The sequence below is a fragment of the Blautia sp. AF14-40 genome, assembly GCF_003479665.1.
GTDB lineage: Bacteria > Bacillota > Clostridia > Lachnospirales > Lachnospiraceae > Fusicatenibacter > Fusicatenibacter saccharivorans.
The window spans coordinates 114,853-172,523 of sequence record NZ_QUHK01000006.1 but is presented as its reverse complement, the minus strand read 5'-3'; the positions used below and the strand labels follow the sequence as shown (position 1 = coordinate 172,523).

Sequence of the window (57,671 nt, the reverse complement as noted above, 5' to 3'; positions counted from 1 at the left end):
TGACACTTCCTATAGCTATGTGGACTACTATCAGAACGATCCGGATCTGGTGCGGATCAACCATCTGCCATTCTATATGGGAAAAAATGAGGAAGGAAACGACTATCCGTCCCAGATTCTTTTTGCGGCAGCATTTCGGAATCTCTTTACCTGGGTACGGACAGGCGCAGCTCCGGCGCACTGTGACCGGATTGCGATTGACAGCGACGGAGAAAACAAAAAGGATGCGTTCGGAAATACGATCGGTGGACTGCGTACCTGCCTCCTTGACTATCCAACCGGAAGATACAGCAATACCAGCGACATTGAAAAAGGCCAGAATTTCCTGGATCCGGAATCGGAAAAGGAAGGATTGTTCGGTTATCAGCAGGCGTTTTCGAAAGAAATGATAAAAGAGCTGTACGGAACATTGGCACATTACCGGGAAATGGCGGAGAAAAACACGAAAGAGCAGGTAACGAAAGGCTTTGTCTGCCGCGAGGATGCGGCGGAGCTGGTTGAGATTGCCGTGCAGCTTGCAAAGAAACGCGGACTGGAATAAAAAACAATAAACAGTTACAGTAAAATCAGATTCGAGGAGCGTGCCCGAAAAAAACCGGGCGCGCTCTGCGCAGATAAAGGAGAAAATAAAATGGGGATGAAAGCAGAACAGTGGCGACAAATTATTTTATCATTTGAGAGCAAGAAAACATACAACAATCCATTCCTCGATGTTTCCATCTGGAGTGTTTTTACGGGACCGTCGGGAAGAAGGATCAGAAGAGAAGCATACTGGGACGGCGGAAATACCTATCGGATTGCCTTTGCGCCGACCGAAACCGGAATGTGGAGTTATAGGTTGGAAGCACCGGAGGAGACGGGACTTTCCGGAGTGCAGGGAACGATCGAATGTATTCCATACGAAGGAAATCTTGCTATCTATCAGCACGGATTTCTGAAAGTGCATCCATCAGGAAGATATCTGACGTATGCAGACGGAACACCGTTTTTCTGGCTCGGCGATACGCACTGGGAATTTGCCTTTGGTGAGCGGTGGGACGAGTCGAACCATCCACAGATGACGAGCATGTTCCGCGGCATGGCGGACCGCAGGAAGGAACAGGGTTATAACGTTTATCAGACGAACCTTCGAAGCGACAGCTGGAAGGAGCACAAGAGCCGTTACTGGAAAACGGATGCCACAGATGATGTGCCAGATGTGGCATTTTACCAGAACGAACTCGACCGCCGCATGCAGTATCTCGCTGACCTCGGCTTTATCAACGCGCTCGGTTTTGCCTGGTCCGGCTCGATCGAGCAGGGCGTGGAGCACCAGAAACATCTGGCACGCTATATCATTGCCCGCTATGGCGCCCTTCCGGTTGTGTGGACGCTGTCAGGCGAAGTGGCAGGCTACTTCCCGGGAAAGCCGCGGGAAACAGCCATCAAAGGCTGGCGCGAGGTCGCAAAGTATGTGGAAAAAATGGACGGATATGGAACACTGCAGACCGCACATTATACGAATGAGCGTCCGTTTGCAGATTACTATTATGACGAATCGTGGTTTGATTTTGTGCTGAATCAGGCCGGACACGGCGATTTCCCGATCAATCCGTCCTGGTACCGTGCCTATCGGAAGGAACACGGAACAAAACCATTCATCGAAGGCGAGTCCCTGTATGAATACTGTTCCACACTGGAAGAAAACGGAACCCGGCTCTGCACCGATGCAATGCTGCGCCGCGTGGCATATATGGCAGTCCAGACCGGCGGCTGCGGCTATACGTACGGTGCGCAGGGAATCTGGGATAATATCTGGGAGGTAAGTGACATCAACCCGGATTTTAATGCATTCAACAAATTTGGCATCACCTGGGCGAAAGCCATTGACGGCCCCGGAGGCGCACAGATGGGATATCTGAAACGTTTCTATGAAGAACATCATTTTGAGGAGATGGTGCCATATGAACCGGCAGAAATGGAAGAGAGTATCAGCCCGTTTGCCAATAAGCTTGCGGCTGCCACGATCAGCCGGGATAAAACGAGAGCACTGATTTATTACGGAGAGATGGATGGCATGAGTACACCGCTCGCGGGCCTTTGCGACGGAATCTATGCAATTTCCTGGTTTGATCCGAGAACGGGACAGACAGAAAAAGCAGAAATCCAGGTGGAAGTGCGTGGAAAGTCGTGCATTATGCCAAAGAAACCGGCGGCGGGAGATTGGGTGCTGATAGCAGAATGCATAGAAAAGACTGAAAAGTGATCATAAACTATACAAAATGCGGAAAGAAACCGCAGAAAAGTGCAAATTCATCGCAGGATTGTTCTTTTTTGGAGGTAAGAAAGCAGATATAATAAGATCATCAAATGAGTCACGGCCGAAACTCAGAAACGAAATAAAGCAGCAAGACAAAAAGATAAAAAGCGAGGACGAAAGAATGAAAAAGAAAGTAGCAGCGATTTTCATGGCATCCATTATGGCATGCTCCATGGCTGCATGCGGAAGCAGCGGCGGAAGTTCAGATTCCGGAAAGACAGATTCTAAGGATAAGAGTACCGCATCCAGTACAGCAGAGAACGGAAGCGGAGAAGTGGAAAAAATCATCGTAAGCTTCCCGACCTGGACGGGTGCTCCGGCAGACACGGAGAAAGTACAGGAAGCCATCAATGATATCACAAGAGATAAGATTGGCGTTGAAATTGAGCTTTCTATTACCGATTTCGGATCCTTTAATCAGAATACGACACTGGCGCTTTCCGCAAATGAGGAAATTGATGTACTTGCATGTGTAGGTTTCCCATATGCAACCGGAATTCAGCAGGGATATCTTTCCGATCTGGAAGAGAACGATCTTCTTGCAACGTATGGACCGGACATCGCAGAAGCAGTTGGACAGGATAACATTGATGCCTGCCGTGTGAACGGAGTTCTCTATGGCCTTCCAAGCAACCGGGACATTGCACAGGGACGTGGATGCGCAGCGATCGCAACCGAGTATCTCGATGGTATTGGCTACGAAGCAAACACAGACGATGAGATCGTAAAAATCGGTCTGGATGAATTAAACGATATTTATGCACAGCTGCATGAGAAATATCCGGACAAAGAGGTTTATCGTCCGACAACAGGTTCTATGTCGCAGTTCTCTAACGTAGACTCCCTTGGAGGAAATGTGTTCGGTGTTCTGCTTGACTATGGCCAGAACCTTGATGTTGTAAATCTCTTTGAGAGCGATTTCTACAAGGATTATTGTGCAAGACTGTATGACTACAATCAGAAAGGCTATATCAGTGCCGATGCATCGACCGATACAACAGCAGTCGGAGAGCTTGTAAAAGCCGGAACTCTGATGAGCTATACCACAGGCGGAAAGCCTGGCATCAAAGCGCAGGAGACTACACTGACCGGTCGCGATATGACCATCTTCCAGACACTGGATGACTATATCAGTTCCACATCTGTGGCTAGTATGCCTTGGACCATTCCGATCTCTGCACAGCATAAAGAAGCAGCCATGAAATTCCTGAATGAGTGCTACACAAATGCCGATATCGCAAACCTTCTGGCATGGGGCATCGAGGGAACACATTATAAAATTGGCGATGACGGACTTGCTACTTATGCAGACGGTGTAGATGCATCCAACTCCGGATGGAATCATTCCATGGGATGGATGATGCCGAACCAGTTCCTGACCCATGTATGGGAAGGAAATGATCCGGATCTGTGGACAGAGATGAAAGAGTTTAACACCAATGCAAAGGTTTCCAAAGCAAGCGGTTTCTCCTTTGACAGCACAAATGTGGCAAACGAGCTCACAGCAGTACAGAACGTATACAACGAGTATCAGACCAGCGTAGAGTACGGCTTTGTAGACCCGGAGACCGGAATTGCCGAAATGAATGATAAGATGATGACTGCAGGCCTCCAGAAGATTATCGACGAGAAAAAGGCACAGCTTGCAGCGTGGCAGGAAGCAAACAAATAAAGTTTAAGAATTTAGATCAAAAAATGACTGCGCCGTCCCAAAAACAGGACGGCGCAGGTTGTAAGAAGAGAAAAATCTGTCAAAACCGGAACGCTTTGGGACCGGCTGCGGATAAGAAAAAAGGAGAAGGAAAAACATGGCAAGAGTGAAAAGTCAGAAGAGCCAGAAAAGACGAAAAACATTTGTACGTTTTCTGCCGATCTATATTCTGATGCTGCCGGGTCTCATTTATCTGTTTATCAACAATTACATGCCTCTGCCGGGTCTTGTGATTGCATTCAAACAGTACAATGCCGGAAAAGGCATCTACGGAAGTCCATGGGTAGGACTGAAAAACTTTGAATATCTGTTTACGACAAGCGATGCCTTTGTTATTACACGAAATACCATTCTCTACAATGTGGCATTTATCGTAATCAACACAACACTGGCAATCGCAGTAGCTATTATCTTAAGTGAGCTGGAAGGAAAACGGAAAAAAGTTTACCAGAGCGCCATCCTTCTTCCGAACCTCCTCTCCACCGTTATCATCGGATATCTTGTTTTTGCATTCTTCAGTGTAGAAAACGGATTCATTAACAACACGATTTTAAAGGCGCTGGGAAAAGATCCGGTTTCCTGGTATTCGGAACCGAAATACTGGCCGTTTATCCTGGTTTTTGTCAGTGCATGGAAGTCGGTTGGCTACAACTGTATTGTGTATCTGGCAACACTGATGGGATTTGATAAATCCTTCTATGAGTCAGCCAAGATCGATGGTGCAACGAGATGGCAGCAGATCAAATATATTACCCTGCCGCTTCTGCGTCCGACCATTATCATGCTGACCATGATGGCAATCGGAAGAATTTTCTACTCTGACTTCGGTCTCTTTTACCAGGTGCCGATGAACCAGGGAGCTCTGTATTCCACAACAAACACAATTGATACCTACGTATATCGCGGACTGCTTCAGATGGGCAATGTTTCGATGTCTGCCGCAGCCGGTGTTTACCAGTCGATCGTAGGATTTATTCTGGTGCTTGGCGCCAACCTGCTGGTACGTAAAATTGACCGCGACAGCGCGCTGATCTAGGAGGAACGGTATGAAAACAAGAGAAGATAAAATTTATAGCTTTTTCGGCCATCTGATCATGACAATCCTGACACTGCTCGCGATCATTCCGATTCTGTTGATGTTCATTTCCTCATTGACTGACAATGCAACTCTGTTACAGAATGGATACTCTTTTCTGCCGGAAAAGTGGAGTACCTATGCTTATGAGTGGGTATTCACATCCAGCAGTTCCATGGTAATCAAAGCCTACGGAATGTCCTTTATCCTGACCGCAACCGGCGTTGTCTGCAGCCTTGCCCTGACAACCTGTCTGGCCTATGGTCTTTCGAAAAAAGGTCTGCCGGGACGCAATGTCCTGACCTTTCTGGTGTTCTTTACCATGCTGTTCAACGGAGGCCTTGTACCGACTTATATCAATTACACGACCGTATTCCATGTGAAAGATACGTTCTTCGGGCTGCTGGTTCCGTCTCTGATGATGAGCGCATTCAACGTTCTCCTGATGAAGAGCTACTTTGTCACCGGTGTGCCGGATGAAATTCTTGAGGCTGCCTATATTGACGGTGCAAACGAATTCCAGACTATGTGGAAGATCGCCATTCCGCTGTCCAAACCGATTATTACCACCGTTGCCATGTTCTCCGGTATCGCTTACTGGAATGACTGGAACAATGGTTATATCTATCTGACAAAGAGAACGGATCTCTACAGTATCCAGAACCTGCTGAACCGTCTGATGCAGAATATTCAGGCGCTGACGCAGAACGCCAACAACATGGCGCAGGCAGGCGAAGGCCTCTCCCAGATCCCATCCGGAACGGTTCGTATGGCGATGGCAGCACTTGGTATTCTGCCGATCATGATCATTTATCCGTTCATCCAGAAAAACTTTGTAAAAGGTATTACCCTTGGCGGCGTGAAGGGCTGATAAAAAAGTAAGTGAATCCAAAAAATCCGGCTTTCCGATATGCAAAAGGAAGGCCGGATTTTTTTAATTTCTAAACTGCCGTGGTGTCATGCCCGTCGATTTTTTAAACTGGCGGGAGAAGTACGAAATATTCTGGAAGCCGCAGGTGATGGCAATGTCGCGGATGCTCATTTCGCCCTTTGCGAGAAGCTCCTTGGAGCGAGCAATCCGGCGGTCGATGATGTAGTTGATGAGAGAACTTCCCGTGTCTTTTTTGAAGAGATGGGACAGATAATCGGCGTTCAGATACACCATGGCCGCAAGCGTATCGCGATCCAGCTCGTCGGAGAGGTGCGATTCGATATATGCCTTCACGGTGGCAACAGCCGTGTCCTGGGAAGCGGCTGCCTGACGGCTTTGTGTGAACAGCAGAAGACTGTTGGAAATCCATTCTCGTAAAGCACCAAACGAGGAGAAGGTCTGCTCCGGGGAAGCAACGGTAATCTGGCGGCGGAAGGCTTCGTCTTCGCTGCCCGGATGATCCATCTGGCGAAACAGCAGCTGCAGGAACTGATAGTAAAAGCCGGTCAGAAATTCCCGTGTAGCAGTGCCGGAGCTTTTCGTCTGATTTAAGAAAGCGAAAACCTCAATCTGAAGCTGTTCCGTTCTTCCGGATGTGAGAAGATCGGACCAGCGGTCAGATGGAATCGGCTGAAAAGGCGTCTGAACAGGAGCTTCGGTTTCAGCGGCAAGATCGAAAACGTGATTTTCGTAGGTGACGTTCTTTCCGGCGAAGGCTTTCATGGAAAGAAAAGCTTTTCGCAGGTCTTCCGGGAGACAGACCTTCTGATCAACGAAAAAGTTGATCGAGAACGGAAAGTGTGTCACAAAGTCGGTCAGGGCCTGACGGCATCGGCCAATCACGGCGTCCCGAGAGTGTGTGGAGGCCGGGAGAAGCAGAAGATAAAAACCATCAAGCACACGGATCGTCAGCGGCAGCTCGCCGGGTTCAAAAAAATATTCCCGGGCAATATTTTTTAAGGCAAATTCATACAGGGTACGGTTGTCGGTCGGAGAAAAGGAGTTCGTCTGTCCGGTCTGGATCAGAAGCGGACAGAAGGGCTGATGAATCAGTTCGACATTCAGACGGCGATAGCGGATTTCATCCATCACTTCGGAAGGAGCAGAGGAAATACTGCCATTTAGTAGGTCGAGGAAGAACTGCTCTGCAAGCGGGAGCTCACTTTCCTTCCAGTAATTGGCATGAAGGGTGTTGACGCGGTCCTTCTGCTGCTTTTCACATTGCGCACAGGCTTTGTCAAGGGCTTCCAGAAGGGCATGGTCATCCAGCGGCTTCAACAGATAGTCACTGCTGGAAAGCTTCATGGCGCGGGAAATATATTCAAATTTTGCATAGGCGGTCAGAAAAATACAGACCGTTTCGTAGTGTGCCTGACGGATCTGGTCCAGCAGTTCGAGGCCGGAACCGCCGGGCATCTCGATATCACAAATCATCAGGTCAATCGGATGCGCGGAAAAGATTTCCAATGCCTGCGTCATATTGTAGGCACAGAAAATCTCAAAAAAGTCCGGCCGCAGTGTGCGGATTTTGTTGGAAATGCTTTCAACGGTATAATATTCATCGTCTACGATTAACAGGTTCATGATAACCTCCCAAAATATATTTTTTTACCGTTCCGGTTATCCGTCGATGCGGAAAAAGGGAACGTAAGGAAAATCAATGGTAATCTGAGCGCCTGCGCCGGAACGGTTGCAGAAAGTAAAAGCCGCGTCGGGAAAAATCTGGCGGAGGCGGAGTACAACGTTTGTGATGCCGATGTGTTCCTGCTCGGAATTTACATAGGTATCAAGATTTTGCAGCACGGCAAGCATATTCTCCGAAAAACCGCGTCCGGTATCCCAGATACAGATATGAAGGCGGGTGCACTGATTTTTTTCTCTGGCGGTGACGTCGATATGTATGTCCAGAACTTTCCCCATAACGACCTCATATTTGACCGTGTTTTCCACAAAGTTCAGAAGCATCAGCGGCACAACCGTTGCATTGTGCAGCGATTCCTCGCAGGAAGGGAGCAGGCGCAGCGCGCCGGGATAGCGGATGGAGGAAAGCTCCACGTAGTTTTTTACAAGCTTCAGCTCTTCTAAAAGCGAAACGGTCTGACCGGAGGAAAGCGTATAGCGCAGATGCACACTCAGGTTCTGAAGCATCTGCCGTGCCAGGTCCGCGTGGTTATTTTCAGTCAGCTGATAAATGGTGTTCAGGCAGTTGATCATAAAATGCGGTGTGATCTGCTGCTTCAGGTAAAGCGCCTCCAGCTTCTGACGGGAGAGCTGTTTTTCGTAATTCTCAATTTTCAGATCATCGATCTCCTCGACCATATCGTTGAAAGCGGTCGTCATTTCCCGGAATTCATCGAGCATAGCGTCGTCGGGGATACGCACCTTGAGATCTCCGCCGCGGAGCTGCTCCAGCGCATGCGTCAGCATGTGAACCGGGTGAAGAACCCAGCGGTACAGGGAGGCAGACAGAAGCAGCCAGACTACGAACAGACCGAGCGAAACAATAAAGGCAATGATATAAAAGTTTGTCTGATATTTGGTATATTCCGAATCCTTCAGAAGCAGGGTCAGCGACAGCGGTGTTTCCTTCAGTTCATGTGAAACCGCCATCCAGGAGGTTCCGTCGATTTCGTAGGAAGGATACCGTCGCCATTTCAAGCGGGGAGCCTCCAGGCGGACATCGTTTGACGGGGTGCGCAGAAGAAGAGAACCATCGGAAAAATACAGAAGGCTGTCCTGCGTTTTTGTATCGACCAGAGTGCCGAGGAGTGTATCCGTGGAAATGTACGCGCCGAGCAGATATCCGTTTAGGTTCAGGATACGGACAAGGTAATATTTCCCGTTGATTTCGTTGAGATTCCATACAGAGGACGGAGCCTCTGTATTGGCGATTCCGCGGATATAGTTCCAGAGGAGCGGTGGCGGGTTGCTGGTCTGGTCGTAGAGAACGAGGGCATCTGTGGCTTCCTGATAACAGAAAAAGCCGTCTACGGTATAGTTCGGTGCTGCGTTTTCAAAGCTTTTTTTGATTCGGTTTAATGTGGTATACCAGCTGGTTGTCTGTGGTTCCGCTGCGCGGAGCGAAAGGAGATCGGTATCATTCAAAGCAAAAACATAGAGATAGGTTTCGGGGCGGGAAAGGTTTTCATCCAGGCTTTTCTGGTACAGAACCAGTGTATTTTCCGAGTTCTCATGGATCCGCTCCAGCATCAGACCGAAAGCGGCTGTGTTGTTGTACACGACAAGCGCGCAAAAAAAGACGATCATGACTGCAAGCAGAACAAAAATACGAAAACCAAGTGAGTGTATGGAAATTTTGGAAAACCGTTTTTTCAAAGAAACATCTCCTCTCCGATACATGTTAGATACATGCTGAATTTTGAGCCAGATAAGAAGAAAAGGCCGGAACTGTTCAGCAAAAGATCCGGCAGACTCTATGGGAAAGTTTACAATAAAAGTGAAAAAACGTCAATAAATACAAGGAAAAAAGAAACGGATACCGGCAAAAGTAATAAAAAAATAACTGAATTATTGTTTAAAAATTAAATTTAAAAAGATTGACTATTCAAAATGTATTTAGTAAAATTAAATTATCACAATACGAAGCGATACTTATTTCAGAAAGGTGGAACGTATGTTACAGTCTTATACCGAACATGTAAAACGATATGGAATCGCAGAGCTGGTTTTCCAGGGACCGTCCGAGGGAAATCCATTTGCGGAGCAGTGGGTGAAAGGAACGATGGCAGGTCAGGCAGAGGAAAAGCATGCCGAGGGCTTTTATGACGGAAACGGCGTATACAAGCTTCGCTTTATGCCATCCGGCGAAGGAACGTATGAGATCACCGCAGCAACAAGCTGGGGCGATGAGGCGAAAGTGACGGTGGAGGTCGGTGCAGCTGATGAAGGCTGTCACGGTCCGGTCCGTGTGGCAAACACCTATCATTTTGCTTACGATGACGGAAAGGAATACTACCCGTGCGGTACGACCTGTTATGTGTGGGAGCTGCAGAGTAAGGAGACACAGGAGAAAACGTATGAGAGTCTTGCGTCCTCTCCGTTTAACAAGATCCGTTTCTGTGTTTTTCCGAAACACTATGTCTACAATTTAAAAGAGCCGGCACAGTATCCGTTTGAAATTCGTGAAAATTCTCCATGGTCTCCGTCTGATTTTGAGACAGAAAAGCTGGAAAAAGCGCCGCGCAATATGTTCGGCGGCATTGATGCCATGATTGAAAACCCGGATGAAGTATGGGATTATACTCGTCCGAATCCTTCTTATTTTGAACATATTGAAAACACGATCGCACGCCTTGGCACCATGGGAATCCAGGCAGATCTGATTTTGTTCCATCCGTACGACCGCTGGGGCTATTCCCGCATGAATCTGGAACAGCAGAACTTTTATTTAAGATACGTTGTCAACCGTTTCAGCGCATACCACAATGTATGGTGGGCTATGGCAAATGAATTTGACCTGTTCCGCTGGAAACCGGTATCCGAGTGGGAATCCAATGCCGAAACCGTTTGCCGTCAGGATCCGTACCGCCATCTGCGCTCCATTCACAACTGTATGACCATGTACGATCATTCCAGGGGATGGATCACGCACTGCAGTCTGCAGAGAATCGATCTGTACCGCACCGCAGAAAATGTGGAAATCTGGCGCCCGCAGTATGGAAAACCGTGCGTGCTCGATGAAATTGCATATGAAGGAAATCTTCCGTTCGGCTGGGGCAATATCAGCGGCGAGGAGATGACACGCCGGTTCTGGGAGGCATACACCAGAGGCGGATATGGACAGCACGGAGAGACGTATGAAAATGAAAACGGTGTGATCTGGTGGTCACACGGCGGAGAGCTGAAGGGCAGCAGTCCGGCGCGGATCCAGTTCCTGCTGGATATCATGAAAGAAAACGGGGGCTATATGGAGCCGCTTCCGGCATTCTTTGATGAGACCTGCTGCACAAACAGCGCAAGCCATCCGAGAAAAGACTGCGTGATGTACTATTACGGTGCCAACCGCCCATGCCGCCGCCCGTTCCACATGCCGGAAGGCCAGGAGTTCGATGTGGAAGTCATCGACACCTGGAACATGACCATCACCCCGGCAGGCCGCCACAGCGGAGAATTCACGATCGACATGCCGTCAAGACCGTATATGGCGGTGAGACTGGTGAAAGTGAAATAAAAATGTGGGAGAGGAATCTTGAAATTCGATTCTGCATATGATATAGTATGTGTAGCTGATAAGAGAAATAAGTGACATGTGTTCACAAAGCGAACCCCCAGCAGCGGCAACTGCTGGGGGTTCTTCCCTTTTTACGGAAGGGCATCCGCCTGGGCTAATTGTCGCCATGTTTTCCGTCTAGCCACTTGCAGATATAGTAGCTGATTACACCTGCTACAACGGAAACGATAAGAGAAATAAGTATAGACATGCGCTCACCCCCTTCCTGTTGCCAGTTTGGGAGGCGACAACAAAATAAGTATAACATGGTATAGGAAGAAACGGTTTGAAAAAATAGAACGCATATTTTGATGAAGTTGCACAAATATGAAAAAAGTCTATTTTGATCTTGACAACTCGCCTCACATATGCTATCATACCACCTGTATCACGCCGAAGACAGCAGGTGCCGCAAGGCGTAAGTTTCAAACGCCTGCCGAGGAGAAGTTACACAAGGTTCATGTTATGGAATTTTGAGATCTCTTCGCCAATCTTCGCGAAGAGCTTTTTTTATACTTCCAAAGCGTAGGTACGAAATACTACAAGGAGGTGCAATCATGGCAATCAATGCAAAAATCGATCTGAAGAAGCCGGTCCTGGAAGAGATCAGCGCACAGGTAGAAGGCGCACAGTGCGTGCTGCTGGTAAACTACAGCGGATTAACCGTTGCTCAGGATACTCAGCTGCGTAAAGAGTTAAGAGAAGCAGGCGTTCATTACAAAGTATACAAAAATACAATGATGAAACGTGCATTCGCTGGTACTGCTTTCGAGTCTCTTACCAAAGACCTGGATGGCACAAACGCTATCGCAATCAGCAAGGACGATGCAACAGCTCCGGCAAGAATCATCGCTAAATTTGCAAAAACCGCTCCGAAGCTGGAGATGGTTTCTGGTGTTGTAGAAGGAAACTACTACGACAAAGCTGGAATGGAAGCACTGGCAAACGTTCCGTCAAGAGAAGAACTTCTTGGCAAACTGCTTGGAAGCATCCAGTCCCCGATCGCAAACCTGGCTCGCGTCCTCAACCAGATCGCAGAGTCCAAAGGCGGCGCAGCAGAGGCCTAAGCCTCAAGCGGGCAGCGTGAAATACGCAGCCTGAGAACATTATTCAGAAAATATCCAAGGAGGAAAATAAAATGGCAAAGTTAACAACCGCAGAGTTTATTGACGCTATCAAAGAGTTATCTGTATTAGAGTTAAACGATCTTGTAAAAGCATGTGAGGAAGAGTTCGGCGTATCCGCAGCAGCAGGCGTTGTAGTTGCAGCAGCAGCAGGCGATGCAGCAGCAGCTGAGGAGAAAGACGAGTTCGACGTAGAGCTGACAGAGGTTGGCCCGAACAAAGTTAAAGTTATCAAAGTTGTACGTGAAGCTACAGGACTTGGCCTGAAAGAAGCTAAAGAAGTAGTTGACGGTGCTCCGAAAGTCCTCAAAGAGGGTGCTTCCAAAGCAGAAGCTGAAGAGCTCAAAACTAAACTTGAGGCTGAAGGCGCTAAAGTTACTCTTAAATAATTTAAGCGTAAATCAGAATCTATGGACGCACGGCGGGATTTCCTGCCGTGCGTTTTTTGAACTGAGTCCATACTTTGTGGCAATAAAGTTAAAAATTGCCGGAAGGTATGGTGATGCCATGTGGTATCAAAATGTAATTGCGACCGTGGAGATAAAATTGAGAATGTGATCTATTCATACAAGACATTTACGGAGGAGTATAAGGGCTAAATATCCTCATGACAGAAAGACTCCGAGAGTACAGAAAGAGAAAACGGGAGGAACGAAAAATGCAGGTACATTCCGTTCTGGAATCTTTACAGCAGGGAATCCTGATCTGCGATCAGCACAGCAGGATTGTGTTCTTCAATCAAGTCTACAGCGATTTCATCGGCGTTCCGCTTGAAACCGCGAAAGGTCATAAAATCACGGATTACCGCAAATCTGCCATTGCTCCGGAAGTCATTTGGAGCGGCATCCCGGTCGAGGGAATGGTGCGGAGAGAGGGAACGCAGGAATACTTTGCAAGTGTTTATCCGATCTGGGAAGAGCATCAGATCCGCGGAAGCATCTCAATTGTGACGAGTCTCGTACAGTTTGAAAAACGGGAATCAGAGGCTCACATGACGCTGGAAGAGCGGGTGCGCCGCTTTGAACGGCAGGAGATCCAAAATACGTTGTTGCTGTACGGACGGGATATGGAGGGGAAGCAAAAAGCGGCAAAGGAACTCGGAATTTCGCTGGCAACGTTATACAATAAAATCAAAGAATAAGACAGAAGGAGAATGAAATGCCGGAATTTCTGCAGCTTTGGGGCTTTGTGGTATTTTCTGTCTTTGCTGTAACAGAACTCACATAAAAGAGGGATCATGATTTCTAAAATTTTAGAAATTACGATCCCTTTTGTAGTATCTGCCCGGATATCGCATTACAATGATCTCAGATCAAAGAAAGCGAGGCCATAGAACATGAAAAAAATCAGAATCGGAAGCGGAGCAGGCTATGCGGGAGACCGCATTGAGCCGGCAGTGGAGCTGATGGAAAAAGGAAATCTGGACTACATTATTTTCGAGTGTCTGGCGGAACGCACCGTTGCGATCGGGCAGCAGGACAAAGAGAAAGATCCGTCGAAGGGATACAACCAGCTACTCGACTACCGAATGGAAAAAATTCTCCCGCTGATGGCGAAAAACAAAGTAAAAGTTATTACCAATATGGGAGCTGCCAACCCGGTATCTGCTGCAGAACGGACGTGTGAAATTGCCAGAAAACTGGGTGTCAGTGGATTGAAGATTGCCTGTGTGACCGGCGATGATATTACAGACGAACTGGATAAGTATGAAAATGAAAAAGTGCTGGAGGATGGCACGCTGTTAAAAAAGAAAAAAGATGTTCTGATTTCTGCGAACGTCTATATGGGTGCGGAGGGCATCACAAAAGCGTTGGAAGAGGGTGCCAATCTTGTCATTACCGGTCGCGTTTCCGATCCTGCACTGACGATCGGACCGCTGGTATATGAGTTCGGATGGAACATTGACGACAACCCGGATCAGATGGGACAGGCGGTTCTGGCAGGCCATCTGCTGGAGTGTGCCGGACAGGTGACAGGCGGCTATTTTGCGGATCCGGGCTACAAGGATGTGCCGGATCTGTGGAAACTTGGATTCCCGCTCATTGAGATCGACGAGACAGGCGCATTTACCGTGACAAAAGTCGAGGGAAGTGGCGGACTGGTGAGTGTGGATACCTGTAAAGAGCAGATGATCTACGAAATCCACAACCCCAAGGCTTACCTGACCCCGGATGCAACAGCGGACTTTTCAAAGGTGACGTTCCGGCAGATCGGGGAAAACCAGGTTCGCGCCGAGCATGCGACAACGCATGGAAGACCGGAAACTTTGAAAGTGAGTGTCGGCTACAAGGACTGCTTCATCGGTGAGGGTGAAATTTCCTACGGCGGAAGCAACTGTATGGCACGGGCGGAGCTGGCGGCGGAGATTCTGGAGAAGCGGATTGAACTGACAGGCATCGAGCTGGAAGAGTACCGTACTGATTTTATCGGATGCAATTCCCTGTATCGTGATGCAATTTCCAAGGAGATCGGAAGTGGAACTCCGTGTGAAGTGCGTCTCCGCGCCGCAGGCAGAACGAAAGACCGGAAAAATGCCGTTCTGCTGGCAAACGAGGTGGAGGCTCTCTATACCAACGGTCCCGCAGGAGGCGGCGGAGCGGTGAAACGGGTGTCCGAGATTGTCTCGGTCTGCTCAATTTTTGTGCCGCGCGATGCAGTAGAAGCAAAAGTTACATTCCGGGAGGTATAAGGCGATGAAATTAAAAGAGATTGCACATGCAAGAACAGGCGATAAAGGCGAGATCTCCAATATTTCGGTGATCCCATATGATGAGAACAATTATGAAATGCTGAAAGAAAAAGTAACAGAAGCACGCGTAGCAGAATACTTCCGCGAAATCTGTCACGGAAAAGTAACCCGCTACGAACTGGACGGAATCCATGCGCTGAACTTTGTCCTCGACAAGACACTCGGCGGCGGTGTCACAAGATCGCTGGCGCTGGACAAACATGGAAAGACACTCGGCATGGCACTGCTGGAAATGGAGGTTTAGGGCAATGGCAGAAGATTTTATGGCGGCAGTGGTAAAACGCGTGGAGGAACAGTTTGCGAAAAGCGGCGTTTCCGAAAGCTGTGCAGCATTTGAAAGAAAAGACAGCCAGATCGAGATGCGCGATGGTGTGAAGCTGCATACAATCTATTATTTTCCAAGGGAAGGCGGATCAGGAGAAAACAAGAAATATCCCGTCATCCTGACTCGTACCTGCTATCCGGGCAACGACCGTATTCACCGTGCCTACGGTGAGGGACTGGCGCGCAGAGGCTATGTGTATGTCTACCAGTATTGCCGCGGCAGAGAGCAGTCGGAAGGAAAATGGGAGCCAAACATCAATGAGCGAAACGATGGCATTGACACCATGGATTACCTTGTGGAGCAGCCATGGTGCGAAATCTTAGGCTACTGGGGCCATTCCTACACAAGCATGACCGGCTGGGCGTTCGCTGATGCCGCGGAGGGGAAAGTTGCCGCAATGTTTCTGGAGGACTATGGAACGGACCGTTTTGTATCAGCCTACGAGAAGGGCTGCTTCCGCCACGATATCCTGACCGCATGGTCGATGGAAAATGCGGAAAAACCAGTGAATGCTGACTATCGTGAAAGCTGCCGTTATCTGCCGCAGATTGAAGTGGACGAGGCGCTGTGGGGACAGCGTGTTCCGTCCTACCGCGAATACATCACAAGCCCGAGCCCGGATGCGGCACTCTGGCAGACGGGCTGGTGGAAACAGTTGCGGGAAATTCCATCAAAAACGAAGGTTCCGATTTATCTTTTAAGCGGCTGGTACGATCATCACCACGGCAGCAGTATGAAAACGTGGGAGCGGCTGAACGAGGAGACGAAACAGCACAGCTGGCTGGAAATCGGTGCATGGAACCACTTTTTCCAGATTTGTCTTGAAGATAAAGAGGTGCTGCACCCGCAGAATGAAGAAATTCCAAAGATGCTGGAATGGTTTGAGCTGACGCTGAAACAAAAAGAAATCCCAACACAGCGGATCCGTGCCTATGAGATCGGCGCAGACCGGTGGATTGACATCGTGTCCGACGGACTGGGAGAAAAAGGAACTGCGGGAAGCATGACGCTGTATCTGGATGAGAAAACACTGCGGACAGACACGCCGGAACAGGAAAAAACGAGAAACTACACGTTTGACCCGGCCACTCCCGTCGAGAGCATCGGAGGAGAAGCCCTTCTGCATACGATGCCGCAGATCGGCAGTCATCTCCAGCCGGAACCGGACTATCGTGAGGATGTCCTGAGTTTTGTATCAGAACCGCTGGAAGAAACTTTCACGCTGAACGGAAAAGCTTCCGTCCGTCTGTTCGTGGAAAGTGATTGCGAGGATACGGCATTCACCGCTAAAATCATGGAGGTAACGCCGGAAGGAAAAGCGTACAACATTCGTTCCTCGATTGCAACATTGGAGCAGGGAAAAACGGAGGCTGGGGCCTATGAACCGGGCAGCGTGGCAGAGGTGCAGATTACTATGTGGAATATTGTATACACGATTCCAAAGGGTTCCCGCATTCGTGTAGATGTTTCCTCCTCCGACTTCCCGCAGTATCATGTTCACAGCAATCAGAAAGGGCTGTGGTCGGAAAAAACGGAAAATAAAATTGCCCATCAGACCATTCATATGGGGGGAGAAGCTGCTTCCTGCGTGATTTTGCCGCTGATGAAAAAACAGTGAGCCGTAACGGTAAAGCGGACATCGGGAAAAATCAAAAAGAAAAAGTAGCATAATCCATTCTTTTGTGATATAGTGGAAACACTATAGGTTTTGCGGTAAACCTAAAGAACGGCCCGCATCATAAAAACAAAATGAACAGGAGAAAAGCAATGGAGAAAAAGTGGTGGCACAAAACGGTTGGATACCAGATTTATCCGAAGAGTTTTCAGGATACTAACGGAGATGGAATCGGGGATCTGAAAGGCGTGATCCGTCATCTTGACAAAATAGAAAAGCTGGGAGCCAATGTCATCTGGCTCTGCCCGGTGTTTGCATCCCCGATGGTAGATAACGGATACGATATTTCCGATTACATGGATATCGACCCGTCGTTTGGAACGATGGAGGACATGAAGGAGCTGATCGCGGAGGCAAAAAAGCGCGGCATCCGCATCCTGATGGATCTTGTCGTGAATCATTCCTCTGACCGGCATGCGTGGTTTCAGGCGGCACTCAAAGATCCGTTTGGAAAGTACGGAAAGTATTATGTGTTCCGGGAAGGAAAAGACGGCAAAGAGCCGAACAACTGGCGGTCGATTTTTGGCGGCAGCGCATGGGAGAAAGTACCGGGATATGATAACCTGTATTACCTCCACATCTTCACAAAAGAGCAGCCGGATCTCAATTGGGAGAATCCCAAATTGCGGGAAGAAATTTATGAGATGATTTTAAAATGGATGGATCTGGGACTTGGCGGATTCCGTCTTGATGCGATCAGCCATCTGAAAAAGAATTATCAGTACACCAACCTTCCGCCGGATGGACCGGACGAGTACAATATGGCGTTCGAGTATTTCAACAATGTAGACGGTCTTGCCGATATCTTGTGTGAAATGAAGGAGCGCACCTTTGCGCCGACCGATGCGCTGACGATCGGAGAGTACGATCACATGGGACCGGAGGATGTGGAGGATGTGATTGGGGAAAACGGCAGTTTCTCGTCCGTTTTCGATTTTTGTCACACCCTCGACAATGTGCGTAACCCGAAATGGGGCAATACCGTGGCGTTGTTTGACGATTATCGCGATCAGCTTTTTGCGGCGCAGAAAATCGTGGATGGCCGCGGCATGCTCTGCAACTTTCTCGAAAACCATGACAAAACGCGCATCATCGACCGGTTCCTGATGCCGGAGGACCAGAACCGCTACAGCGAAAAGATGCTTCCGGTCACCAATTTCTTCCTGCCGGGTATTGTATTTCTGTATCAGGGACAGGAGATTGGCATGCGCGACAACCCGAAACAGTCTATTCAGGGATTCGTCGACAAACCGACCTTTGCTATTTACGACCGTCTGATTGCAGAAGGAAAAACGGATGCGGAAGCGCTCGAGCAGATCAACCGCGAGAGCCGCGAGCACAGCAGAACTCCGATGCAGTGGGATGCATCTGCCGAGGCGGGATTCACAACAGGTACGCCGTGGTTCCCGGTGAATAAAAACTATACGGAACTGAACTATGAGGCCGAGGAAAAAGATCCTGATTCCCTGCTGTGGTTTTACCGCAAAATGGTGGCAGTAAGACGACGTGAAGATCTGGAAGAAACCTTCCTCTACGGAACGCTGATTCCGGAATACGAGACGGTAAGCGGCGTTCTGGCGTACCGCAGGAAGGATGAGAAGAATAATATTCTGATCCTTACTACTTCTCTTGCGGATGGCATTACATTGCCATTTACAGACACAATCGAAGAAGTACTTCTGAATAACTATGACACCTGCGAGGCAGGCGAGGAAACGATCCGTCTGCAACCGTATCAGTGTCTGGTGCTGAAGGTGAAGGAATAATTGCAAAAACTAAAACAAAAACCGAAAAATTGGTCCCACAAAAGGAGAAGATCTTTTTGCGGGACCTTTTTTGTGGTACAATACAACAAAAAAATCTATCATGAGGTGTGAAATGGAAAGAGACAACAGAGACGAAGACATGATGCTGAAAGGAACAAAACAGGAAATGCCGGGATTCCGTTTTCGGCTACTCCGGCCGGAGAAGAAACGGGAACTGTGGAATCCGGATTTTGAACTTTTATTTCTGCTTCGTGGGAGTGGAAGAGTCAGCTACGAGGACGGGGAAGTTCACAATCTCCCGATGGGATCTATCTTTGCGATCAACCGGTTTCAGATCTGTGACCTGGATCTGGACGAAGACGGACTTGCTCTGTCGCTCTGCGTTTCAGCGGAGACGATTGATTCATTTCACATTAAGCTGCTGAAATGTGAAGTCAAATGTCAGTCGTTTTTTTATATGGAAGATCAGCAGGAAAAATTTGATTTGATCCGGCGGGATATGGCACGGATCTTTCTTGAGATGTACAAGAATAATGAGGAACAACCGATCTATATGAAAAGCCGTGTGACGGCGCTTCTGGAGGATCTGCTTTTTTACTTTACATCCGGGGAAAAGGTGGAACAGGGCCGGGGCGGAAGGGAACGCATTCAGCGGGCATCAGACTATATTCTGCAGCATTGCCGGGAAGAGATTACGCTGGAGGATCTGGCGGATCATCTTTATCTGAGCCGTGCCTATATTTCACGGAGCTTTCCGCAGTATTTCGGTGTATCATTTCGGGAGTACGTGACGCAGGTGCGCCTGGCGCATGCCGTACAGGAAATGCACAGCGGCGCAACGCTGACGGAGATTGCCTATCACAATGGATTTGTCAATGAGACGGCGATGATCCGCGCATTCCGCAAATACCGCGGTATGACACCGAGCGAATACCGGAAGCAGATGGAATATACAGTAAAACAGCGTGAAAAGAAAGGAAAAGAGCGGGAAGAGGCGGCGGGAGACCATGATATTTTCCAGAGTCTCCTGCAGTATGCAGCGGTCACGGAGCAGGAGATTGAGACGATAAATGAGAGTGCCGTTTCCGTGACAGCGGCAGTAAACGGACGGAAACCAAGAGTGGCAGGCCACTGGAAGCGCGTGATCAATGCTGGCTATGCGGCAAGTGTGCTGAACCGCGAGGTGCAGGATGAGCTGGAACAGCTGGTGCAGGAGCTCGGCTATGAGCTGATCCGCGTAAAAGGAATTCTTGATGATGATATGTGCGTACTTCGGCGGAATATGTGGGGCGAGATTCAGTTCTGCTGGAACTATATTGATGAGGTGATCGATTTCATCCTTTCCACGGGAGCGAAGCCGTTGCTGGAATTCGGCCATATGCCGTTGCTGCTGGCAAAAACAGACCCGGGAAGAACGATGCGTCCGGCGCTAAGCAGCTCTCCGCGAGATCTGGCTGAGTGGCGCATGCTGATCAAAAACCTGATGGAACATCTAAGGGAACGGTATGGAATCAACCAGATGCGGCGCTGGATTTTCAACCCGTGGATCAGCGGAGACGTGATCACGATTGATGGAGGAGATGAGTTCTTTGAGACGTGGAAAGCATCGTACGAGGAGATGAAACGTGTGAGCCCGGATCTTGTAACATGTCTTTCCTTTGGTCTTGGACCGGAGGAACATCTCAAAGCCTTTATCGAAACTATGAAGGAAAAGGAATGTGTGCCGGAAATTTTTGCATTCCGCTCGTTTGGCACGGTGATCTATGGAGAGGAAGAGGAGAAAATGAATCTGATCCAGAACAACGAGAGCGTCAATATGATTGTGAGCCGCGACCCGGATTTTCTGCGGAACCGCGGGGAGAAGGTAAAAGGTCTGCTGCAGAAGGCTGGGCTTGGTGCACTGCCGGTTCTGGTGGATGAGTGCAGCAGCAACATCTGGCAGAGGGATCTGTGCAACGATACCTGTTATAAAGCGGCATGGCTGTTTAAAAATCTTCTGGAAAATGAAGAGGCGCTGCAGGGAATTGCGTATTTCTCGGTCAATGACCGTTTGGATGAAGTATTTCCGGCGCGGGAAACGTATCATGGAGGTTTTGGGCTGTTCACGATGAACGGCATTCCAAAGGCGGTCTGCACTGCGCTGCGGCTGCTCGGCAGAATGGGATCTCGTCTGGTGAAGCGTGGGGACGGCTATTTTATCAGCACGGAGCCGGAGAAAAACCAAAGCCAGATTTACCTGTACAACTATGTTCACTACGATATGCTGTACCGCTACCGCCATGCCGTGAATATTTCCCGCACGGACCGTTACCGCGTATTCAATATGGGGGAAATCCGGACCTTTTCAGTGAAACTGACCGGACTGGAACCGGGAAAATATTGCCTGCGGCTGTATAAAGTGACAAAAGAGCACGGCAGCAGCTACGATGCGTGGGTGCGGATGGGAGCTCCGGAGCGGATGAACCGGATGGAGCGCGCGATGCTGTGCCACAGTGCGGACCCGGAATACCGTGTCTGGGAGCAGGAAACCGACCCGGAAGGCAGCCTCACGGTGCAGGAACGCCTGGAGCCGCACGAGACGGCGCTGATTGAGGTGGAGCAGATTCTGTAAAATCTTCAAAAAATTGCACTCGCGGTGGGAGAATACAGAGAAAGAGTGGAAAAAAAGCAACAATATAAGAAGATCTTGCGACAATTCGAGTAGAAAAGGACGAAAATATTGTTTATACTGAAAACAACATAAATGCTAAATTCTACAGAAAAGAGGTATTTCAAAATGGGGAAAATATTTGATTACGATGGCGTGCCGGTGCTGCATACCACATCCGGCGATTTAAAAGGTTATTTTTATGACGGTGTTTACATTTACAAAGGAATTCCGTATGCATACGCAGACCGTTTCCAGATGCCGGTTCCGTCCAAATGGGATGGCGTGAAGGATGCGACAAACTACGGCTTTGTATGCCCGCTTCAGAACCAAGATACACCGAACGGCGAGCTTATGGTTCCGCACCGCTACTGGCCGCAGGATGAGCACTGCCAGTCCTTAAATATCTGGACAAACAAACTTGATCCGGAAGCCAAAAAACCGGTTCTCGTATGGTTCCACGGCGGTGGATACGCAGCGGGATCTTCCATCGAGCAGGTTGCGTATGACGGCGTCAGCATCGCAAAGAAAGGTGATTCGATTCTTGTTTCTGTCAACCACAGACTGAATATTTTAGGATATCTGGATCTGTCTCCGTTTGGGGAAAAATACAAAAACTCCGCAAACGCAGGCCACGCCGATATGGTGGCAGCCCTGCAGTGGGTACATGACAATATTGCCCTGTTCGGCGGCGATCCGGAGAATGTAACCATTTTCGGCCAGTCCGGCGGCGGAATGAAGGTGATTGACCTGATGCAGATTCCATCAGCAGACGGCCTGTTCCAGAAAGGCCTTGTCATGAGCGGTGTTATGGAGGACGATCCGCTCGGCGCAGGAGAGAAAGACGGCACGGAGATTATTACGGCAATGATGAAAGCGCTCGGCTTTGACGATGTGGCTCAGCTGGAAACTGTACCGTATCCGCAGCTTGCTGCTGCATATGCAAAAGTGGCTCCGGCGATTGCACAGAGTGGCGGCTACATCGGCGGCGGCCCGAAAAAGGGCGATTACTTCTATGGAAATCCATTCGACGCAGGCTTCCGTGAGCATGCACATCAGATTCCGATGATGATCGGAACCGTATACGGCGAGTTCGCAACGTTTGCACCGGCAGCTTATGATAAGAACAAACTGACAGCGGAAGAGATTCTGGAAATCCTCAAAAAGGTTTATGGAGACAATGCCGAAAAGGTTCTGGACGCTTTCAAAGAAGCATATCCGGAGAAGAACGGCGTAGATGTTCTTGCCATCGACCGTGCAATGCGTGAGCCGACCGTAAAACTTGCCAAACTGTTCGCAAAAGGCGGCGGCAAAGCATATCTCTACAACTTCGCTCTGGAATTCCCGTTCCAGCACGGCAAGCCGGCATGGCACTGCTCCGATATCCCATATTTCTTCGGAAACGCAGATCTCGTAGAAATTTGTGGCATCCCGGATGTCAGCGATAAACTGGAAAGCGAAATCTTCGGAGCACTTCTTGCCTTCGCAAAGAACGGCACCCCGGATCATGCCGGACTCCCGCACTGGCCGGAAGTAGAAGCAGAGGATGCGGATACCATGGTGTTTGACCGCAAAACGGAAGTAAAACACAACTACGATGATAAAGTGTTTGCAGAGATCAACAAAGTTCTGAAACCATGGAGCTTTATGGACATGATGGCTGACAATATTCAGCATTAAAAAGAACGATTCGACGCGGCATAAGCGAAATCGGGATGGAGCTCTGAAATATTAAAAAATTAGAATAAAAAAACCGCCTGTTTGATTTGAAAAATAAAAAAATCAAACAGGCGGTTTTTTCTGAAAATTCGGTGCTTTCAATCACATCTAAAGTATTATTCTAACAGGGTCACGGAAGAAAAACCAGTAAAAAACAGATTGTACTGAAAAAAATACAATCTGTTTTGTTGACACACTTGAAAAAACATGATAATCTAGAAAATGCACTATTATGGCAAGATATGCCTAAAACCTTTTGTTCAGGCATGAGCGGTAATAAATATATTATAACACAAGGGGTGACAACGTCAATGGAGAAAAACAGAATACGTCCGATACCTACCGGAAAAAGTATGCGAATGAGTTACCAGAGACAAAAAGAAGTATTGGAAATGCCCAACTTGATTGAAGTCCAGAAGGATTCCTATGACTGGTTCCTGAGAAGCGGACTCAAGGAAGTCTTTGATGACATTTCACCAATCTCCGACTACGGCGGACGGCTGAGCCTTGAATTCGTAGACTTTACACTGTGTGAAGATGACGTAAAATACTCAATCGAAGAGTGTAAACAGCGTGACGCTACTTATGCGGCACCGTTAAAGGTAAAAGTAAGATTATATAATAAGGAAAAAGACGAGATCACAGAGCACGAAATTTTCATGGGTGATCTGCCGTTGATGACAGCAACAGGAACATTCGTTATCAATGGTGCAGAGCGAGTAATCGTCAGCCAGCTGGTACGTTCCCCTGGTATTTATTACGGCATCGCACATGATAAGCTCGGAAAGAGACTGTTCTCCTGTACCGTAATCCCGAACCGTGGAGCATGGCTGGAGTACGAGACCGATTCCAACGACGTCTTCTATGTCCGCGTAGACCGTACCAGAAAAGTTCCGATCACAGTCCTCATCCGTGCACTTGGAGTAAGCTCCAATGCAGAGATCGTAGAGCTGTTCGGTGAAGAGCCGAAGATTCTTGCAAGCTTCACCAAAGATACTTCCACCAACTATCAGGAAGGTCTTCTCGAGCTGTACAAGAAAATTCGTCCGGGCGAGCCTCTCGCAGTAGAAAATGCAGAGAGCCTCATCATGAGCATGTTCTTTGACCCGCGTCGCTATGACCTGGCAAAGGTAGGCCGTTATAAATTCAACAAGAAACTTGCACTGCGCAGCCGTATCCGCAACCAGATCCTCGCTGAGGATGTTGTAGATCCGTCCACCGGTGAAATCCTTGCAGAAAAAGGCACCACCGTTACTCTGGAACTCGCAGACAAGATTCAGAACGCAGCAGTACCGTATGTATGGATTCAGACAGAGGAGAGAAACGTAAAAGTTCTTTCCAACTTAATGGTAGATCTGAAAGCATGGGTAGATGTTGACGAGGAAGAACTTGGCATCAACGAGAAAGTATACTATCCGGTTCTGGAAAAGATCCTGGAGGAAAATACCGATATCGAAGAGATCAAACAGGCGATCAAACGTGACATTCACGACCTGATTCCGAAACATATCACAAAGGAAGATATTTTCGCTTCCATCAACTACAACATGCATCTGGAATACGGCGCAGGAAATGCCGATGATATCGACCACCTGGGCAACCGTAGAATCCGTGCCGTAGGTGAGCTGCTTCAGAACCAGTACCGCATCGGTCTGTCCCGTATGGAGCGTGTGGTACGTGAGCGTATGACAACACAGGACATCGACGGAATTTCTCCGCAGTCCCTGATCAATATCAAACCGGTTACAGCTGCGATCAAAGAGTTCTTCGGATCTTCCCAGCTGTCCCAGTTCATGGATCAGAATAACCCGCTTGGAGAGCTGACGCACAAGAGACGTCTTTCCGCCCTTGGACCTGGCGGTCTGTCCCGTGACCGTGCCGGATTCGAGGTTCGAGACGTACACTACTCCCATTACGGAAGAATGTGCCCGATCGAGACTCCTGAGGGACCGAACATCGGTCTTATCAACTCTCTGGCATCGTATGCGCGCATCAACGAGTATGGCTTCGTTGAGGCTCCATACAGAAGAATTGACAAATCAGATCCGAAAAATCCGCGTGTTACCGACGAAGTAGTCTACATGACCGCAGATGAAGAGGATAATTACCATGTAGCACAGGCAAATGAGCCGCTGGATGCAGAAGGACACTTCCTCAACAAGAACGTTTCCGGACGTTATCTGGATGAGACCCAGTCCTACGAGCCGCACATGTTTGATTACATGGACGTGTCTCCGAAGATGGTATTCTCCGTTGCTACGGCGCTGATCCCGTTCCTTCAGAACGACGATGCGAACCGTGCGCTGATGGGATCCAACATGCAGCGTCAGGCCGTACCGCTGATGATCACCGATGCTCCTGTAGTAGGAACCGGTATCGAAGCAAAAGCAGCCGTAGACTCCGGTGTCTGCGTCGTTGCAAAAAAAGCAGGAACCATTTCCTATTCCTGCTCCAACGAGATCCGCATGAACAATGATGACGGAACAAAAGATGTTTACCATCTGACCAAATTCATGCGAAGCAACCAGAGCAACTGCTACAACCAGAAACCGATCGTATTTAAAGGTGACCATGTAGAGGCCGGCGAAGTAATCGCAGACGGTCCGTCTACCTACCAGGGCGAGCTTGCTCTTGGTAAAAACCCGCTGATCGGATTTATGACCTGGGAAGGATATAACTACGAGGACGCCGTACTCTTAAGCGAGCGTCTGGTACAGGATGATGTTTACACTTCCATCCACATCGAGGAGTACGAGGCAGAGGCCCGTGACACCAAGCTTGGACCGGAAGAGATCACAAAAGACGTTCCGGGCGTCGGCGATGAAGCCTTAAAAGACCTGGACGAGCGTGGAATCATCCGCATCGGTGCAGAGGTACGTGCCGGTGATATTCTGGTCGGAAAAGTAACTCCGAAGGGAGAAACCGAGCTGACCGCAGAGGAGCGTCTGCTCCGTGCCATCTTTGGCGAGAAAGCAAGAGAAGTACGTGATACTTCCCTGAAAGTACCGCACGGTGAGTATGGTATCATCGTGGACGCCAAAGTATTTACCCGTGAAAACGGCGACGAACTTTCTCCTGGAGTAAACCAGGCAGTCCGCATCTACATCGCACAGAAGAGAAAAATCTCTGTCGGCGATAAGATGGCTGGTCGTCACGGAAACAAGGGTGTCGTTTCCCGTGTACTTCCGGTAGAGGATATGCCGTTCCTGCCGAACGGACGTCCGCTGGACATCGTGCTGAATCCTCTGGGTGTGCCGTCCCGTATGAACATCGGACAGGTGCTGGAGATCCACCTGAGCCTTGCAGCAGCAGCGCTTGGATTTAACGTATCCACCCCGATTTTCGACGGCGCAAACGAGAAAGATATTCAGGATACCCTGGAACTGGCAAACGATTATGTAAACATGGAATGGGATGCATTCTCCGAGAAATATAAAGATGTTCTGCTTCCGGAAGTATATCAGTACTTGGAAGAGCACCTGGATCACAGAGAACTGTGGAAGGGCGTTGATATCGCAAGAGACGGTAAGGTACAGCTCCGCGATGGACGTACTGGTGAGCCGTTTGATGGAAGAACCACCATCGGACACATGCATTACCTGAAACTGCATCACCTGGTAGACGATAAGATCCATGCACGTTCTACCGGCCCATACTCCCTCGTTACACAGCAGCCGCTGGGTGGTAAAGCTCAGTTCGGTGGACAGCGTTTCGGAGAGATGGAGGTTTGGGCTCTTGAGGCGTACGGTGCATCCTACACGCTGCAGGAGATCCTGACTGTGAAGTCTGACGATGTGGTTGGCCGTGTGAAGACATACGAAGCCATCATCAAGGGCGACAATATTCCGGAGCCTGGTATTCCGGAATCCTTCAAAGTATTGTTGAAAGAGCTGCAGTCCCTGGCACTCGATGTCCGCGTACTGCGTGATGACAATACCGAAGTTAAAATTATGGAATCAGTTGATTACGGTGATACCAACCTGAACCACATCATCGAGGGAGACCGTTACTCTGACAGAGAGGACGAGAGATTTGGTGACTATGGATTCTCCAAGAAAGAATTTGACGGAGAAGAAATGGTAGATGTGGAAGAGGATGAAGAAGAAGACTCTTATCTTGATCTGGATGAAAGTTCAGATGATGACATGTAACTTGTAGATCTTCGCTTTGCGAGGAAAGGGGTAATCAAATGCCAGAAACAGCAAAAAAAGAAAATTACCAGATGAGCTTTGATGCCATCAAAATAGGACTTGCCTCCCCGGAGAAAATCCGGGAGTGGTCCCATGGCGAGGTAAAAAAACCGGAGACCATCAACTACAGAACGCTGAAACCGGAAAAAGACGGTCTGTTCTGTGAAAGAATCTTCGGACCAAGCAAAGACTGGGAGTGCCATTGCGGTAAATATAAGAAAATTCGCTACAAAGGCGTAATCTGCGACCGATGCGGCGTAGAAGTAACAAAATCCAGTGTGCGCCGTGAGCGTATGGGACACATTGAGCTGGCAGCTCCGGTATCCCACATCTGGTATTTCAAAGGAATTCCGTCCCGTATGGGACTGATCCTGGATCTGTCTCCGAGAACTCTGGAAAAGGTTCTGTATTTCGCAAACTACATCGTTCTTGATGCAGGCGATACCAAATTACAGTACAAACAGGTTCTGACCGAGAAAGAATACCAGGATGCCAGAGAGGAGTTCGGAAACAGCTTCCGTGCAGGTATGGGTGCGGAATCCATCAAAGAGCTTCTGATGGCAATCGATCTGGAAAAAGAGTCTGCTGAATTAAAGGCAGGTCTTAAAGATTCTACCGGACAGAAGAGAGCCCGCATCATCAAGAGACTTGAGGTTGTTGAGGCATTCCGTGAGTCCGGAAACCGTCCGGAGTGGATGATCCTCGATGCGGTTCCGGTTATTCCGCCGGATCTGCGTCCTATGGTACAGCTCGACGGCGGACGTTTCGCAACATCCGACCTGAATGATCTGTATCGCCGTATCATCAACCGTAACAACCGTCTGAAGAGACTGCTGGAGCTCGGTGCACCGGATATCATCGTGCGCAACGAGAAACGTATGCTCCAGGAGGCAGTTGATGCCCTGATCGACAACGGCCGCCGCGGCCGTCCGGTAACCGGTCCTGGAAATCGTCCTCTGAAATCTCTGTCCGATATGCTGAAAGGTAAATCCGGCCGTTTCCGTCAGAACCTTCTTGGTAAACGTGTTGACTACTCCGGCCGTTCTGTTATCGTCGTAGGACCGGAACTGAAGATTTACCAGTGCGGTCTGCCGAAAGAAATGGCAATCGAGCTGTTTAAACCGTTCGTTATGAAAGAGCTGGTTTCCAACGGCACTGCACATAACATCAAAAATGCAAAGAAAATGGTCGAGAAACTCGAGCCGCAGGTATGGGACGTTCTCGAGGACGTCATCAAAGAGCATCCGGTTATGCTGAACCGTGCTCCTACCCTGCATCGTCTGGGTATCCAGGCGTTCGAGCCGATTCTGGTAGAAGGTAAAGCGATTAAGCTGCACCCGCTGGTTTGTACCGCATTCAACGCCGACTTCGACGGTGACCAGATGGCTGTCCATCTGCCGCTGTCTGTAGAAGCGCAGGCAGAGTGCCGTTTCATGCTTCTTTCTCCGAACAACCTGCTGAAACCGTCCGATGGTGGTCCGGTAGCCGTTCCTTCCCAGGATATGGTTCTTGGTATCTACTATCTGACACAGGAGCGTCCGGGCGAGAAGGGCGAAGGAAGCTTCTTCCGCGATATGAACGAAGCCATCCTGGCATACGAGAACGGATACATTACCCTGCAGACCAAGATTACCATCCGCTGCGAAAAAGAGATGGAAGATGGTACTGTAATGCAGCAGAACGTAAGTTCCACACTCGGAAGATTCCTCTTCAATGAGATTCTGCCGCAGGATCTGGGATACGTAGACCGTACGGTTCCGGGTAACGAGCTTGCGCTTGAGGTTGATTTCCTCGTTGCAAAGAAACAGCTGAAACAGATTCTGGAAAAAGTCATCAATACACACGGAGCTACCAAAACCGCAGAGGTTCTGGACTATATCAAGGCAACCGGATATAAATACTCCACCCGTGCAGCCATGACCGTATCCATTTCCGATATGACCGTGCCGCCGCAGAAGCCGGAGATGCTCGCCGAAGCACAGGCAACGGTAGACAAGATTACAAGAAACTTCAAACGTGGTCTGATTACAGACGAAGAGCGTTACAAAGAGGTTGTAGATACATGGAAGAAGACCGACGATGCGCTGACAAAAGCACTGCTCGACGGACTGGATAAATACAATAACATCTTCATGATGGCTGACTCCGGAGCCCGTGGTTCCGATAAGCAGATCAAACAGCTGGCCGGTATGCGAGGACTGATGGCCGATACAACCGGACACACCATCGAGCTGCCGATCAAGTCAAACTTCCGTGAAGGTCTTCAGGTACTGGAATACTTCATGTCCGCACATGGAGCACGAAAAGGTATGTCCGATACCGCGCTTCGTACCGCCGACTCCGGTTACCTGACCCGTCGTCTGGTAGACGTTTCTCAGGACCTGATCATCCGTGAAATCGACTGTGCCGAGGGCAAGGACGAAATTCCGGGTATGTGGGTCAGCGAGTTCACAGACGGAAAAGAGCAGATCGAGAGTCTGCAGGATCGTATCACAGGCCGTTTCTCCTGCGAGACGATCAAAGACAAGGACGGCAACGTCATTGTAAAAGCAAACCATATGATCACCCCGAAACGTGCTGCCCGTGTCATCAAAGACGGCATCAACGAGAACGGTGAGCATTATACAAAAGTAAAAATCCGTACCATTCTTACCTGCCGTTCCGGTAACGGAATCTGCGCAAAATGCTATGGTGCCAACATGGCAACCGGCGAGGCAGTACAGGTTGGTGAGTCTGTCGGAATTATCGCAGCACAGTCGATCGGTGAGCCTGGTACACAGCTGACCATGCGTACCTTCCATACCGGTGGTGTTGCCGGTGGAGATATCACACAGGGTCTTCCTCGTGTCGAGGAGCTTTTCGAGGCAAGAAAGCCGAAAGGACTTGCCATCATCACCGAAATCGCCGGTGTTGCACAGATCAAAGACACCAAGAAGAAACGCGAAATCGTTGTTACCAATCCGGAAGACGGCGTATCCAAGACATACCTGATCCCTTACGGATCCCGTATTAAGATCGCAGACGGAACTGTTCTGGAAGCCGGAGACGAGCTGACCGAAGGTTCTGTCAACCCGCACGATATCCTGAAGATCAAAGGTGTACGTGCCGTTCAGGATTACATGATCCGCGAGGTACAGAGAGTTTACCGTCTGCAGGGTGTAGAAATCAACGATAAGCATATCGAGGTTATCGTTCGCCAGATGCTGAAGAAGATCCGCATCGAGGAGAACGGAGATACCGAATTCCTTCCGGGCGACATGGTAGACTTCCTGGATTACGACGAGACCAACAAAGCTCTGATCGCAGAAGGCAAAGAGCCGGCAGAAGGAAAACAGGTACTGCTTGGTATCACCAAAGCATCCCTGGCATCCGATTCCTTCCTGTCCGCAGCATCCTTCCAGGAGACCACCAAGGTTCTGACCGACGCTGCTATCAAGGGTAAGGTTGACCATCTGGTAGGCCTGAAAGAGAACGTTATCATCGGTAAACCGATCCCGGCCGGTACCGGTATGAAGTGTTACAGCAACATTCATCTGAATACCGACAGCATGATCGAGGAAGAAGAGGACGAGGATCTGATTCTGACCGAAGATCTTGAGGACGATGCTCCGGCAGCTCCGATGGCAGAAGCTCCGGTTGAAGAGCCGTCAGCTGAAGAGGAAGAGCCGATGCTCGACTTCGACTTTGAGGAAATGATTCCGTCAAAGAATGATACCGAGGAGTAAACCCTTCAACAAATAATAGCAAGGATTCTCCCACCTCTATAGGTGGTGAGATGAATTGCAAATAAGAAAGTTAACGGCAGTGGCGGGCGGAGAGAAATCGGTATCCCCCACTGACATGAGGCAAACCACAGTCAGCATTCTGCTGACATGTCAGACTCTGTGAAATTACCGACTGTGGATTGAAACAAGGTTAAAAAATAAATATGTCATTTGTGAAAAGCAGAGAATTTTCGGTTCGCCGGGGTCTCTGCTTTCCTTGTGTTTTCGGGAGCATTTTGTTACAATGGAGACAGAAAAGAGGGAAGCCTATGTGGATAAAAAAATTACCTGGCATCGTGGCAAATGCGGCGGTACTGATTCTGGATATATTTGTGATTCTGATGATTGCAGCGCTGTTTCTCCACCAGCAAACGGCGGGAGAGCGTGTGAAAGAGACGATTACGCGTTTTTCCACGACATCGGAGGAGTATTATTCCGAGGGAGAGGCATACAGCCAGAAGAGCGACCGGGTGCATACGTATGCGGTGAAAGAACAGTCTAAATAAGAGGAAAAGATGAGGTAAACTATGCTCCAGAAGTGGAAAAGAAAAGGAAAAAGATTCCGCCATGTGGAAAAAGACGGAGAAGAAACGATGGAGCTTTCTGTGAAAATACGGGCGGCAAAATTTCGTGATCTGCCGATGAGTCTGCGGATTCTGATCGTGAATCTCAGTCTGTTTCTGATTCTGTGCGCCGTATTTTTTATGGCGGGCGCGTATTTGTATGCACCGCAGGCGGCAGGACGGAATTACATGGAAGCATGCCTGGCAGGAGACTGGAACAGTGCATACGATGTATGCCAGTTCCCGGACAGCACGTTTCTGTCGCGGAAGAACTACGTCAATGCAATGACCTGGAAAGCAAAACAGGACGGCACTGACGGGCAGGAAACACCGGAGATCAAGAGCTTTTTCATGCGCAGAAAACAGAATCTTGAGACCGGGGAAAACAGGATTTATACTGTGCGGTACACGTTAAAAGGCGTGAGCGACTCGCAGGAAGAAACATTGGAGATCGCCGCCGGGGATACCGTAAAATGGAACTTCAAAGAGTGGTACGTTGTGCCGAAAGACAGCTGCGTGACGGATGTCGAAATCACCGTCCCGGCGGATGCCTCGTTCTATCTGGACGGCGTGCAGGTCGGGAAAAAGTATTTAAAAGAGACGGCAGATAACGTCAGCATCTACAAAATCCCGTATCTCTTCCTCGGCGGCCACACCATTGAACTGACCGAAAAACAGAAAGACCCATACCGCGAGATCATCCTCGTGCAGGACAACAGCAGCATGGAATTCCTGCCGGATTTAAAACTCAACGATTCCATCGGCAAAACCATCGCCGACCGCGCAGAAGAGTCCCTGGACAAGGTATTCACAGCCGCAGCCGCCGGAAAATCCTTCAGCACCATCAAAAACGAATTTTCCGTCGACACCGCCGTACAGAAAACCGCCAAAGAACAGTACCAGCAGCTCTGCGATGCCTACCTGAACAGCGACACCAACACCGGAATCACCAGCATCACCGTGAGCAGCGTCTCCACAACCGTAACCAACGAATCCAACCAGATGAAGATCGAAACCAACGTGACCGCTGCGATCGAGCGACGAACCCGTTTCCTCCATTTCTTCCGCAAAACCAAAATAGAGACCGTCACCTGGAAACTCGAGTCCGTTGTGACGCTGGAAAACGAAAAATGGGTGATGGGCAGCGATTTCCTGAAGGGCGTTGAGCTGTCGAAGTGATTTTGAGAAAACGGTTGATATTTCTGAGAACTCTGCGTACAATAGAAATACCAAGAGAGAAATCTCTTCCTAAAATAGGACATGAGGCATAAGGTGTTTGCTTCCGTTGTTCTGGCAACGTTAAAACTTTGCAGTTACTCTTAAGCAGAGAGGATAATCAGGCTGGACAGGTGAAAGACCTGTGATTTGGTGGCAAAGCACCAGAAAGAAACCAGGTTTTTTAAAAGAGAGTGACAAAGAGTGATTTTGTATCCGCTTTTACCATGGGTGCAGAGTCACTCTTTTTTTGTGACAAGATGTTAAGAAACGATAAACATTAATTTACCAGAAGTGGAAAAATGTAAGAATTTGTGCCTTGCATCTTAGGTCAGATCACGTTATGATAGTAAGTAGAAAAATGTCGAAAAACGTTTGTGTTACGATGGAAGAAAGTTCCGCAAAGGGGCGGGACGATGGAGTATAAACAGATCATATGGAAAGAAAATCATTGAAACAGAGAAGAAAGCAGATGCGCCGCAGACAGATGATGCAGAAAGTATCACGGATTTCCCTGTGTGTGGTAATCGGCCTTCTTTTTCTTGCGCTTATCTGGAAATTTGCGGGAGCGCAGCTTGCGAAAAAAGGAATTGTACTGAGTAATGACACAGCCGCAAAGACGGTGAGCGAGACGGCGCCGGAGGCGGAGGACGGATCGGGAAATGCGGGAATTAAGAAGCTTGCGGAGACCACGCCGCCGAATGAGACGCCGGGATGGCAGTACAGCTCGTCGGGCTGGTGGTACGCAACGGATGCCACAACGTACTACGTCAACGGCTGGGCAGATATCGACGGAAACCAGTACCATTTTGATTCCAATGGTTACATGGCGACCGGCTGGAAAGCGATCGGCGGAAAAGGCTGTTACTTTGATGACCAGGGTGTTTACCAGCCAGACCGCAACGGCTCGATGATGGTAGCCCTGACCTTTGATGACGGCCCAGGCGTCTATACCAGCACGCTTCTCGATACGCTGGAGCAGTACGGGGCACAGGCGACGTTCTTTATGCTCGGCAGCAATGTGGAAAAATACGGTGCAGATGTGATCCCGCGCATGGCGGCGATCGGCTGTGAGCTTGGAAACCACTCCTATGCGCATCCGAATATGAAAGAACTGAGCACCGACGACGGCCTTGCCCAGTTCCAGATGACGGATGATCTGATCGCCCAGTACAACAACGGACAGGGTGCAACTGTCATCCGTTTCCCGTATGGAAACAGCACCGATGAACTGCTCGCATCTATCGGCCGCCCGAGCATCATGTGGGATGTCGATACCCTGGACTGGCAGACAAAAAATGTACAGGCAAACATCAGCGCCGTTCTCGACAGTGTAAGCCCGGGAGACATTATCCTGATGCATGATATCCACGAGACGACCGTAGAATCGTGTGCAACGATCGTGCCGGAGCTGATCAACCGCGGGTATGAGCTTGTCACGATTCATACTCTTGCAGCGGCAAACGGCGTGGATCTTGCAGCGGGAGAGACGTATTACGGCTTCCATGGCGGAACGACAAACGAATAGAAAACAGAATAGAAAAACGACAAAGAACCGCCGGTTTACTCTCAAATCAAGAGTGAACCGGCGGTTCTTATGTCATTTTATGAAAATTTATTTCATTGCCGCTCTCTTACGAAGTCTGGAATCCAGCTCTTTCTTACGGATACGTAAGGAAACCGGAGTAACCTCAAGAAGCTCGTCCTTGTCGATGAAGTCCAGAGCCTGCTCCAGGGAAAGGATTCTCGGCGGAGTCAGACGCAGTGCCTCGTCGGAAGAAGAAGTACGGGTGTTGGTCAGGTGCTTCGTCTTGCAGACGTTCAGCTCGATATCCTCGGCCTTACCGTTCTGTCCGATAACCATACCGGCGTAAACCTTCTCGCCAGGTCCGATGAACAGAGTACCGCGCTCCTGTGCGGAGTACAGACCGTAGGTAACGGACTCGCCTGCCTCGAAAGCGATCAGGGAACCCTGTTTGCGGTATTCGATGTCGCCCTTGTACGGTGCGTAATCTTCAAACTCGGTGTTCAGGATACCCGTTCCTTTGGTGGAGGTCATGAAGATTCCACGGAAACCAATCAGGCCTCGTGCCGGGATTTCGAACTCCAGACGGGTGGAACCATCGCTTGCGCGGCTCATGCCGTGAAGCTCGCCTTTACGCTCGCTGAGGAGCTGGATGACAGTACCGGAGAACTCATCCGGAACGTCAACGTATGCGATTTCCATTGGCTCGAGTTTGCGTCCGCGCTCGTCCTCTTTGTAGATAACCTCTGCCTTACTTACTGCGAACTCATATCCTTCACGGCGCATGTTTTCGATCAGGACGGACAGATGCAGCTCACCACGGCCGGAAACCTTGAAGCAGTCTGCGGAATCAGTCTCCTCAACGCGGAGAGAAACGTCAGTGTTCAGCTCACGCATCAGACGATCACGCAGGTGGCGGGAAGTTACGTATTTACCTTCTTTACCGGCCAGCGGGCTGTCGTTTACGATGAAGTTCATGGAAATAGTCGGCTCGGAGATTTTCTGGAACGGGATGGAAACCGGGTTGTCCAGATCGCCGCAGAGAGTATCTCCGATGTGGATATCCGGGATACCGGAAACAGCAACGATAGAACCGATGCCTGCCTCAGTAACCTCTACTTTTTTCAGTCCGTCAAATTCATACAGTTTGCTGACCTTTACTTTTTTCTTCTTGGTCAGATCGTGGTGGTTGACCAGCATAACGTCCTGGTTCACGCGGATCGTTCCGTTTTCAACTTTGCCGACACCGATACGTCCAACGTATTCGTTGTAGTCGATGGTACTGATCAGAAGCTGTGTGCCAGCTTCCGGATCACCGGTCGGAGCCGGGATGTATTTCAGGATGGTCTCGAACAGAGGAGTCATATCCTTCGGGGTATCGTTCAGATCGAGTACCGCATGACCCATCTTTGCGGATGCGTACAGGAACGGGCAGTCAAGCTGCTCATCGGATGCATCGAGGTCCATCAGAAGCTCAAGAACTTCATCGATTACTTCATCCGGGCGTGCCTCCGGGCGGTCAATCTTGTTGATGCAGACGATGACGGACAGATCCAGCTCGAGTGCTTTTTTCAGCACGAATTTGGTCTGCGGCATAGCGCCCTCAAAAGCGTCTACGACCAGAATAACGCCGTCTACCATTTTCAGAACTCGCTCAACCTCGCCGCCGAAGTCCGCATGGCCCGGGGTGTCGATGATGTTGATTTTCGTTCCCTTGTAGTAAACTGCTGTATTTTTGGAAAGAATGGTGATTCCACGCTCACGCTCGATATCGTTCGAGTCCATGACACGTTCCTGAACCTCCTGGTTGGCACGGAAGACACCGCTCTGTTTCAGAAGCTCGTCTACCAGTGTGGTTTTACCATGATCGACATGGGCGATGATGGCAACGTTTCTTACATCTTCTCTCGTTGTTTTCATTTCTTCATTCCTCTTCCTATGGTTTGACCCTGCCGGGTTCAATTTTTCAAAATTTCAAGCCGGCCGGGAATGTTTATCACAGCACAAAGGCAGGTGCCTTGCCGTTTTGTCTCTGCTGGATGCCTGCCTATCTGAACTATTATAGCACAGAACAGAGAAAAAAAACAGGGAAGATGTGACATTTTTTGTATTGCAATGGTAGAAAATACGAAGCATGTGGTGCGGTTTTTACAGAAACATATACAAAAAATTGGGCAGAATGCTGATTTGAATAGAAATAAAAAAATCTGGAAAAAAGTGGTTCTGAAAAAGAAATGTGGTTCATACATTAGGATTATAGATCAGCAAAGTACCGATCAGAAATCAATATTCAGAAAGAAAAGACAAAGGAAGGGGATTTTCATTATGGCAGACAAGATGATTGAAAACAATCAGGTGGTTATCATGGGAGAGATTGTCTCCCCGTTCACATTCAGCCATCAGGTATTTGGAGAGGGATTTTACCTCGTCGATGTGATGGTCAAGCGGTTGAGTGAATCGCAGGACATCATTCCGGTGATGGTCTCCGAGCGGCTGGTGGACGTATCACAGGATTACCAGGGTGAGTGGATCTGCATCAGCGGTCAGTTCCGGTCCTACAACCGCCACGAGGAGAAGAAGAACCGTCTGGTACTCTCCGTATTTGCGCGGGAATTAAGCTTCGTGGAGGAAGAGGACGATTCCGTCAAATCCAACCAGATTTACCTCGATGGATACATATGTAAACCGCCGGTCTACCGGAAAACACCTCTGGGAAGAGAGATCGCCGACCTTCTGATCGCGGTCAACCGTCCGTATGGAAAATCAGATTATATCCCGTGCATCTGCTGGGGACGGAATGCGCGGTATGCCTCTGCGTTTGCCGTGGGCGGCCACGTTCTCATCTGGGGACGGATCCAGAGCCGGGAATATATGAAGCGGCTGAGCGAGACGGAAATGGAAAAGCGGACTGCATATGAGGTTTCGGTGAGCAAGCTGGAATATAGTGAGAGTTAAAGCGCGATCCGCTGTTGACAAGAAAATTTAATGATGCTATAGTAAAAGCAGAACTGAAGTGGATAGAGGTCGCATTACTTCAAGAGTACCTTTTCGGATGCCTCAGCAGCAAAAGAAGAAGAGGAAAAGGGAAGAATGCCGAAGGACATCCGGCGCTGAACCGGTATGCTCCTGGGCGCAGGTTGAAAAAATCTGCGACTGTCATCGAGAGATGGAGAGCTATCTGATCATAGATACTGCGTATGTGTGAATTTGGAGGCGATCTTATCTGGGATGAGGCGCCTCTTTTTTAAACGGAAAGTGAAATTTTCCGTGGGAGATAAGCTCCGGCGACTGATTTCTTATGGTTTTATCTGACACAACATACAGGAGGAAAAGAGAATGTCTATTTTTAAAGGTGCAGCTGTTGCAATTATCACACCGATGACCGAAACACAGGAAGTGAATTACGAAAAACTCGGAGAACTGATTGAGGAGCAGATCGCCGGCGGAACCGACGCCATCGTTATCTGCGGAACCACCGGTGAGGCTTCGACCCTGTCCCATGAGGAGCATCTGGATGCCATCAAATATACCGTGGAAAAAGTAAATCACAGAATCCCGGTAATTGCAGGAACCGGCTCCAACAGCACGGAGACAGCAATTTATCTGTCTCAGGAAGCAGAAAAATACGGCGTGGACGGACTTCTTCTCGTTTCTCCGTATTACAATAAAGCAACACAGAAGGGCCTGATTGCACACTTTACCGCAATCGCAGACAGCGTCAAAGTGCCGGTCATCCTTTACAACATTCAGGGCAGAACCGGCGTAAACATTGCACCGGAAACGATCGTCTATCTGTTCAACAACGTTGAGAATATCGTTGCAGTCAAAGAGGCTTCCGGAAACATTTCCCAGGTCGCAAAAATTATGCAGCTGACCGATGGAAAGATCGATCTGTACTCCGGAAACGACGATCAGGTTGTGCCGATCCTTTCCCTTGGCGGAAGCGGTGTAATCTCCGTTCTTTCCAACGTAGCACCGCGTGAGACCCACGACATGGTACAGAAATTCCTCGACGGCGATGTGGCCGGATCCAGAGAAATCCAGCTGAGAGCACTGCCGCTCATCGATGCGCTGTTCTGCGAAGTAAACCCGATTCCGGTAAAAGCAGCGCTGAACCTGATGGGCAAAGAGGTTGGCCCGCTTCGTCTGCCGCTGACCGAGATGGAGCCGCAGAACCAGGAGCGCCTGGCAAAGGCTATGAAAGATTTTGGAATCAAACTGGCTTAAGTTAAGAATACACGAAGTAAAGAAGGAAAAAGACAATGGTTAAAATTATTATGCATGGCTGCAACGGCCATATGGGACAGGTCATCACCGGCCTGGTAAAAGAAGATGCAAATGCAGAAATCATAGCCGGAATCGATATGAACGACAACGGCCAGAACGATTATCCGGTATTCAAAAGCCTGGCAGAATGCGATGTTCCGGCAGACGTAGTCGTTGACTTTTCTTCCTACAAGGCAGCCGACGCACTGCTCGATGCCTGCAAGGAGAAAAAACTTCCACTCGTCCTCTGCACCACAGGCCTCACCGAGGATCAGCTCAAAAAAGTGCAGGAGACCAGCAAAGAAATCCCGGTTCTCCGCTCTGCAAATATGTCCCTTGGTGTGAATACGCTGATGAAACTGGTACAGGCAGCTGCAAAAGTGCTTGCCGAAGCAGGCTTTGATATGGAAATCGTGGAGAAACACCACAAACTGAAATGCGATGCCCCGAGCGGAACCGCCATCGCCCTGGCTGACAGCCTGAATGAGGCAATGGACAACCAGTACCACTATGTTTATGACAGAAGCCAGCGCCACGAGCAGCGTGATCCGAAGGAAATCGGAATCTCTGCCGTACGCGGCGGCACGATCGTCGGAGATCACGATGTCATCTTCGCAGGACCGGACGAGGTTGTTATCCTTTCCCACAGGGCATATTCCAAAGGAGTTTTCGGAAAAGGAGCTGTAGAGGCTGCAAAATTCCTGGCTGGAAAACCGGCTGGCATGTATGACATGCAGGATGTCATTGCTGCGAAATAAGGCAGAAACAGGGAAAAAGTGAATAGAAACCAGAAAGTGCGCAACGAAAATGCGAAACGTTGCGCACTTTTTCTTTTCTTACAACGGGATTTTCGGAATTGAGGAAGTTATTTTGCAGAATATTTGGCAGAATACACAAGAAAAAATACGGAATATCAAAAGAGAACGTGAAAATCGCAAACGGTAATGGAAAAATCAATGCGCAACAAGGTAAAACGCTAAAGTTGCGCATTTTGCACAAAAAATAGTAAAACAGTATATTTCGACAAGAAATATCTTATAAAAACTGCGAATTGTAAACAATATGCCGAAATGATATGATAATGGCACAAAGAAAAATAAAGAGTTGAGCAACAAAAAAGTTGCGCAAACAAGAAAGGGAATGAGAAGATGAAAAAGAATGGTTGGAAAGGGTTTTGCAAAAAGCTCTACAAGTACCGGGTATTTCTTCTGATGCTTGCACCGGCAGTAATTTATACCCTGATTTTTTCCTACTACCCGATGACAGGAATTGTAATGGCATTCAAAAAATACTCCTACGCAGGAGGTATCTGGGGAAGCCCGTGGAACGGATTTGATAACTTCAAGTTCTTCTTTAAATCAGGACAGGCCGGACTCGTTACCAGAAATACCGTGCTGTATAATCTGGCATTTATTGCGATCAACACGACGATGCAGATTGCCGTTGCCGTGCTTCTGACCGAGATCCGCAACAAACATTACCGTAAGATCACACAGTCGCTGATGTTTCTGCCGTATTTCATTTCCTGGGTTATCGTAGGAGTTATGGCATTCAATATTTTCAGTTCCGACTACGGTTTTCTAAACCGACTGATTGAAACCTTCGGTGGAACACCAATCAAGTTTTACACGACACCAAAGGCATGGCCGTTTATCCTTGTCTTCTTTAATGTATGGAAGGGAATCGGATACGGTTCTGTTATGTACCTGGCAGCGATTATGGGAATTGACACTTCGATTTATGAAGCAGCCCGCATCGACGGAGCAAACGTGTTCCAGCGAATTTTCAAAGTAACAATCCCGATGATCATGCCGACCACAATCATCCTGCTTCTGCTATCCGTCGGAGGCATCTTCAAAGGAAACTTTGATATGTTCTACAACCTGGTTGGAAGTAACGGTCTTCTGTACAACTACACCGATGTAATTGATACCCTGACGTTCCGTGCCTTAATCAGCAGCAACGACTTCGGAATGTCCGCAGCTGTTGGTCTGTATCAGTCGGTACTGTGCTTTATCACTGTCGTAATCGTAAACAAACTGGTTGGTCTTTATGATAAAGACTACACCTTATTCTAGGAGGGATGAAAAGTGGGATCTTCCAGTCATACAAGTAAAATCAAAAGAGGAAAAGATGCGGTTGCACTTGATATCATCGCGTACGGATTCTGCGGAATCATCGCGCTGGTCTGCCTCGTTCCTTTCATCATGATCGTATCCGGCTCGTTTTCTTCGGAATCGGCCATTATCCAGAACGGTTTCAGCCTTCTGCCGCAGGATTTCAGCCTGGAGGCATACAAAACCGTATTTAAAGATCCTATGGTTGTCTTCCGCGCATACGGCACGACCATCGGTCTGACCATCGTCGGAACGGTACTTGGTCTGCTGCTGCAGACTATGACAGCTTATGTACTGTCACGTAAGGAGTTTGAGTGGAGAAATCAGTTTTCGTTTTTCTTCTACTTTACCACTTTGTTTTCCGGCGGTCTTGTTCCGTACTACGTACTGATGACACAGACCCTGAATCTGCGGGACAGCTACCTTGCACTGCTCCTTCCGCTGCTGTTCAGCGTATACAACCTTCTGATCATGAAGAGTTACATCGTGGGACTTCCGGATTCTCTGATTGAAGCGGCCAAGATTGATGGCTGCGGCGAGTTCCGTATTCTGTTCCGGATTGTAATGCCGCTGATCAAACCGGCACTTGCTACCGTGGGCCTCTTCATTGCACTGGCTTATTGGAATGACTGGTACAATGCGATGCTGTATATCAAAGACACGAACAAGTATCCGCTGCAGTATTTCCTGTATCAGCAGGTTAATGATATTGAGGCATATAAAAAGCTTCTTGCAAACAACGCCGCAGGCTCTGCCGTCAGCGCAATCTCATTGCCGACCCAGTCCCTGAAAATGGCACTTACCATTGTAGTAACCGGCCCGATCGTTCTGGCATATCCGCTGGTACAGAAATACTTTGTACAGGGTATCACAATCGGAGCAGTCAAAGGCTGATACAAATCATGTTAATTTAACTGAATCAAGTAAGTCCCCTGTTTCCATTGCGAAAAGCAATAAGCAGGCGGGTGGGGACTTGCTTGTATCAGGAGGAGTGCAAGCTCCTTCTGATAAACTGCGGAGCAGTTATTCGGTTATGAGCAAGTAGCAAAGCGGATTGCGAATATCCGCTTGAATTACACATTATATTTATGAAGGAGGTTCTTTATGAAAAAGAGCACAAAAAAACTGGTATCTGTATTACTTGCATCCGCAATGGCAGCCGGCATGCTGGCAGGATGCGGTTCCGGCAACGGAAAGGGAAGCACGGGCGACAGCAAAAGCAGCTCCGCAGCTTCCGGCACATCGGGAGACAACCTGAGTGCAGACACTTCGGAGCATGTCGATCTGACGATGTATCTGATCGGCGACCGTACCCCGGATTTTGATGAGGTTTACGCCAAAATCAATGAGATTCTGGAAGAGAAGCTGAACTGCTCTCTGAACGTAGAATTCCTTTCCTGGGGCGAGCATGACACGAAATATTCCCTGCTGTTCTCCTCACAGGAAGATTTTGACCTGATCTTTACCGCATCGAGCTGGTGCCATTACGAGCAGACCGTTTCCCTCGGCGGATTTGCACCGCTTTCTGAGGACTTTATCAAAACGTATGCACCGGATATCTGGGAGGTTGTTCCGGAAATGGCATGGGAGCAGGCAAAGATTGACGGACAAATCTACATGGTTCCGAGCTATGCCAACGAGTTTGGTCAGGAAGTTCTGGCAGTGCGCGGTGACCTGATGGAAAAATACGGTATGGATGATATTACATCCTGGGATGACCTGATGAAGTTCTACAAAGCATGTGCAGCAGACGGTATCTATGCAAGTCAGGGCGGACCGTGGTATCCATTCTTCCAGTCCCAGGGCTATTCCACAACGGGCGGAGCACCGAAGGGCGGCGAGCTGATTCTGTATCATACCCAGGATCCGAAAGATCTTGAATTCCAGTACATCGGTGAATGGGATGCGTTCCGTGAGTACTGCCAGGAGATGAAAGACCTGGTAGACGCCGGAGCATGGTCCAGCGACGTATTAAACAGCAGCGATGAGAGACAGACCGGACTTCTGACCGGAAGAACAGCAAGCATGAGCTGGAATCTCGGAACCTGTCTTACCTACGGAAAACAGGCAAATGAGGAACATCCGGATTGGAATGTAACGATGGTAGACCCGAACAAAAACCTGTCGAAAAAAGTAAACTCTTACATCAACAACGGTGTTGCCATCAACGCAAACAGTAAAAACAAAGAGAGAGCCATGATGGTATTAAATGAATTCTACACCAACCCGGATGTTTACGATCTGGCTATGCTCGGTATCGAAGGAAAGCACTGGGAAGCAGTCGGTGATGATCAGTACAAAGTTATTGATGAGAGCGGCTATGGTGTAGCAAGTAACTGCAACTGGGGATGGAACAACTGCACCATCCAGAGAGAGGAATATCTTGAGAACAGAACGGCTCTGGACGACAAGTATGAAAGCATCAAAGATGCCTTCAACAACAACATCAAAGAAGATCATGTTTACGACGGATTTAACTTTGATTCCAGCAATGTAAGTACACAGTTTGCAGCAGTAGAGGCAGCCATCGACAATTATTATAACCCGCTGATCAACGGTCTCGTTGACGATGTGGACGCTTCCATCGATGCCATGAACGCAGCTATGGACAGCGCCGGAATCCAGGATATTCTGGATGAGATGAACCGTCAGGCAGCAGAGTATGTAGCGGAGAAAGAAGAAAAATAAAACAGTAAAATAAAACAGGGAATGGACGCGCTGGTCTGCCAGAAGCTCCGGCGCGGCCGTTCCTTCTTTTAGAGATCAAGTGATGGTTCAAAAAGCTTTGAGGGATGACTTGATTTCTAACAGCATTCGTATTAAATATAAAAATATAGGAATTTTTCAAATTTAACAGAAAGTGACAGGGTATTTTTATGACACTGGAGGAAATTGCAAAAGAGATAGGGGTATCAAAAAGTACCGTTTCCCGTGCACTGTCCGGTAAGGGCAGAATCGGAGAGAAGACCAGAAACCGGATTCTCGAGGTGGCAAAACGGGGAGAAGAGCGGGAGGAGATGGCGCGGACCCGAACGGTGACGCACAACATCGGCGTGGTACTGCCTTCAGACGTTTATTATGGAAGCGGTGTTTATTTCCAGAACTGTCTGCTCGGCGTCTGCGAATCGGCATCGATGCTCGGGTACAATGTGCTGATTACGACGAGCAACGCGCATGATATTTCAGAGCTGCAGTCGCTGGTGGAGTCGAACCGGGTGGATGGTATGCTCCTGACACGTGCGCTTGAGGATGACCGTGCGCTGCAGTATTTAAGTCAGGCAAATTTCCCGACAGCACTGACGGGAACATGCCGGTATGACAACATTATCCAGGTGGATACCGACAATGAGGGTGCGGCAGAGAAAATGACAACGCTGCTGATCGGAAAGGGATTCCGCAGATTTGCGTTTCTTGTCAAGGATATGAGCTATAACGTAGACCGCAAGCGTCACGAAGGTTTCTGCCGGGCGCTGATTAAAAATGGAATTTCCGAGAAGGATCAGCTTTTCTACAATGGTTCGATCCGTATGGAGTTTCTGGATGCGATCATTGAAAATATTATATCCAAAAAAGTGGAATGCATCATCTGTGGCGACGACGAGATTTGTACGATGGTGATGTCCCGGCTCCAGGCGGAAGGCTATCGAATTCCCAAGGACGTCGCGATTGCTTCGCTCTACAACAGCACCAATCTGGACTGCTATTCCCCTGCAGTTACAGCAGTCAGTGTGGCAGCATCCCAGATGGGAGGCACAGCCGTGCGTCAGCTGATCCAGCGGCTCCGAGGGGAAAATTATGAGAAGAAGACGATGCTGGATTACGACATTTTATTCCGAAAATCGACAAACTAACGTAGCAGGGAGGACAGAACAATGGAATTTCAGAAGGGAATGGATCTATCTTTTATACCGGAGCTGGAAGATGCCGGAGTACAGGTGAAGGACTTTGACGGAACTGTTATGGATCCGCTGGATCTCGTTCAGAAATACGGGGTAAATTCCGTACGGCTCCGTATTTGGAATGCGCCGGAGCATGTCAGGGAGTCCGGCGGATACTGCAGCTATGCGCATACACTGGCGATGGCAAAACGGATCCGGGCACATGGCATGAGCTTTATGCTGGATTTCCATTATTCTGATTTCTGGGCGGATCCCGGTCAGCAGAGAAAGCCGAAAGATTGGGAAAACTTAAGCTTTAAAGAATTAAAAGAGGCTGTTTTTTCTTATACAAGAGATACGCTGACGGCATTAAAAGAGGAGGACGTTCTGCCGGATATTGTTCAGATCGGAAATGAGATCCGAAGCGGCCTTCTGTTTCCGGACGGAGAGCTGCCGGATTATACAAAAATGGTACAGCTTGTAAATGCCGGAATCCGCGGTGCGCGGGCTGCAGCCGGAAAAGATGAGATGCAGGTTATGATCCATCTCGACCAGGGCGGACGGTATTTCTATCTGAAAGAGTGGTTTGACTGTTCCTTTGAGGCAGGACTCGAGGATTTTGACCTGATCGGACTTTCCTATTATCCATTCTGGCACGGCACTTTCACGGATCTGAAAGAGACAATGACGAAGCTGATCCAGGATTGCAAAAAGCCGATTATGGTCGTTGAGACGGCGCATGCATGGAGAAAGAGTGCGCATGGGTTTATCGATGAACAGCAGGAAAAAATCGCAGGATTTCCGGCGACGCCTGCCGGACAGAAGCAGGTGCTGGATCTGGTTGCCAATATCGTTGCTTCGCTGCCGGATGAAATGGGGCAGGGTATCTATTACTGGGAACCGATCTGTGTTCCGAAAGACGGTGAGGGCGGCTGGTCGGAAAATATGGGTCTGCTGGAGGAGAAGGGAACCATCATGGAGGGCATTCGTTCTTTCCTGTTTACACGGAATGATGCCTGTCCGGAAAAACCGGCCAAGATTTACGAGCCGGAGCCAATGACCGTAGTAAAAGACGAAGCATGCGGTCTGCCGGAGATGCTCCCGGTTTTGCTGTATGACGGAATGGTGGAGCAGCGGCGGGTAAACTGGAACGAAGTGCCGGACACACGCGTGACAGGCGAATATGATGTGACAGGAAATGTGGAAGGTGTTCCGTTTGCTGCACATGCGAAGATCTGCGTGGTGGAAGAGCTGCCGGAGGCGGAGAATCTGTTGCTCGATGTCGGCTGGGAAGACGGCCTGGCGCGCTGGAACGTAGAAAAATCCGAGGATGCCGTTGCAGTACAGCTGTTTCCGGAGTTTGTCGATCCGTTCCCAGCTCCGCCGGTGAATGCGGTACGCGTAGAAGCACCGAAAAACTTTACGTTTTCGATCTGCCAGACGGTAAAGGTACAGGAGGCAGGAACGTATACATTATCTGTTGCCTTTCAGGGAACCGATACAACAAATGTGGATGTGCGGCTGTTCCTCAATACGGAAGAGGGAAAAGAAGAGACTGTGATTCATCCGACAGAACATGCATGGACCGGCTACAAAGTGACATGCGAAATCAGAAAACCGCAGGAAGTCACTGCCGGAATCCGAATTTCATCGCCGCCGATGTACGGCATGATGCGGAATTTCTGTCTGCAGACAGTAAAAAGAGAGGGACAATAAGACGATGAGAGCAGAGTACAGCTATTGCAGGGATTATCTGATTAAAAATGGAAAACCGTGGTTTCCGGTGATGGGCGAAATGCATTACAGTCGGTACCGCAAAGAGTGGTGGGAGGAATCACTGCGCAAAATAAAGGCGGGCGGAGTTTCTGTCGTCTCGGCCTATGTGATCTGGATTCACCACGAGGAAGAGGAAAATGTGTTTGATTTTGAAGGATGCCGGGATATCGGAACGTTTGTAAGACTGTGCCGGAAAGTCGGACTGTCGGTATTCTTGCGTATCGGACCGTTTGTGCACGGGGAAGTGCGGAACGGCGGATTCCCGGACTGGATCATCGAGAGAGAGAAAGAGGGCATGGCGATCCGCTGTAACAACGAGGAATATCTTGGCTATGTCAGACGGTTCTGGAAAAAGGTTTATGCGCAGGTCGATGGATGCATGGAAAAGGACGGCGGTCCGGTGATCGGTATTCAGATCGAGAATGAGTACGGCCACGTCGGCGGTCTGCAGGGACCGGAGGGCGAGGCGCATATCCGCACATTGACAGCAATGGCAAAGGAAATTGGCTTTGATGTGCCGCTGTACACGGCGACCGGTTGGGGCGGAGCCTGCATCGGCGATCTGCTTCCGGTCATGGGCGGCTACTGTGAAGCACCATGGGATCAGAGAACGTGCGAGATTGAGCCGAACGCAAACTTTGTGTTCAGCCACACAAGGAACGATGCACTGATTGCGTGTGATCATCATGTGGAAAATGCAAACAGTTACAACGAGGAGGATTTTCCGTTTTTGACGGCAGAACTTGGAGGCGGGCTTCAGGTTACCATGCACAGAAGACCGGTGGCGAAGGGATGCGATGTCGGAGCGATGTCTACCGTAAAAATGGGAAGTGGAGCAGGGCTGCTCGGCTACTATATGTACCACGGCGGCAGCAATCCGAAGGGAAAACTGTCCACCCTGCAGGAGAGCCGCGCGACAGGATATCTGAACGACCTGCCGGAGATCAATTACGATTTCAACGCGCCGATCCGGCAGTACGGAACAATCTCGGACAGCTATCGGGAGATCAAGCTGCTGGCGCTGTTTTTGAATGATTTTGGCGAGGATATGGCCTCACTTCGGTCTGAAATTCCAACGATAAGGATTCTGCCGGGAGATATGCACACGGTTCGGACAGCGTGCCGTCACGATGCGGACCATGGATACGTCTTTTTTAACAATTACCAGAGAAGATGGAAGATGGATGATCATCCACAGGTGAAACTGGAGGGACTCCTGGATGGAAAGGCGAGCGTGGGATTTCCGGCATTTGACCTGAAAGAGGGAATGTATGGATTTTTTCCGTACAATATGAAACTAAACGATGCGGTTCTTCACACGGCACTTGCCACACCGCTCTGCGTTTTACATACGAAAAAGGGAGATGCGTTCGTATTTTACGGTGATCTCGACCCGCAGATTCAGTGGGAGGGCGATGCGCGCGCAGAACTCTGCCTGATTTCCCGGCAGGAGGCGCTGAATGCATGGAAGGTGCATCTGGATCAGGATTATCTCGTTCTTTCCGAAAATTATGTCTGGGAAGAAAACGGTGAGCTTGTTGTGACAGGCAGTGGAAAAACCATGATCGCTGTGTATCCGGCAGTGGAAAAAGGCATTGTGGATTTCAAAGAGTGTGGAAAAAGAGGAAACTTTACGCTGTATGAGCGTATTTACAAAGCACAGGAGCCGGAGGCAGAGCTTGTCTGCAAAGAGCAGGATAAAGAGAAAGCAGTATACGAACTGAAGCTTGCTTATCCGGGCGAAAAAAATTATCACGATGCGTTTGCTTTTCTGACCTGGTACGGAAACCGTATGGAAGTGTTTGATGGGGAAGAGAAAATCAACGATTATTTCTATACCGGTCAGGAGGCCCTGTTAAGCCTTGGCTATTTTGAGTTTCCGGAGAAACTGAAACTCGTTGTCTATCCTCTGCATCCGGGTGATCCGATTTTTCTGGAAAAGCAGCCGGATGCAGCGGATGGATGTGCCTGCAAAATTGAGAAGCTGCACGTGGAGACGATATTTCGATGAACAGAGAAAGGAAAACGAACATGAACCAGAGTGGATTTATCTATGGAGGGGATTATAACCCGGAGCAGTGGCTTGCGATGCCGGAAATTCTGGAGCAGGATATCGAATATATGAAGGAGGCGCATATCAACGAGGTGACGCTTGGTGTCTTTTCCTGGTCTGTGCTCGAGCCGGAGGAGGGTGTATACCACCTGGAATGGCTGGAAAAGATCATGGATCAGCTGTATAAGAATGAGATTTCAGTAATTCTCTCGACACCGTCTGCAGCACGCCCGAAGTGGCTTGCAGACAAATACCCGGAGGTACTGCGCGTAAACGCGGACCGCACGAAAAATCTGTTCGGCGGACGCCATAATCACTGTTATACTTCGCCGGTTTACCGGGAAAAGGTGGGGAAAATTGATCGCCTGCTGAGCGAGAAGTTTGGAAAGCACCCGGCGGTAAAAATGTGGCACATTTCGAATGAACTGAGTGGAGAATGCCATTGCCCGCTCTGCCAGAAGGCATTTCAGGGGTGGCTGAAGAAAAAATATGAGACGATTGATGCATTGAATATGTCGTGGAATACAACGTTCTGGAGCCATTCGTATCAGAATTTTGAGCAGATTGAGAGTCCGTCCCCAAAGGGTGAGATGGGGCTTCACGGACTGAATCTTGACTGGAAACGGTTTGTGACAGATCAGACAGCAGACTTTGTTGCCTGGGAAAAAGCAGCGATCCGCGCGGGCGGTTCCGAACTTCCGGTGACAATCAACATGATGTATGATTTCCAGGGACTGAATTATCATAAGTTCAAGGATCTGATTGATGTGGTGTCATGGGATAATTATCCGACCTGGCACAAGGAAGCAGAAGAGGTGACTGCGCTTGATGCGGCACTGCAGCACGATTTTATGCGGAGTTTGATGAAAAAACCGTTCCTTCTGATGGAGTCCTGCCCGACAAGCACGAACTGGCAGAGTGTCAGCAAGCTGAAACGGCCTGGGCTTTTAAAGGCGGCATCGCTGCAGGCAGTGGCGCATGGTTCCGACAGTGTCCAGTATTTCCAGATCCGCCAGAGCCGCGGTGCGAGCGAGAAGTTCCACGGGGCGGTCATTGACCACTACGGCGGAAAGGATACGCGCGTGTTCCGTGAGGTGACAGAGACGGGCGAGGCGCTTTTGGATCTGGCGCAGATTGCGGGAAGCACGACGAAGGCACAGGCTGCAATTTTGCATGACTGCGAAAGCCGCTGGGCCATGGAGGATGCGCAGGGACCACGGAATATGGGACTGCATTACATGAATACCGTGAAGAAAGTATATGGCGGTCTTCGGAAACTGGGTGTGAATGTGGATTTCCTTGATATGGAGGAGAGTCTTTCCGGCTACCGGATTGTCTTTGCACCGATGCTGTATCTGTTTCGGGCCGGAATTGAGGAAAAAATCCGGAATTTCGTGGCAGACGGCGGCACCTTTGTGATGACATACTGGTCGGGAGTTGTGGATGAAAACGACCTCTGTTTCCTCGGCGGAACCCCGCACGGACTGATGGATGTATTCGGCCTGCGGAGCACCGAGCTGGACGCATTGTATGATCAGGATGTGAATGCGGGTGTGGGAGAAGGAAAGACATATGAAATCCGAAATTTCTGCGACCTGGTAAAAACGAACGGTGCCGAAACGCTGCTGGCATACCGTGACGATTTCTATGCGGGATATCCGGCACTGACGAAAAATGTATTTGGAGAGGGCGAGGCGTATTATGTCTGCGCAGATTTTGAACAGGCATTTTACGATGACTTCTGCCGGAAATTGGCAGAAGAAAAAGGCCTGGAACGCGCGGCAGCCGAAATCCCGGAAGGGCTCGATGTTGCAACAAGGGAGGATGAGAAATACAAGTATCTGTTTGTACAGAACTACGGAGCTGAACCGGCTGCATTTCCGATGGATACGGAAACATACCAGCCGATGACGGGAGAGTATGATGGAGTGGTCAGAAGATTTGAGACGGTTGTGTTTCGAAAAGAAAAATAGAAGTTAGGGAATAGAAACAGACGGCAGGCTGTGTGTGAGTACACAGCCTGCCGTCTTTTGAATGGACGGTTATTTCAGTTCCTGTTCCGCCTTTTTCCAGACCTCTTCGTCCAGATCGGTCAGTGCCAGTGCATCGGCGAGTTCACGCACTCGTTTTACGGTGAGATAAAAATAATTCACGCCGCAGGTCAATGTCCGTTTTAAGGAACGGGCAAGGACACTGCCATGCGTTTCCAGCCCGGCGCGGTCGAATTCGGCGAGGTAGCCTTCGAGATCGTAGGGAATCTGAAAACATTCGATCTGCCATGTGCTGTTTTCCAGCGTCAGAATCGCGAAATGGGCATGGCCGCCGACTCCATCAAGCGCAAGCCCAAGGGAACCGGGATTCAGGTATGTTTTTCCGGCATATTCTCTTTGCTCCTGCTTGTGGCTGTGCCCGCCGAGCAGGATTGCGGCATCGAGATTTTCCAGATGGGACAGCAAAAGCTCCGGATGCAGACCGAAATTCCCACGGAGTTCTCCGGGCGCGCCGTGACAGAGACGAAGTGCCGGGAAGAGAGATTCGCGGCAGGTATCCGGTATGATTTCTTCCTGCGGAACAAAAACAGGAATCAGCCGGCCTGACTCATGCATTTTTCCGATCAGAACTCCGTCTGTCGGCAGCTGTTCGAAAAATTCCAGATCCTGTCCGGTAAGATTCCGAAACGTATAATCCAAAAGTCCGCTTGTCGAGGAACCTGCCTTCCAGTTCTGCGGATGCCGGAGATTTTCCAGCAGATATTCTTCCCTGTTTCCCCGCACCAGATAGCAGGGAAACTCCTCCTGCATTTCGCGAAGCACTCTCATCATCCGTTGCGGAAAAGGCCCGTCTGTTACAAAATCTCCCAGCCCGATGATACCGTCGATCTCCTGACTGCGAAGAAATGCCAGCACCTTTGCGAGCGCATAATAATTCCCGTGAAGATCACTGATTACTGCTAATTTCATGTGTCGTCCTTTCTGTGATATTGAGTCAAAAGGTGTTTTGTCCCAACATCTCTCTATATCAAAATTATAAAATGCGAGATACTGTTTCGATTTTATCAGATGGAGAGAAAGAACGCAATTTAAAAACCTGCTGACAGAAAAAGCATGTTGTGATAAGATCAAAGGCAGAGAGTTTCGAATATCTTTACTGTCGGAGGGAATGTATGATTAATCGGGAAGACATGCTGGAGCTGACGAGGAGGATGACGCCGGCGCGGACTTCGTTTGTGCGGATGGCGGGTTGCTATACGGATTCGGATGGGGAGTATGACGGCAGTTTCAACATTCATTTTCTGAAACTGTCCGGTTCGGAAAAGGCCAGGAATCTGGCGATTGCCAAGAAAATTCCGTTTGCGGAATCGAATGAGAAGCTGCGGGAATACCGTTTTCCGGAAACATCCCAGGGGCCGGGCAGTATCTGGCAGATGCTGATGGCGCTGCGGGAATGCGGACTGAAGAACGATGCGCTGTTGGAAACGTTCTATGATATCCTGATCGAAGGATTGCAGATTCACGGGGCTTATGCCATTTACATGTTTTATGACCGGTATGATATTCCTGCAAAGGCTTCCGATAAAGAGCGCCTGGGGGAATCCGAGGAGATGTTCCCCTATCTGATCTGCGCTGTCTGCCCGCTGGTTGGAGAATACGAGCCGGGAAATCCTATCTGTGGATTCCTGTTCCCTGCCTTTGTGGACCGGAGCGGAGATCTGGAACGGGTTGATATTTATGCAGAGCGTGCAGCGTGGGGCGATCAGATGGCCAGCATTCTTGGCGCGAAGGGCAGAAAATTCAGATGCGGTCTGTAAAAGAAAAAATCAAAAGTGACGGATCAAACCAGGTGCTGATGTGCCTGGCAGTAAAAAAACTTCCCGGCGAACCTGCATATATCGTTCGCCAAGGGAAGTTTTTTAGATACGGGAGCAGCAGAAGTGCATATTTACTGTGCCATCCCCGCTCCATTCTGTGTAGTTGCTCCGTTTTCCTGCGGATTCTGCGTCTCATTGTCGCTGCCGCTTACCACATCGTCCACCGCGCGGCCGACATCCTCAACGCCCTCACCGACACCACGGGTCACATCTTCAGCGGCGTCGCCGACATCATCTCCAAGGGTATTTCTATCCCCGGTATTTGTACCGTTCGTACCGTTGGCATTCCCATCGGTGCCCTCCGTCACATCATTTACATTGTCGTTTGACGGCATCTCTGTCGTATTGACATCGTTTCTGTTATCCGTCTGTCCCATGTCGCTCTCCGTGTTGGTATTGCCATTTCCGGTGTCGTTCGTGGTGTTGTTTCCACAGGCCGTCATCCCGGCCAGTAATACCGCCAATGCCAGCGTCATACACACTCTTCTGATTTTTCTCATCTTCAAAATCTCCTTTCCCTAACAGTGTCTGGACAGTTGCTAGTATTTGAAAAATGCCGGAAAATATACGGAAAAAAGAGGCTTTTGGAAATCTTGACAAAGGAAGAAAAAAACACTAAAACAAAAAGTACGAAAACGGACTAAAAACGAAAACAGGATATATCGAAATGGAAGTCAATCCGGCAAACCGGCGGGAAAAAATCATCAGTCTGACTGAAACGGGAAAACAGTATGCGAGAGAGCTGGTTCTTCCGCTGTTTCAGTCCGAGGAGGAAGCTGCGGCGCAGTTTACGGAGCAGGAGATGACAGAAGCAATCCGGATGCAGGAAAAATTTGCCGACGCACTGGCAAAGAGTATGGAGGAAAAGGTATCCATAGTTCACAATCTGTCCGCTTCGTGATATGATAACAGCAGAATTCGAAAAGGAGAGAAAGAGAATGAAAGAAGAACTGAAGAAATCCCTTCGCACCTACGGCGCCCTGCTGCTGCTCGGTGTGACCGGCGTTCCGCTCGGTGCGGCAGTCGGTCTGATTGAGGCGCTGTTCTGCCGTCTGCTTTTGAAAGTCACGGCTGTTCGCGTGGCACATCTTTTCTGGTGTCTGCCGTTTCTCGCTATGGCAGGTCTTGTGATCGTGGCAGTCAATCAGAAATTCGGTGGCAGGGGAAAAGGAGGCATGAGTCTGATTTTTGATGTAGCGTATGAAGAGGAGACAGAGCTTCCGCTTCGCATGATTCCGCTGGCAATGCTCTCAACGGCGTTGACGCATCTGTTCGGTGGAAGTGCCGGCCGCGAGGGCGTTGCCGTTCAGATCGGTGCTGTGTTTTCCTATTTTGCCGGCAAAAAATTACCGTTTAAAAACGCGCCCGGTATCTTTCTGGTAACCGGTATGGCCGCCGGCTTTGCGGGCATGTTCGGAACGCCGATTGCAGCTGTGATCTTTGCGGTAGAGGTGCTCGCTGCGGGTGAAATGCGGTACGAGGCACTGCTTCCGGCGTTTACCGCATCTTTCTCTGCGAGCGCTGTAGCTTCCCTGCTTGGAATCCGCAAAGAAAATCTGGCTGTCCACATCAGCGAAAGCCTGACACCGTTCCTGCTGGTGCGTCTGATTACACTTGGTATTATTTTTGGAATCACAGGCGGCCTCTTCGCCTGGTGCTTAAAGCACACGAAAAAATATCTCGGCGAAAAAATCAAAAATCCGCTGGTGCGTGTTTTCTCCATCGGTGTTATCCTTAGCATTCTGTTCCTGCTTCTGTACCGCGGACGGTATTGCGGCTTTGGAACGAATCTGGTGGAAGCGGTATTTCATGGGGAAAAGGTATATGCATATGACTGGGCGCTGAAATTTATCCTGACAATTCTGACGCTGTCCGCCGGGTTTCAGGGCGGCGAGGTAACACCGCTGTTTACCATCGGAGCAACCCTGGGAGCAGTCCTTGGCAATCTGTTCGGTATTCCGGTGGAGCTTTCCGCGGCGCTTGGCTATGCGGCGGTTTTTGGCGGCGGAACCAACACCTTACTGGCGGCTATTTTCATTGGCGGCGAGATTTTTGGCTACGATTATCTGCCATATTTCTTTATTGTCTGCACCGCGGCCTACGTATTCAACCGCAACAGCTCGATCTATTCCCGCCAGAAACTGACGAAATACAGCTGCTGATAACAGAAACGTCACAAAGTTATCACACACCGTTACGTGTTACAGTTCACTGGTGCCCAGCGAACTGTAACATTCGCAACCCTCATTTAAAGTTTTGCTTCGCAAAAGGAGGGTTGCTCACACCTGAAACATGTTCTTACGCAGCGAAACAGCAAGTGTTTCACTGCTGGGTGAACAGTAACGGTTACGTTACGATACGGGTTGACGCGTTTCCGGGAATGAGGTTATACTAGAGGTATCATATACGAAAAAGGAGTAACGAATTATGAAAGGTATCGTACTTGCCGGAGGTTCCGGCACACGTCTTTATCCGTTAACTATGGTAACATCGAAACAGCTTCTCCCGATCTATGACAAGCCGATGATCTATTATCCGCTGTCTGTTCTTATGAATGCAGGCATCCGCGACATCCTGATCATCTCCACCCCGCAGGACACCCCGCGTTTCGAGGCACTGCTCGGTGACGGCCATCAGTTCGGTGTACAGCTTTCCTACAAGGTACAGCCAAGCCCGGACGGACTGGCACAGGCCTTCATCATCGGCGAGGAGTTCATCGGGGATGATTCCGTTGCCATGGTGCTCGGCGACAACATCTTCTTCGGACACGGTCTGAACAAACGCCTGAAAGCAGCAGTAGAAAACGCTGAGACCGGAAAAGGCGCAACCGTATTCGGCTATTATGTAGATGATCCGGAGCGTTTCGGGATCGTAGAATTTGACTCCGAGGGAAAAGCCATCTCCATCGAAGAGAAACCGGAGAAACCGAAATCAAACTATTGCGTTACAGGTCTGTACTTTTATGACAACAAAGTCGTAGAGTATGCAAAAAACCTGAAACCGTCACCGCGCGGAGAACTTGAGATCACCGACCTGAACCGGATCTATCTGGAAGACGGCAGCCTGAACGTTGAGCTTCTCGGACAGGGCTTCACCTGGCTGGATACCGGTACACATGAGAGTCTGGTAGAGGCAACCAACTTCGTAAAAACCATCGAGACGCATCAGCACCGCAAGATTGCGTGCCTCGAGGAGATCGGTTACCTGAACGGCTGGATCGGCAAAGACCAGCTTCTGACCGACATCGAGCCACTGAAGAAAAATCAGTACGGCCAGTATCTGATGGATGTGATGAACGGAAAATATATCGACAAATAAAAGCGAACAGCGTTGAAGAAAACTGCCCCGGAAGAAAAATCCGGGGCAGTTTTTGAAAAAAGTGCTTGACCATGACATAACGTCATCCTTTATACTCATGGTACAAACAGAAAATCAGACTGAAAAACAAGAGACAGACAAAACATAACGATAACAAAATCAGAAAAAAGGAGAACCATTATGAGAGTATTTGTAACAGGTGTAAAAGGCCAGCTCGGCCATGACGTCATGAATGAACTTGCAAAACGCGGTCATGAAGGAATCGGCGTTGATATTGAAGAAATGGATATCACCGATGCAGAAAGCGTAAGAAAAGTCATTACCGAAGCAAATCCGGATGTCGTAATCCACTGTGCAGCATGGACCGCTGTAGACCTTGCTGAGGATGATGACAAAAAAGAAAAAGTACATCAGGTCAATGCAGTCGGAACCGAGAACATCGCAAAAGTCTGCCATGACCTTGACTGCAAAATGATCTACATCTCCACCGACTACGTATTCGACGGCCAGGGTACCCGCCCGTGGGAGCCGGATGATGAGCGTCATCCGCTGAACGTATACGGCCAGACGAAATACGAGGGAGAGCTCGCGGTAGAGAAATGGGTGAAAAAATTCTACATCGTCCGCATCGCATGGGTATTCGGCGTGAACGGAAAGAACTTCATCAAGACCATGCTGAACCTTGGAAAGACACACGATCATCTGACTGTTGTAGATGATCAGGTAGGAAGCCCGACCTACACCTACGACCTGTCCCGCCTGCTTGTTGACATGGCAGAGAAAGAGAACTACGGCCGCTACCATGCAACAAACGAGGGACTCTGCTCCTGGTATGAGTTCGCCTGCGAGATTTTCAAACAGGCCGCTGAGATCGATCCGGCTTACGGAAAAGTAAGTGTATCACCGGTAAGCTCTGACCAGTACCCGGCAAAAGCAAAACGTCCGTCCAACAGCCGCATGAGCAAAGAGAAACTGACCGAGAACGGATTCGAAAAACTGCCGACCTGGCAGGATGCGCTGCACAGATATCTGCGCGAGATCGAATTCTGATAGCAAACCCCGAAAATAACGCAAGTTTCTGAGATTGCTATAAACATTTCCAATAGGCGGAGCCCCAGGTAAAACGGGGGCTCCTTTTTCTTATGCCAAACCCATGCATTCAACAGGGAGAATGCCCTTTTTTCTTTTGTGAATATTGACAGAAAATGCCGTTAAAATTCTCACATTGGATCCGGGTATTTCTGTTGACATTTGAACATGCAATTGCCATTATGAAAGCAGAATCTTTACGTATCCGGCAGGGGGCAGGAACGTGAAGATGACAAAAGAAGGCATGGGGGATGAAGCAATGAAAAAGAGTCTGTTTTACCGGGCAAAAAAGATGCCGCCATCTGCGCAGATCATGCTGCTGTTTGCCGTCGAGGGTGTATTTCTGCAATATATCACATCGATCAACGGTTTCGGCCTGAATCTGTATGCGACAAACATGGGTGCAACCGACAGTCAGATCGGCATTATCCAGATGGTGCCGAACATTGTAGCGTGTGCAGCACTGCTGCCGCTTGGAATTCTGGCGGATCGTCTGAAGTCGACAAAGACGATACCGATGCTTACGCTTCTTGTGATGTGTGCCGGCTATGCATTTCTTGGAAGTGTACCGGCACTCGGCGAGAGACGTATGGAGCTGTTTTTTGTATCACTGGCATTTACTGCGGGGGCACTTGCTATTTACAATGCGCAGTGGCAGGCAATGTTCGGTGCTGCGGTTTCACTGCGGCAGCGAAACGATGTCTATGCCTTTCGGAATCAGTTCATGTTTGTGATTGGCATTCTTGCACCGGTGATCTGCGGGATTCTGATGGGAAGATGCCACACGGCCGATGGAAA

General features: G+C 49.2%; 41 protein-coding genes, 1 riboswitch and 1 other annotated feature (2 of these 43 only partly in view). Of the genes, 36 read left to right on the top strand and 5 right to left on the bottom strand.

What is annotated here, in order from left to right; translation table 11 throughout:
- The 5 genes from DWW13_RS07000 to DWW13_RS06980 all read left to right on the top strand — a co-directional run.
- Positions 1 to 541, top strand: partial view of an alpha/beta hydrolase domain-containing protein gene (locus DWW13_RS07000; protein ID WP_118719678.1) — the final stretch only. 923 nt of this gene lie to the left of the window's left edge; the window shows 541 of its 1,464 coding nt (coding positions 924-1,464); its start codon lies off the left edge, out of view; it ends in the stop codon at positions 539 to 541.
- A gap of 90 nt (positions 542 to 631) precedes the next feature.
- The gene (locus DWW13_RS06995) at positions 632 to 2,245 is read left to right on the top strand and encodes an apiosidase-like domain-containing protein (RefSeq protein WP_118719672.1); all 1,614 of its coding nucleotides are present in this window, start codon (positions 632 to 634) and stop codon (positions 2,243 to 2,245) included.
- Positions 2,246 to 2,420: 175 nt separating this feature from the next.
- Entirely contained in the window at positions 2,421 to 3,971 is a 1,551-nt protein-coding gene (locus DWW13_RS06990) for an ABC transporter substrate-binding protein (protein WP_158579758.1), read from the top strand.
- A 136-nt stretch (positions 3,972 to 4,107) separates the two neighbouring features.
- On the top strand, positions 4,108 to 5,046 hold the full coding sequence (locus DWW13_RS06985) for an ABC transporter permease (protein ID WP_055266921.1): 939 nt from the start codon (positions 4,108 to 4,110) through the stop codon (positions 5,044 to 5,046).
- Positions 5,047 to 5,056: 10 nt separating this feature from the next.
- Positions 5,057 to 5,956: a carbohydrate ABC transporter permease gene (locus DWW13_RS06980; RefSeq protein WP_055266923.1), complete on the top strand. Its 900-nt coding sequence runs from the start codon at positions 5,057 to 5,059 to the stop codon at positions 5,954 to 5,956.
- Between the two features lie 63 nt (positions 5,957 to 6,019).
- Here DWW13_RS06980 and DWW13_RS06975 read toward each other — a convergent pair whose 3' ends face one another.
- Both DWW13_RS06975 and DWW13_RS06970 read right to left on the bottom strand, forming a co-directional pair.
- On the bottom strand, positions 6,020 to 7,600 hold the full coding sequence (locus DWW13_RS06975) for a response regulator transcription factor (RefSeq protein WP_118719670.1): 1,581 nt from the start codon (positions 7,598 to 7,600) through the stop codon (positions 6,020 to 6,022).
- A gap of 36 nt (positions 7,601 to 7,636) precedes the next feature.
- Positions 7,637 to 9,352 (bottom strand): sensor histidine kinase, encoded by a 1,716-nt coding sequence (locus DWW13_RS06970; protein ID WP_158579757.1) that lies wholly within the window; start codon positions 9,350 to 9,352, stop codon positions 7,637 to 7,639.
- 298 nt (positions 9,353 to 9,650) lie between these two features.
- On the opposite strand from DWW13_RS06970, the gene DWW13_RS06965 reads away from it, so the two are divergent.
- The 15 genes from DWW13_RS06965 to DWW13_RS06895 all read left to right on the top strand — a co-directional run bounded on the left by DWW13_RS06965 (position 9,651) and on the right by DWW13_RS06895 (position 34,511).
- Positions 9,651 to 11,207, top strand: a complete 1,557-nt coding sequence (locus tag DWW13_RS06965) for a DUF5605 domain-containing protein (RefSeq protein WP_118719666.1) — start codon at positions 9,651 to 9,653, stop codon at positions 11,205 to 11,207.
- A 414-nt stretch (positions 11,208 to 11,621) separates the two neighbouring features.
- Positions 11,622 to 11,766 (top strand) — a sequence feature (ribosomal protein L10 leader region).
- Positions 11,767 to 11,803: 37 nt separating this feature from the next.
- Entirely contained in the window at positions 11,804 to 12,313 is a 510-nt protein-coding gene (rplJ, locus tag DWW13_RS06960; protein ID WP_055227784.1) for a 50S ribosomal protein L10, read from the top strand.
- A 71-nt stretch (positions 12,314 to 12,384) separates the two neighbouring features.
- Positions 12,385 to 12,759 (top strand): 50S ribosomal protein L7/L12, encoded by a 375-nt coding sequence (gene rplL / locus DWW13_RS06955; protein ID WP_022462823.1) that lies wholly within the window; start codon positions 12,385 to 12,387, stop codon positions 12,757 to 12,759.
- A 269-nt stretch (positions 12,760 to 13,028) separates the two neighbouring features.
- The gene (locus tag DWW13_RS06950; RefSeq protein WP_055220827.1) at positions 13,029 to 13,511 is read left to right on the top strand and encodes a helix-turn-helix domain-containing protein; all 483 of its coding nucleotides are present in this window, start codon (positions 13,029 to 13,031) and stop codon (positions 13,509 to 13,511) included.
- Positions 13,512 to 13,706: 195 nt separating this feature from the next.
- A complete protein-coding gene (locus DWW13_RS06945) occupies positions 13,707 to 15,059 on the top strand; it encodes an acyclic terpene utilization AtuA family protein (RefSeq protein ID WP_118719664.1) in 1,353 nt (450 codons plus the stop codon).
- Between the two features lie 4 nt (positions 15,060 to 15,063).
- Positions 15,064 to 15,363 carry an AtuA-related protein gene (locus tag DWW13_RS06940; protein ID WP_022462826.1) on the top strand — a complete coding sequence of 100 codons (300 nt, stop codon included), beginning with the start codon at positions 15,064 to 15,066 and terminating at the stop codon, positions 15,361 to 15,363.
- 4 nt (positions 15,364 to 15,367) lie between these two features.
- Positions 15,368 to 17,062 carry a CocE/NonD family hydrolase gene (locus DWW13_RS06935; protein WP_158579756.1) on the top strand — a complete coding sequence of 565 codons (1,695 nt, stop codon included), beginning with the start codon at positions 15,368 to 15,370 and terminating at the stop codon, positions 17,060 to 17,062.
- A gap of 149 nt (positions 17,063 to 17,211) precedes the next feature.
- Positions 17,212 to 18,885, top strand: a complete 1,674-nt coding sequence (locus tag DWW13_RS06930) for an alpha-glucosidase (RefSeq protein ID WP_118601085.1) — start codon at positions 17,212 to 17,214, stop codon at positions 18,883 to 18,885.
- 112 nt (positions 18,886 to 18,997) lie between these two features.
- A complete protein-coding gene (locus tag DWW13_RS06925; RefSeq protein WP_158568555.1) occupies positions 18,998 to 21,496 on the top strand; it encodes a GH39 family glycosyl hydrolase in 2,499 nt (832 codons plus the stop codon).
- Between the two features lie 165 nt (positions 21,497 to 21,661).
- The gene (locus tag DWW13_RS06920; protein ID WP_117761434.1) at positions 21,662 to 23,212 is read left to right on the top strand and encodes a carboxylesterase/lipase family protein; all 1,551 of its coding nucleotides are present in this window, start codon (positions 21,662 to 21,664) and stop codon (positions 23,210 to 23,212) included.
- Positions 23,213 to 23,562: 350 nt separating this feature from the next.
- Positions 23,563 to 27,402, top strand: a complete 3,840-nt coding sequence (gene rpoB / locus DWW13_RS06915; RefSeq protein ID WP_055227767.1) for a DNA-directed RNA polymerase subunit beta — start codon at positions 23,563 to 23,565, stop codon at positions 27,400 to 27,402.
- Between the two features lie 38 nt (positions 27,403 to 27,440).
- Positions 27,441 to 31,166: a DNA-directed RNA polymerase subunit beta' gene (rpoC, locus tag DWW13_RS06910; RefSeq protein WP_118719660.1), complete on the top strand. Its 3,726-nt coding sequence runs from the start codon at positions 27,441 to 27,443 to the stop codon at positions 31,164 to 31,166.
- 308 nt (positions 31,167 to 31,474) lie between these two features.
- On the top strand, positions 31,475 to 31,711 hold the full coding sequence (locus DWW13_RS06905) for a hypothetical protein (protein WP_055266947.1): 237 nt from the start codon (positions 31,475 to 31,477) through the stop codon (positions 31,709 to 31,711).
- Between the two features lie 21 nt (positions 31,712 to 31,732).
- Entirely contained in the window at positions 31,733 to 32,947 is a 1,215-nt protein-coding gene (locus DWW13_RS06900; RefSeq protein WP_118719658.1) for a hypothetical protein, read from the top strand.
- A gap of 487 nt (positions 32,948 to 33,434) precedes the next feature.
- Entirely contained in the window at positions 33,435 to 34,511 is a 1,077-nt protein-coding gene (locus DWW13_RS06895; RefSeq protein WP_158568314.1) for a polysaccharide deacetylase family protein, read from the top strand.
- 87 nt (positions 34,512 to 34,598) lie between these two features.
- On the opposite strand, the gene typA is transcribed toward DWW13_RS06895, so the two are convergent.
- Positions 34,599 to 36,428 carry a translational GTPase TypA gene (gene typA / locus DWW13_RS06890; RefSeq protein ID WP_055220803.1) on the bottom strand — a complete coding sequence of 610 codons (1,830 nt, stop codon included), beginning with the start codon at positions 36,426 to 36,428 and terminating at the stop codon, positions 34,599 to 34,601.
- A 405-nt stretch (positions 36,429 to 36,833) separates the two neighbouring features.
- On the opposite strand from typA, the gene DWW13_RS06885 reads away from it, so the two are divergent.
- The 10 genes from DWW13_RS06885 to DWW13_RS06840 all read left to right on the top strand — a co-directional run bounded on the left by DWW13_RS06885 (position 36,834) and on the right by DWW13_RS06840 (position 50,571).
- Entirely contained in the window at positions 36,834 to 37,463 is a 630-nt protein-coding gene (locus DWW13_RS06885; protein WP_055220802.1) for a single-stranded DNA-binding protein, read from the top strand.
- Positions 37,464 to 37,518: 55 nt separating this feature from the next.
- A riboswitch (Lysine riboswitch) is annotated at positions 37,519 to 37,693 on the top strand.
- 151 nt (positions 37,694 to 37,844) lie between these two features.
- On the top strand, positions 37,845 to 38,735 hold the full coding sequence (dapA, locus tag DWW13_RS06880) for a 4-hydroxy-tetrahydrodipicolinate synthase (RefSeq protein WP_022461866.1): 891 nt from the start codon (positions 37,845 to 37,847) through the stop codon (positions 38,733 to 38,735).
- Between the two features lie 35 nt (positions 38,736 to 38,770).
- Positions 38,771 to 39,532, top strand: coding sequence for a 4-hydroxy-tetrahydrodipicolinate reductase (dapB, locus tag DWW13_RS06875; RefSeq protein WP_022461865.1), 762 nt, complete (start codon positions 38,771 to 38,773; stop codon positions 39,530 to 39,532).
- Positions 39,533 to 39,922: 390 nt separating this feature from the next.
- Positions 39,923 to 40,852, top strand: a complete 930-nt coding sequence (locus DWW13_RS06870; protein ID WP_022461864.1) for an ABC transporter permease — start codon at positions 39,923 to 39,925, stop codon at positions 40,850 to 40,852.
- A 12-nt stretch (positions 40,853 to 40,864) separates the two neighbouring features.
- The gene (locus tag DWW13_RS06865; RefSeq protein WP_022461863.1) at positions 40,865 to 41,785 is read left to right on the top strand and encodes a carbohydrate ABC transporter permease; all 921 of its coding nucleotides are present in this window, start codon (positions 40,865 to 40,867) and stop codon (positions 41,783 to 41,785) included.
- Positions 41,786 to 41,995: 210 nt separating this feature from the next.
- Entirely contained in the window at positions 41,996 to 43,579 is a 1,584-nt protein-coding gene (locus DWW13_RS06860) for an ABC transporter substrate-binding protein (protein ID WP_022461862.1), read from the top strand.
- 188 nt (positions 43,580 to 43,767) lie between these two features.
- Positions 43,768 to 44,742, top strand: a complete 975-nt coding sequence (locus tag DWW13_RS06855; RefSeq protein ID WP_055227760.1) for a LacI family DNA-binding transcriptional regulator — start codon at positions 43,768 to 43,770, stop codon at positions 44,740 to 44,742.
- Positions 44,743 to 44,763: 21 nt separating this feature from the next.
- Positions 44,764 to 46,485, top strand: a complete 1,722-nt coding sequence (locus DWW13_RS06850; RefSeq protein ID WP_117761430.1) for a glycosyl hydrolase 53 family protein — start codon at positions 44,764 to 44,766, stop codon at positions 46,483 to 46,485.
- A 4-nt stretch (positions 46,486 to 46,489) separates the two neighbouring features.
- Positions 46,490 to 48,556, top strand: a complete 2,067-nt coding sequence (locus DWW13_RS06845; RefSeq protein ID WP_022461859.1) for a beta-galactosidase — start codon at positions 46,490 to 46,492, stop codon at positions 48,554 to 48,556.
- The gene (locus tag DWW13_RS06840) at positions 48,553 to 50,571 is read left to right on the top strand and encodes a beta-galactosidase (RefSeq protein ID WP_055266955.1); all 2,019 of its coding nucleotides are present in this window, start codon (positions 48,553 to 48,555) and stop codon (positions 50,569 to 50,571) included. Before DWW13_RS06845 ends, DWW13_RS06840 begins: the two co-directional genes overlap by 4 nt.
- Before the next feature lie 69 nt (positions 50,572 to 50,640).
- Here DWW13_RS06840 and DWW13_RS06835 read toward each other — a convergent pair whose 3' ends face one another.
- Positions 50,641 to 51,558 carry a metallophosphoesterase family protein gene (locus tag DWW13_RS06835; RefSeq protein WP_117761429.1) on the bottom strand — a complete coding sequence of 306 codons (918 nt, stop codon included), beginning with the start codon at positions 51,556 to 51,558 and terminating at the stop codon, positions 50,641 to 50,643.
- 203 nt (positions 51,559 to 51,761) lie between these two features.
- Here DWW13_RS06835 and DWW13_RS06830 point away from each other — a divergent pair, with 203 nt between their 5' ends.
- The gene (locus tag DWW13_RS06830; protein WP_055220785.1) at positions 51,762 to 52,406 is read left to right on the top strand and encodes a DUF4317 family protein; all 645 of its coding nucleotides are present in this window, start codon (positions 51,762 to 51,764) and stop codon (positions 52,404 to 52,406) included.
- Between the two features lie 131 nt (positions 52,407 to 52,537).
- Here DWW13_RS06830 and DWW13_RS06825 read toward each other — a convergent pair whose 3' ends face one another.
- Entirely contained in the window at positions 52,538 to 52,966 is a 429-nt protein-coding gene (locus tag DWW13_RS06825) for a hypothetical protein (protein ID WP_118719656.1), read from the bottom strand.
- Positions 52,967 to 53,133: 167 nt separating this feature from the next.
- Between DWW13_RS06825 and DWW13_RS06820 the strand changes: the two genes are divergently transcribed.
- The 5 genes from DWW13_RS06820 to DWW13_RS06800 all read left to right on the top strand — a co-directional run.
- Positions 53,134 to 53,367 (top strand): MarR family transcriptional regulator, encoded by a 234-nt coding sequence (locus DWW13_RS06820; RefSeq protein WP_022461854.1) that lies wholly within the window; start codon positions 53,134 to 53,136, stop codon positions 53,365 to 53,367.
- 37 nt (positions 53,368 to 53,404) lie between these two features.
- Positions 53,405 to 54,628: a chloride channel protein gene (locus DWW13_RS06815; RefSeq protein ID WP_055227751.1), complete on the top strand. Its 1,224-nt coding sequence runs from the start codon at positions 53,405 to 53,407 to the stop codon at positions 54,626 to 54,628.
- A gap of 265 nt (positions 54,629 to 54,893) precedes the next feature.
- Positions 54,894 to 55,784: a glucose-1-phosphate thymidylyltransferase RfbA gene (gene rfbA, locus DWW13_RS06810; RefSeq protein ID WP_022461852.1), complete on the top strand. Its 891-nt coding sequence runs from the start codon at positions 54,894 to 54,896 to the stop codon at positions 55,782 to 55,784.
- 180 nt (positions 55,785 to 55,964) lie between these two features.
- Positions 55,965 to 56,834 carry a dTDP-4-dehydrorhamnose reductase gene (gene rfbD / locus DWW13_RS06805; protein ID WP_022461851.1) on the top strand — a complete coding sequence of 290 codons (870 nt, stop codon included), beginning with the start codon at positions 55,965 to 55,967 and terminating at the stop codon, positions 56,832 to 56,834.
- 268 nt (positions 56,835 to 57,102) lie between these two features.
- On the top strand, positions 57,103 to 57,671 hold the 5' portion of the coding sequence (locus DWW13_RS06800; protein WP_117804627.1) for an MFS transporter. 262 nt of this gene lie beyond the right edge of the window; only the first 569 of its 831 coding nucleotides appear in the window; its start codon is at positions 57,103 to 57,105; its stop codon lies beyond the right edge, outside the window.

Bases quoted from the DNA above. Each gene is read 5' to 3' on its own strand.
- DWW13_RS06995 (WP_118719672.1), top strand. From the start codon at position 632: ATGGGGATGAAAGCAGAACAGTGGCGACAAATTATTTTATCATTTGAG.
- DWW13_RS06990 (WP_158579758.1), top strand. From the start codon at position 2,421: ATGAAAAAGAAAGTAGCAGCGATTTTCATGGCATCCATTATGGCATGC.
- DWW13_RS06985 (WP_055266921.1), top strand. From the start codon at position 4,108: ATGGCAAGAGTGAAAAGTCAGAAGAGCCAGAAAAGACGAAAAACATTT.
- DWW13_RS06980 (WP_055266923.1), top strand. From the start codon at position 5,057: ATGAAAACAAGAGAAGATAAAATTTATAGCTTTTTCGGCCATCTGATC.
- DWW13_RS06975 (WP_118719670.1), bottom strand. From the start codon at position 7,600: ATGAACCTGTTAATCGTAGACGATGAATATTATACCGTTGAAAGCATT.
- DWW13_RS06965 (WP_118719666.1), top strand. From the start codon at position 9,651: ATGTTACAGTCTTATACCGAACATGTAAAACGATATGGAATCGCAGAG.
- rplJ (WP_055227784.1), top strand. From the start codon at position 11,804: ATGGCAATCAATGCAAAAATCGATCTGAAGAAGCCGGTCCTGGAAGAG.
- rplL (WP_022462823.1), top strand. From the start codon at position 12,385: ATGGCAAAGTTAACAACCGCAGAGTTTATTGACGCTATCAAAGAGTTA.
- DWW13_RS06950 (WP_055220827.1), top strand. From the start codon at position 13,029: ATGCAGGTACATTCCGTTCTGGAATCTTTACAGCAGGGAATCCTGATC.
- DWW13_RS06945 (WP_118719664.1), top strand. From the start codon at position 13,707: ATGAAAAAAATCAGAATCGGAAGCGGAGCAGGCTATGCGGGAGACCGC.
- DWW13_RS06940 (WP_022462826.1), top strand. From the start codon at position 15,064: ATGAAATTAAAAGAGATTGCACATGCAAGAACAGGCGATAAAGGCGAG.
- DWW13_RS06935 (WP_158579756.1), top strand. From the start codon at position 15,368: ATGGCAGAAGATTTTATGGCGGCAGTGGTAAAACGCGTGGAGGAACAG.
- DWW13_RS06930 (WP_118601085.1), top strand. From the start codon at position 17,212: ATGGAGAAAAAGTGGTGGCACAAAACGGTTGGATACCAGATTTATCCG.
- DWW13_RS06925 (WP_158568555.1), top strand. From the start codon at position 18,998: ATGGAAAGAGACAACAGAGACGAAGACATGATGCTGAAAGGAACAAAA.
- DWW13_RS06920 (WP_117761434.1), top strand. From the start codon at position 21,662: ATGGGGAAAATATTTGATTACGATGGCGTGCCGGTGCTGCATACCACA.
- rpoB (WP_055227767.1), top strand. From the start codon at position 23,563: ATGGAGAAAAACAGAATACGTCCGATACCTACCGGAAAAAGTATGCGA.
- rpoC (WP_118719660.1), top strand. From the start codon at position 27,441: ATGCCAGAAACAGCAAAAAAAGAAAATTACCAGATGAGCTTTGATGCC.
- DWW13_RS06905 (WP_055266947.1), top strand. From the start codon at position 31,475: ATGTGGATAAAAAAATTACCTGGCATCGTGGCAAATGCGGCGGTACTG.
- DWW13_RS06900 (WP_118719658.1), top strand. From the start codon at position 31,733: ATGCTCCAGAAGTGGAAAAGAAAAGGAAAAAGATTCCGCCATGTGGAA.
- typA (WP_055220803.1), bottom strand. From the start codon at position 36,428: ATGAAAACAACGAGAGAAGATGTAAGAAACGTTGCCATCATCGCCCAT.
- DWW13_RS06885 (WP_055220802.1), top strand. From the start codon at position 36,834: ATGGCAGACAAGATGATTGAAAACAATCAGGTGGTTATCATGGGAGAG.
- dapA (WP_022461866.1), top strand. From the start codon at position 37,845: ATGTCTATTTTTAAAGGTGCAGCTGTTGCAATTATCACACCGATGACC.
- dapB (WP_022461865.1), top strand. From the start codon at position 38,771: ATGGTTAAAATTATTATGCATGGCTGCAACGGCCATATGGGACAGGTC.
- DWW13_RS06870 (WP_022461864.1), top strand. From the start codon at position 39,923: ATGAAAAAGAATGGTTGGAAAGGGTTTTGCAAAAAGCTCTACAAGTAC.
- DWW13_RS06860 (WP_022461862.1), top strand. From the start codon at position 41,996: ATGAAAAAGAGCACAAAAAAACTGGTATCTGTATTACTTGCATCCGCA.
- DWW13_RS06855 (WP_055227760.1), top strand. From the start codon at position 43,768: ATGACACTGGAGGAAATTGCAAAAGAGATAGGGGTATCAAAAAGTACC.
- DWW13_RS06850 (WP_117761430.1), top strand. From the start codon at position 44,764: ATGGAATTTCAGAAGGGAATGGATCTATCTTTTATACCGGAGCTGGAA.
- DWW13_RS06845 (WP_022461859.1), top strand. From the start codon at position 46,490: ATGAGAGCAGAGTACAGCTATTGCAGGGATTATCTGATTAAAAATGGA.
- DWW13_RS06840 (WP_055266955.1), top strand. From the start codon at position 48,553: ATGAACAGAGAAAGGAAAACGAACATGAACCAGAGTGGATTTATCTAT.
- DWW13_RS06835 (WP_117761429.1), bottom strand. From the start codon at position 51,558: ATGAAATTAGCAGTAATCAGTGATCTTCACGGGAATTATTATGCGCTC.
- DWW13_RS06830 (WP_055220785.1), top strand. From the start codon at position 51,762: ATGATTAATCGGGAAGACATGCTGGAGCTGACGAGGAGGATGACGCCG.
- DWW13_RS06825 (WP_118719656.1), bottom strand. From the start codon at position 52,966: ATGAGAAAAATCAGAAGAGTGTGTATGACGCTGGCATTGGCGGTATTA.
- DWW13_RS06820 (WP_022461854.1), top strand. From the start codon at position 53,134: ATGGAAGTCAATCCGGCAAACCGGCGGGAAAAAATCATCAGTCTGACT.
- DWW13_RS06815 (WP_055227751.1), top strand. From the start codon at position 53,405: ATGAAAGAAGAACTGAAGAAATCCCTTCGCACCTACGGCGCCCTGCTG.
- rfbA (WP_022461852.1), top strand. From the start codon at position 54,894: ATGAAAGGTATCGTACTTGCCGGAGGTTCCGGCACACGTCTTTATCCG.
- rfbD (WP_022461851.1), top strand. From the start codon at position 55,965: ATGAGAGTATTTGTAACAGGTGTAAAAGGCCAGCTCGGCCATGACGTC.